Origin of the sequence: Christensenella hongkongensis (genome assembly GCF_000981035.1) — a bacterium.
Taxonomy (GTDB): Bacteria; Bacillota; Clostridia; order Christensenellales; family Christensenellaceae; genus Christensenella; species Christensenella hongkongensis.
The window spans coordinates 1-57,671 of sequence record NZ_LAYJ01000112.1 but is presented as its reverse complement, the minus strand read 5'-3'; the positions used below and the strand labels follow the sequence as shown (position 1 = coordinate 57,671).

General features: G+C 50.1%; 54 protein-coding genes, 2 tRNA genes and 1 pseudogene (1 of these 57 running past the window's edge). 15 read left to right on the top strand and 42 right to left on the bottom strand.

Annotated features, from left to right (window positions below):
- The 6 genes and pseudogenes from CHK_RS10355 to CHK_RS10325 form a co-directional block, all read right to left on the bottom strand.
- Positions 1-435, bottom strand: partial view of an FAD-dependent oxidoreductase gene (locus CHK_RS10355; protein ID WP_046443981.1) — the beginning only. It extends 1,005 nt beyond the left edge of the window; 435 of the gene's 1,440 nt are visible here — the first part of the coding sequence; it begins with the start codon at positions 433-435; the stop codon falls past the left edge of the window.
- 33 nt (positions 436-468) lie between these two features.
- Positions 469-1,908: an FAD-dependent oxidoreductase gene (locus CHK_RS10350; RefSeq protein WP_046443980.1), complete on the bottom strand. Its 1,440-nt coding sequence runs from the start codon at positions 1,906-1,908 to the stop codon at positions 469-471.
- 160 nt (positions 1,909-2,068) lie between these two features.
- Positions 2,069-3,691 (bottom strand): annotated as a pseudogene (gene dhaK, locus CHK_RS17180) (dihydroxyacetone kinase subunit DhaK).
- Positions 3,679-4,773: a glycerol dehydrogenase gene (locus CHK_RS10335; protein WP_046443977.1), complete on the bottom strand. Its 1,095-nt coding sequence runs from the start codon at positions 4,771-4,773 to the stop codon at positions 3,679-3,681. The pseudogene dhaK and the gene CHK_RS10335 overlap by 13 nt, the downstream one beginning before the upstream one ends.
- Before the next feature lie 324 nt (positions 4,774-5,097).
- On the bottom strand, positions 5,098-6,120 hold the full coding sequence (locus CHK_RS10330; protein ID WP_046443976.1) for a PocR ligand-binding domain-containing protein: 1,023 nt from the start codon (positions 6,118-6,120) through the stop codon (positions 5,098-5,100).
- 663 nt (positions 6,121-6,783) lie between these two features.
- A tRNA-Arg gene (locus tag CHK_RS10325) sits at positions 6,784-6,860 on the bottom strand.
- Between the two features lie 231 nt (positions 6,861-7,091).
- On the opposite strand from CHK_RS10325, the gene CHK_RS10320 reads away from it, so the two are divergent.
- Entirely contained in the window at positions 7,092-7,571 is a 480-nt protein-coding gene (locus CHK_RS10320; protein WP_046444286.1) for a phosphatase PAP2 family protein, read from the top strand.
- Between the two features lie 197 nt (positions 7,572-7,768).
- A complete protein-coding gene (locus CHK_RS10315) occupies positions 7,769-8,161 on the top strand; it encodes a Fur family transcriptional regulator (protein WP_046443975.1) in 393 nt (130 codons plus the stop codon).
- 138 nt (positions 8,162-8,299) lie between these two features.
- Here the strand turns inward: CHK_RS10315 and srtB (CHK_RS10310) are convergent, their stop codons facing one another.
- The 7 genes from srtB (CHK_RS10310) to CHK_RS10280 all read right to left on the bottom strand — a co-directional run bounded on the left by srtB (CHK_RS10310) (position 8,300) and on the right by CHK_RS10280 (position 15,847).
- Complete coding sequence (gene srtB / locus CHK_RS10310) at positions 8,300-9,097, bottom strand: class B sortase (RefSeq protein ID WP_052740520.1); 798 nt, start codon at positions 9,095-9,097, stop codon at positions 8,300-8,302.
- 36 nt (positions 9,098-9,133) lie between these two features.
- On the bottom strand, positions 9,134-9,910 hold the full coding sequence (locus CHK_RS10305; protein WP_046443974.1) for a hypothetical protein: 777 nt from the start codon (positions 9,908-9,910) through the stop codon (positions 9,134-9,136).
- 12 nt (positions 9,911-9,922) lie between these two features.
- Positions 9,923-11,182, bottom strand: a complete 1,260-nt coding sequence (locus CHK_RS10300; RefSeq protein WP_046443973.1) for a diaminopimelate decarboxylase — start codon at positions 11,180-11,182, stop codon at positions 9,923-9,925.
- Positions 11,183-11,215: 33 nt separating this feature from the next.
- A complete protein-coding gene (locus CHK_RS10295) occupies positions 11,216-11,989 on the bottom strand; it encodes a metallophosphoesterase (protein ID WP_052740519.1) in 774 nt (257 codons plus the stop codon).
- A 120-nt stretch (positions 11,990-12,109) separates the two neighbouring features.
- Positions 12,110-13,288 carry a hypothetical protein gene (locus CHK_RS10290; RefSeq protein WP_046443972.1) on the bottom strand — a complete coding sequence of 393 codons (1,179 nt, stop codon included), beginning with the start codon at positions 13,286-13,288 and terminating at the stop codon, positions 12,110-12,112.
- Between the two features lie 25 nt (positions 13,289-13,313).
- The gene (locus CHK_RS10285; protein ID WP_046443971.1) at positions 13,314-14,114 is read right to left on the bottom strand and encodes a dihydropteroate synthase; all 801 of its coding nucleotides are present in this window, start codon (positions 14,112-14,114) and stop codon (positions 13,314-13,316) included.
- Positions 14,111-15,847 (bottom strand): bifunctional homocysteine S-methyltransferase/methylenetetrahydrofolate reductase, encoded by a 1,737-nt coding sequence (locus CHK_RS10280; RefSeq protein ID WP_046444283.1) that lies wholly within the window; start codon positions 15,845-15,847, stop codon positions 14,111-14,113. Before CHK_RS10280 ends, CHK_RS10285 begins: the two co-directional genes overlap by 4 nt.
- Positions 15,848-16,049: 202 nt before the next feature.
- Here CHK_RS10280 and CHK_RS10275 point away from each other — a divergent pair, with 202 nt between their 5' ends.
- From CHK_RS10275 to CHK_RS10250, 7 genes are all read left to right on the top strand, one after another.
- Positions 16,050-17,951, top strand: a complete 1,902-nt coding sequence (locus CHK_RS10275) for a fructose-bisphosphatase class III (protein ID WP_046443970.1) — start codon at positions 16,050-16,052, stop codon at positions 17,949-17,951.
- 79 nt (positions 17,952-18,030) lie between these two features.
- The gene (locus CHK_RS10270) at positions 18,031-18,822 is read left to right on the top strand and encodes a YdcF family protein (RefSeq protein ID WP_052740518.1); all 792 of its coding nucleotides are present in this window, start codon (positions 18,031-18,033) and stop codon (positions 18,820-18,822) included.
- A 237-nt stretch (positions 18,823-19,059) separates the two neighbouring features.
- Positions 19,060-19,341, top strand: a complete 282-nt coding sequence (locus tag CHK_RS10265) for a FeoA family protein (protein ID WP_330379245.1) — start codon at positions 19,060-19,062, stop codon at positions 19,339-19,341.
- Positions 19,338-21,332: a ferrous iron transport protein B gene (gene feoB, locus CHK_RS10260; RefSeq protein ID WP_046443969.1), complete on the top strand. Its 1,995-nt coding sequence runs from the start codon at positions 19,338-19,340 to the stop codon at positions 21,330-21,332. The genes CHK_RS10265 and feoB overlap by 4 nt, the downstream gene beginning before the upstream one ends.
- A gap of 25 nt (positions 21,333-21,357) precedes the next feature.
- Positions 21,358-21,522, top strand: coding sequence for a FeoB-associated Cys-rich membrane protein (locus CHK_RS16135; protein ID WP_082103508.1), 165 nt, complete (start codon positions 21,358-21,360; stop codon positions 21,520-21,522).
- A 23-nt stretch (positions 21,523-21,545) separates the two neighbouring features.
- Positions 21,546-22,466 carry a DUF5996 family protein gene (locus CHK_RS10255; protein ID WP_046443968.1) on the top strand — a complete coding sequence of 307 codons (921 nt, stop codon included), beginning with the start codon at positions 21,546-21,548 and terminating at the stop codon, positions 22,464-22,466.
- An 18-nt stretch (positions 22,467-22,484) separates the two neighbouring features.
- Complete coding sequence (locus CHK_RS10250) at positions 22,485-23,225, top strand: alpha/beta fold hydrolase (protein WP_046443967.1); 741 nt, start codon at positions 22,485-22,487, stop codon at positions 23,223-23,225.
- Between the two features lie 105 nt (positions 23,226-23,330).
- On the opposite strand, the gene CHK_RS10245 is transcribed toward CHK_RS10250, so the two are convergent.
- From CHK_RS10245 to CHK_RS16130, 3 genes are all read right to left on the bottom strand, one after another.
- Complete coding sequence (locus CHK_RS10245) at positions 23,331-24,419, bottom strand: hypothetical protein (protein ID WP_046443966.1); 1,089 nt, start codon at positions 24,417-24,419, stop codon at positions 23,331-23,333.
- Positions 24,420-24,423: 4 nt separating this feature from the next.
- Complete coding sequence (yhdJ, locus tag CHK_RS10240; RefSeq protein ID WP_046443965.1) at positions 24,424-25,329, bottom strand: adenine-specific DNA-methyltransferase; 906 nt, start codon at positions 25,327-25,329, stop codon at positions 24,424-24,426.
- Positions 25,330-25,456: 127 nt separating this feature from the next.
- On the bottom strand, positions 25,457-25,840 hold the full coding sequence (locus CHK_RS16130; RefSeq protein WP_082103507.1) for a helix-turn-helix domain-containing protein: 384 nt from the start codon (positions 25,838-25,840) through the stop codon (positions 25,457-25,459).
- 277 nt (positions 25,841-26,117) lie between these two features.
- On the opposite strand from CHK_RS16130, the gene CHK_RS10235 reads away from it, so the two are divergent.
- Positions 26,118-27,101, top strand: coding sequence for a hypothetical protein (locus tag CHK_RS10235; protein ID WP_046443964.1), 984 nt, complete (start codon positions 26,118-26,120; stop codon positions 27,099-27,101).
- A gap of 100 nt (positions 27,102-27,201) precedes the next feature.
- Here the strand turns inward: CHK_RS10235 and leuD are convergent, their stop codons facing one another.
- The 8 genes from leuD to ilvB all read right to left on the bottom strand — a co-directional run bounded on the left by leuD (position 27,202) and on the right by ilvB (position 37,663).
- Entirely contained in the window at positions 27,202-27,693 is a 492-nt protein-coding gene (gene leuD, locus CHK_RS10230; RefSeq protein ID WP_046443963.1) for a 3-isopropylmalate dehydratase small subunit, read from the bottom strand.
- Positions 27,694-27,711: 18 nt separating this feature from the next.
- On the bottom strand, positions 27,712-28,968 hold the full coding sequence (leuC, locus tag CHK_RS10225) for a 3-isopropylmalate dehydratase large subunit (RefSeq protein ID WP_046443962.1): 1,257 nt from the start codon (positions 28,966-28,968) through the stop codon (positions 27,712-27,714).
- Between the two features lie 114 nt (positions 28,969-29,082).
- Positions 29,083-30,657, bottom strand: coding sequence for a citramalate synthase (gene cimA, locus CHK_RS10220; protein WP_046443961.1), 1,575 nt, complete (start codon positions 30,655-30,657; stop codon positions 29,083-29,085).
- A 269-nt stretch (positions 30,658-30,926) separates the two neighbouring features.
- On the bottom strand, positions 30,927-32,459 hold the full coding sequence (locus CHK_RS10210; protein WP_268872434.1) for a 2-isopropylmalate synthase: 1,533 nt from the start codon (positions 32,457-32,459) through the stop codon (positions 30,927-30,929).
- Positions 32,460-32,614: 155 nt separating this feature from the next.
- Positions 32,615-34,264, bottom strand: a complete 1,650-nt coding sequence (gene ilvD / locus CHK_RS10205; protein ID WP_046443958.1) for a dihydroxy-acid dehydratase — start codon at positions 34,262-34,264, stop codon at positions 32,615-32,617.
- Positions 34,265-34,377: 113 nt separating this feature from the next.
- A complete protein-coding gene (ilvC, locus tag CHK_RS10200; protein ID WP_046444280.1) occupies positions 34,378-35,367 on the bottom strand; it encodes a ketol-acid reductoisomerase in 990 nt (329 codons plus the stop codon).
- A 62-nt stretch (positions 35,368-35,429) separates the two neighbouring features.
- Positions 35,430-35,930: an acetolactate synthase small subunit gene (gene ilvN, locus CHK_RS10195; protein WP_046444279.1), complete on the bottom strand. Its 501-nt coding sequence runs from the start codon at positions 35,928-35,930 to the stop codon at positions 35,430-35,432.
- Positions 35,931-35,998: 68 nt separating this feature from the next.
- Positions 35,999-37,663: a biosynthetic-type acetolactate synthase large subunit gene (ilvB, locus tag CHK_RS10190; RefSeq protein WP_046443957.1), complete on the bottom strand. Its 1,665-nt coding sequence runs from the start codon at positions 37,661-37,663 to the stop codon at positions 35,999-36,001.
- Positions 37,664-38,091: 428 nt separating this feature from the next.
- Between ilvB and CHK_RS10185 the strand changes: the two genes are divergently transcribed.
- Positions 38,092-38,168, top strand: a tRNA-Arg gene (locus CHK_RS10185).
- A gap of 327 nt (positions 38,169-38,495) precedes the next feature.
- Here CHK_RS10185 and CHK_RS15790 read toward each other — a convergent pair.
- Positions 38,496-38,825, bottom strand: coding sequence for a peptide-methionine (R)-S-oxide reductase (locus CHK_RS15790; RefSeq protein WP_160295635.1), 330 nt, complete (start codon positions 38,823-38,825; stop codon positions 38,496-38,498).
- 82 nt (positions 38,826-38,907) lie between these two features.
- On the opposite strand from CHK_RS15790, the gene CHK_RS10175 reads away from it, so the two are divergent.
- From CHK_RS10175 to CHK_RS10160, 4 genes are all read left to right on the top strand, one after another.
- Positions 38,908-39,312: a YbaN family protein gene (locus CHK_RS10175; protein ID WP_046443956.1), complete on the top strand. Its 405-nt coding sequence runs from the start codon at positions 38,908-38,910 to the stop codon at positions 39,310-39,312.
- The gene (locus CHK_RS10170; RefSeq protein ID WP_046443955.1) at positions 39,312-39,965 is read left to right on the top strand and encodes a hypothetical protein; all 654 of its coding nucleotides are present in this window, start codon (positions 39,312-39,314) and stop codon (positions 39,963-39,965) included. Before CHK_RS10175 ends, CHK_RS10170 begins: the two co-directional genes overlap by 1 nt.
- A 147-nt stretch (positions 39,966-40,112) precedes the next feature.
- Complete coding sequence (locus tag CHK_RS10165; protein ID WP_046443954.1) at positions 40,113-41,633, top strand: catalase; 1,521 nt, start codon at positions 40,113-40,115, stop codon at positions 41,631-41,633.
- A 127-nt stretch (positions 41,634-41,760) separates the two neighbouring features.
- The gene (locus tag CHK_RS10160) at positions 41,761-42,153 is read left to right on the top strand and encodes a Fur family transcriptional regulator (RefSeq protein WP_046443953.1); all 393 of its coding nucleotides are present in this window, start codon (positions 41,761-41,763) and stop codon (positions 42,151-42,153) included.
- Between the two features lie 98 nt (positions 42,154-42,251).
- Here CHK_RS10160 and CHK_RS10155 read toward each other — a convergent pair whose 3' ends face one another.
- From CHK_RS10155 to CHK_RS10070, 17 genes are all read right to left on the bottom strand, one after another.
- Complete coding sequence (locus CHK_RS10155; RefSeq protein WP_046443952.1) at positions 42,252-42,746, bottom strand: hypothetical protein; 495 nt, start codon at positions 42,744-42,746, stop codon at positions 42,252-42,254.
- Positions 42,747-42,751: 5 nt separating this feature from the next.
- Entirely contained in the window at positions 42,752-43,231 is a 480-nt protein-coding gene (locus CHK_RS15785; RefSeq protein ID WP_052740516.1) for an RrF2 family transcriptional regulator, read from the bottom strand.
- Between the two features lie 233 nt (positions 43,232-43,464).
- Complete coding sequence (locus CHK_RS10145; RefSeq protein ID WP_052740515.1) at positions 43,465-43,866, bottom strand: DUF4190 domain-containing protein; 402 nt, start codon at positions 43,864-43,866, stop codon at positions 43,465-43,467.
- 55 nt (positions 43,867-43,921) lie between these two features.
- A complete protein-coding gene (locus CHK_RS10140; RefSeq protein ID WP_160295633.1) occupies positions 43,922-45,109 on the bottom strand; it encodes a hypothetical protein in 1,188 nt (395 codons plus the stop codon).
- Positions 45,110-45,127: 18 nt separating this feature from the next.
- On the bottom strand, positions 45,128-47,512 hold the full coding sequence (locus CHK_RS10135; RefSeq protein WP_052740514.1) for a transglutaminase domain-containing protein: 2,385 nt from the start codon (positions 47,510-47,512) through the stop codon (positions 45,128-45,130).
- Between the two features lie 200 nt (positions 47,513-47,712).
- Positions 47,713-48,354, bottom strand: a complete 642-nt coding sequence (locus CHK_RS10125) for a hypothetical protein (RefSeq protein WP_046443948.1) — start codon at positions 48,352-48,354, stop codon at positions 47,713-47,715.
- Positions 48,347-48,838, bottom strand: a complete 492-nt coding sequence (locus tag CHK_RS10120; protein ID WP_046443947.1) for an RNA polymerase sigma factor — start codon at positions 48,836-48,838, stop codon at positions 48,347-48,349. Before CHK_RS10120 ends, CHK_RS10125 begins: the two co-directional genes overlap by 8 nt.
- Positions 48,839-49,016: 178 nt before the next feature.
- Positions 49,017-49,385, bottom strand: a complete 369-nt coding sequence (locus tag CHK_RS10115; RefSeq protein WP_131924639.1) for a lipocalin family protein — start codon at positions 49,383-49,385, stop codon at positions 49,017-49,019.
- A 77-nt stretch (positions 49,386-49,462) separates the two neighbouring features.
- The gene (locus CHK_RS10110; protein WP_046443945.1) at positions 49,463-49,900 is read right to left on the bottom strand and encodes a hypothetical protein; all 438 of its coding nucleotides are present in this window, start codon (positions 49,898-49,900) and stop codon (positions 49,463-49,465) included.
- Positions 49,901-49,924: 24 nt separating this feature from the next.
- Positions 49,925-50,392, bottom strand: coding sequence for a cell division protein SepF (locus tag CHK_RS10105; protein ID WP_052740513.1), 468 nt, complete (start codon positions 50,390-50,392; stop codon positions 49,925-49,927).
- A gap of 47 nt (positions 50,393-50,439) precedes the next feature.
- On the bottom strand, positions 50,440-51,678 hold the full coding sequence (locus CHK_RS15780; protein ID WP_052740512.1) for an NlpC/P60 family protein: 1,239 nt from the start codon (positions 51,676-51,678) through the stop codon (positions 50,440-50,442).
- Between the two features lie 70 nt (positions 51,679-51,748).
- Positions 51,749-52,759 carry an LCP family protein gene (locus tag CHK_RS10095; RefSeq protein WP_046443944.1) on the bottom strand — a complete coding sequence of 337 codons (1,011 nt, stop codon included), beginning with the start codon at positions 52,757-52,759 and terminating at the stop codon, positions 51,749-51,751.
- A 156-nt stretch (positions 52,760-52,915) separates the two neighbouring features.
- Positions 52,916-53,440 carry a hypothetical protein gene (locus tag CHK_RS10090; protein WP_046443943.1) on the bottom strand — a complete coding sequence of 175 codons (525 nt, stop codon included), beginning with the start codon at positions 53,438-53,440 and terminating at the stop codon, positions 52,916-52,918.
- Positions 53,441-53,551: 111 nt separating this feature from the next.
- Positions 53,552-54,409, bottom strand: a complete 858-nt coding sequence (srtB, locus tag CHK_RS10085) for a class B sortase (RefSeq protein WP_052740511.1) — start codon at positions 54,407-54,409, stop codon at positions 53,552-53,554.
- Positions 54,410-54,456: 47 nt separating this feature from the next.
- Entirely contained in the window at positions 54,457-54,912 is a 456-nt protein-coding gene (locus CHK_RS10080) for a DUF4870 domain-containing protein (protein ID WP_046443942.1), read from the bottom strand.
- A gap of 95 nt (positions 54,913-55,007) precedes the next feature.
- Positions 55,008-55,787, bottom strand: coding sequence for a class B sortase (gene srtB, locus CHK_RS10075; RefSeq protein WP_052740510.1), 780 nt, complete (start codon positions 55,785-55,787; stop codon positions 55,008-55,010).
- On the bottom strand, positions 55,784-57,671 hold a 1,888-nt coding region (locus CHK_RS10070; RefSeq protein WP_046443941.1), incomplete at its 5' end, for a bacterial Ig-like domain-containing protein. The genes CHK_RS10070 and srtB (CHK_RS10075), both read right to left, overlap by 4 nt.

Here is a 57,671-nt window from a genome sequence, read left to right as displayed (position 1 = left end):
TAAGGAATTTCCTTCCGCGATCCCCTTTGTGGCGCTCGCGTGGTAAACGAGCGTTACGCCCGCTTCCTCCATCATTTCCTCGAGCATTAGTTTGTAATACTCCTCGTCGAAATAAATACAGCCCGTTCCAACGCTCCAGTTGTCGCGCAGGCATCCCACGCTTGAATTGAACGTCGCTTTATTTTGTTTCAGGCGGTCTATGATTTCCTGCACAATCCCGCCCTGGATGCGGTCGTCCACAAACGTATAATTATCGTTGTGTGTCAGCGTCTGGTTCCCGCCCAGGCATCCATACTTTTCTACCAAAACCGTTTTTGCCCCATTCCTGGCAGATGCCAGCGCAGCGCCGATTCCCGCCGGGCCGCCGCCGATCACAACTACATCGGTATCATATAAAACCGGTACTTCCCTGGAAGCTTCAAACACAGTTTTCATATCCTTACTCCTTTCATCACCGAAACAAATCCGTTACATCCCAAATCCGTTGCCCCATTCGCGCTCTCTTCTGGCGTATTCGTCGATTACGGAAGCGGGCAGGTCTTTGTTTGTCGTCACAAGCCCCTGGCTGTTTAGCTCCTTCTGCAATTCTTTTACATTAAGCTCGCTTGGCATAATGCCTTGTTTTGCAGACATTGCAGCCGCAGTGCCCGCGGCCTGGCCCGTACATACGCTGGGCGTGCAATACCGCAGCGCAGCCCAGGTAATGAGGTCCATAGAGCTTGCGCCGCCCGCTGCCATCAGGTTTCCAAAATCCTTGGAAACAAGGCTGCGGTATGGAATATCATATGGAGTCACATCAAATTTGAAGTGATGCCCTCCATCCGGGAAGAACGGATCCGGCGGCATATTGCAGCACGTGATCGCATCCTCAAAGGTCGTCCCTCCGCGCATATCATCCTCTGTAATCGTGTACTTTCCGACGATCCTGTGCCCGTCCCTGTGTAAAAGCTTTGCCGCAGTCTGCTCGATGGTCGCGTTTTCAAAACCCGGAACATGCTTTTTGAGTAAATTCAGGATGGAAAACGCCTGTTTCCTGATATCCACTGTCGCAAGCGATATTTGCTCCGCCTCCCACGGATGATTGCCCTTGGCAATCGGATATCCGGGGCTTAGCATCCATACCCTGCCGTCCTCATATTCCTGGAAGATACAGCTGTCGCGGAACGAATACAGCTCGCCATCTTTTTTCGCCTGCGTGAAAAGCTTCCTGCCCTTCACCCAGTCATCCCATTCCTCCGGGTTTTCTTCCGCAAATTTCCTGAATCTCATATAGTCTACCCCGCGGATAAAATATCCATAGCCGAATGCCATGTGCATTCCTTTATAGGGGCCGTATTTATTATCCTTATAGCCTTCTTCTCCGGTAACCGACGCGCCCGCCTTCCATGCAAGGTCTGCAATGCCCGTGCAATCGATCACCGTTTTGGCAAGGATTGCATGCCGCCCCTGCCAGCTTTCTATGACAACGCCTTTTATTTCATCCCCTTCATGGATGGCTTCCACCGCAAACGCGTGATACAACAGCTGCACCCCCGCTTCACCCATCATTTTTTCCAGCATCATCTTGTAATACTCCGGATCAAAATAAAAGCAGCCTTCATCCGCGCTCCAATGCGCCTTGTGCGATCCGACACTCGATTTGTATACCGCGCCGCCCGCATGCAGCTTGTCGATAATCTCCTGTATCAACCCGCCCTGAATCCTGTCGTCAATAAATGTAAACGAATCGTTGAATGTGAGCGTCTGGCATCCGCCAAGGCAGCCAAAACGTTCAATCAGTACCGTTTTTGCGCCGGTCCGTCCTGCGCCAAGCGCCGCGCCAATACCCGCAGCCCCGCCGCCGATGACGACGACGTCAGTCTCGCATAAGACCGGTATTTCCCTGCTTGCTTCCGTGATTGTTTTCATTTTTTCAATTCCTTTCCCGCATCATTTTCAGAACCATTTTCCGCAGAATGTGTAGCAAGAAGAATACTGTAGTTGTAAGCGAACCTTTTTTGCTACAATTTTGCGTTTTCCAGTTATGCAATAGTATGATTGTGCTTAGATATGATTGGTGGGAATCGCTTTATGCAAAGCTCTTAAAAATTACGCTGATCGCCACCGCTCCCGCGTCCGGGTAATTGATGCTGCGTTCCCCAAGATAGGAGGCGCGCCCTTTGTTTGCTGTAATTTTTTTGGTATTTTCTGCGCCCTGCTCCGCGCTTTGCGCTGCGTCGGCAACCGCCTCGCGGAACGGTTTGCCTTCCCGAAGGGAGGTTTCCATCGTCTCCTGCGCGGGAATCAGCGCGTCAAGCAGCGTTTTATCTCCAAGCTTTGCGCCGCCGCGTTTCCGAATCCCTTCGATCGCCGCATGGAGCATCAGCGGCACATCCGTTTCGCGGATTGTTTCTTTCCCTTTCACGCTCAACGCCGCCGCACGAAATGCAGATCCCCAGATTGGCCCCGACGCACCGCCGCAGTATTCGGTTATAATCATCGCGCAGCCCTTTACAAACCGGCTGACGTCCCCTGTTTCAATCTCATCGAGCTGCTTTTTCACTTCCTTAAAACCCTTGGAAAGCGACATCCCAAAATCCCCGTCTCCCGCAGCCGAATCCAGCTCGCAAAAATAAACCTCGTTTTTGATTACAATATCGCATAGCTTTGCGATCACATTTTTTACATCCATAACAGTAATGTTCATGTTGCATTCCACCCCTTACAATTTCAAGGCCAATGTGTTTGCCGGGCTGTCCAGCAGTTTCTTCAATTCATCGTCCAGCTTGAGCAGCGACGCCGACGCGCCCGCCATATCCAGCGACGTCATATAATTTCCAACAAACGTTTCGTGGACTGTGATTCCCCTGCTTTCAAGCTCTTTATAAATATCCTTGTTCAGAATATACAGCTCCATCAGCGGCGTTCCTCCAAGCCCGTTTATAAGCAGCGCGCATTCGTCTGCGCTTTTCAGCGCCAGCTCGCTTACCAGCATATCGCACATCCGTTTGGCTGTTTTAGCCGATGGTTCCGCAGCGCAGCGCTCAATGCCCGGCTCGCCGTGTATCCCCACGCCGAACTCCATTTCCCCGTCTTCGATTGCAAAAGTTGGCGTTCCTTTTGCAGGAACCGTACAGGAGCTGAGCGCGAAACCAATCGTCTTAACGTTCGCGATCGTTTTTTCTGCGATGCGCTTTACTTCATCCAGTTTTTTTCCTGCCTCTGCCGCCGCCCCTGCAATCTTGTGGACAAATATTGTTCCCGCAACGCCACGTCTGCCAATGGTATAAAGACTGTCCTGCACAGCAATGTCGTCGTTTACGTAAACACATTGCACATCGATTCCGTCCTCGCTTGCCATTTCAGCGGCAGCGTCAAAATTCATGCAATCGCCTGAATAATTTTTGATGATGAGCAGCGTTCCCGCATCGCTTTCCGTTTCCAGAATCGCATTGTAAACCTGTATGGTAGACGGTGAAGCGAATACGTCTCCGCACACCGCCGCAGAAAGCATGCCCTCCCCTACAAATCCGGCATGTGCGGGCTCATGCCCGCTTCCCCCGCCGGAGATCAGGCATACCTTGTTTTTGTCCAGCTTCTTTCTTTTCACAATCCGGTATCTTTCGTTCAGTTCAAGGTCCGCATCCGCAAGGATGATGCCTTCACACATTTCATCCACAACGGATACGACCTCGTTCATTATTTTTTNCATTTCCAGGTCCTCCCAATCACATCCGCCGCCCGGATTGCCGCAGCGACGTCACCGGGGCATACTTTAAAAGGCATATTATCCATCGTCTCTAGCTCAGAGCAGGAATGCTCCGCCACCCTCATAAGGCGCTCATCCGTGAGTTCTTCCACACCGAGATCTGCCAGGCATACCGGCAGCGAAAGCGATCTGCAAAAATCAAGCACCTCCACCAGCGTCTCTTCATCCGCATTTTCCAAAACAAGCTGTACCAGCGTGCCGAACGCCACCTTTTCCCCATGGTAATAATGATGTGTTTCCTCGAGGACCGTCAGCCCGTCGTGAATCGCGTGGGCCGCAGCAAGGCCGCTGCTTTCAAATCCAAGCCCGCTTAAAAGGATATTTGTTTCAATGATATTCTCAAGCGCCGTCGTCACCACATTTGCGTCGCTTGCCGCCTTTGCCTTATGCGCATCTTCAAGCAGCGTCGCATAGCACGTTTCCGCAATCGCAGCCGCTGCTTTGGTGCTGTGGCCGCCCGACATATTCGGCTTATTTGCCTTGATACATGCGCGTGCTTCAAATACCGTCGCCAGCGCGTCGCCCATTCCTGAAATCAGGAATCTGGTAGGCGCCTTTGCCACAATCCCGGAATCCACCAACACAAGATCAGGATTTTTTGGCAGGTGCATATAGCGGTCAAATTCGCCCTCATCGGTATAAATAATTGCAAGCGCGCTGGTTGGAGCGTCTGTAGAAGCGATCGTAGGTACGATGATCACCGGCTTTTTGGTCAGCGTTGCCGTTGCTTTTGCCGTATCGAGCGCTTTCCCGCCCCCAAGACCGATCACAACATCCGCCCCGTTTTCTTCCACGATTTCCACAACCCTGCCAATCTCCCTGTCGCAGGATTCCCCGCCAAACGCGGCATGCACATAATCGGTATTTGCAAGGCCTTCGTCCAATATATCCTTTACCCTCGCATAATCGTCAGAATGCGCGACTAAAACCGCTTTTTTTCCAAATCCGGCTATATACTCCCCCAATTTTTTCAATTCTCCTTCCCCTAACACAAACCTGGATGGGGAAATAAAGCTTCTTGCCATAATCTGTCACTCCTTTTATTCATTATTTTATTCATGATTTCTATCACAATTTTATACAAGGTTACACAAATATCACGGACATAAGACAATCTCTGGAATTTTTACCTGGTTTATTATCTATTTGGATATCGTTCTTTTTGATCCAGCCAGCCGCCTCATTGAAGATTGCGGCTTAGGCTTATAGGTTTGTTTGTTGGTGTATTGTCATTATAATCCGCACATTCGCAAAAGGCATTATACGCAAATGACCTCATTTTGTATTTCCTGACCGTAAAATTTTGACTTTTCTTCCGGTTACCGTAGTTTTTTGACCGTACTATCTTGTCATTTCATGTATTTGCGAAAAATAGCAGGGGTTACGCCTTCGTGTTTTTTAAAAATCTTGATAAAGTATCCGGAATCGCTGAACCCAAGGTCATTTGAAATATCCGTTACGGACAGATCCGTATTCTCAAGCAATTCCTTTGCAACCGTCATTTTGAAATCCGCAACATAGTCTGAGAATGTCTTTCCCATTTCCTTTTTAAAGAGACGGCTTAAATAGCTTGGACTGGTGTGCGACAGCTGCGCCATTTGTGCAAGCATAATATTTTCATGTTTGTTATTGTGGATATATTCAACCACAGGTCTTAAAATCTGATGCCGGGGAGTCCCCTCCGTTCTCTTCTCAGATGTTTTAAGCTGCTTTGTCATAATGGCTTTTGACACCTGTTCTTTGATATCCATCATGGTGTTGAGTGAATCGTCTGTAAAATCTCCCGGTGCGCCTTCCTTTGCAAGTATTTTTTCGTAGGTTTCGCTCATCATATTTTTGCTGATCGCTTCCCCTACAATATAATTGCATAAGTGGAAGAGCATACCGATGATCGCGCTGATGCGCCTTACAGGGAGTCTTGGAATCTCGCCGTACTTTTCACGCAAATTTCCGTCCTGGTCAATAAAGCTGTTTTCGTATGTCGACATCAATATCTTTTCCAGGCTAATCGACGCGTCCGTCTCGTCTGCCATTACCTGCCCCGCCATTACGGCGCCGATATATTTTTCGTCCACAACAATCGGAATCGCCGTGTCCAGAATATCGCAGTGGCAAAGGTACATAAACGGTTTGTTGAGCCGTGCGGCTTCGATGCCGCCGCGCGAATCGCATTTCTGGCAATATTTTGCCGTGTCCGGGTTTTTCCTTACAATCGCGCAAAAATCCGTGCACCCGCTGTGTCTTGTCACGGGAACGCCTTTGTAGTCCACGATCAAAATTGCCATCCCCGTTACCAAAGCCAGCTCATCCTGGATTTTTTGCCATTGCTCCAGGTCGAGTATACTTCGTATATTCAATAATTTACTGTTCACTCATTTTTACCTCCAAACGTTTTGCACAACAAAACAACCCGTGATGCGCTGCCTGTATTTGCCCGGAAAGAACATATGAAAGCAAAATATTGTTTGAAGACTGATTGGGATGATTCGGGTAGACCGGTACTGATAGAAGATCAATTTTATGTGCTTTTGTTCATTATAAACTATGCACAATTTTATGTGCTCGTATAGAAATGACAAAAAAAAGTAGTTCTAAATCGTATTTTCATGTCTTTTTTCGGAATGACAGTAATTTTTTTACCGTTTATCAATATAAAATGATGCAACACAAAACCAAACAACCACCCCATTACAAATGGGCAAAATTGCTTTTCACCGGAAATTATTTTATTGCACTTTTATAAAATTACAAAAATGAAGTGCCGACGCTCCCCGCATACCGCGCAACGCATCAGCACTTTTCATTATACGCTTTCAATTTGCATTATCCAATTAGAAATTTAACGAATTTTCCGGTATTTGTTTGGTTGTCAATGATAAAAAAAATCCGAGCCCTGTCAAAGGATTCGGATTTCAGGCAATCCTGTGATGCCGATCGCCCTTCGCGTTCCGCTCGTGCTTGCATGAACCCCCGGGGTTCGAATCCCAGACATAATAAAAAGCCATTCCACGCATTTCATGCGTAAAATGACTTTTTGGTGTGCCAGAAGGGATTCGAACCCCCGACCTTTTGATTCGTAGTCAAACACTCTATCCAGCTGAGCTACTGGCACATTCTTAGATTTTTGAAGCCCTATTATTGTATAATAAAGCCGTATAAAAGTCAATGACTGCGCATAAAATTCTTTCCTTGTCTTCATAATTTGTTTAGAAAAAGTTTCGTGCATTTCTCTTTTAGATACGCTATAATGACAAAATATTACAACAAAAGGTCGTGACCTATGCTCTTTACATTGGATTTGCAGATGCTTTTTGGTACGGCTGCAGGATTATCCTGCGGTTTTTTGAACAGTTTACTTCCCGCCTTTACGCTTACCGACAGCAAAGGCCTTATCTGGCTGCTTTGCGGTTTTGTTCTCCTGCTTGATAAGCGTACCCGCCGTTATGGATGGATGCTTCTTTTTTCAGTTGCACTCGCCTATATCATTGGCGATCAGGTCATTAAGGATCTGGTCGCCCGTCCGCGCCCCTTTGCAGAATTCGGCGTGTCAAATCTCCTCATTCCCACTCCCGATGGATATTCCTTTCCCTCCGGTCACGCATCCTCTTCCTTTGCGGCACTCACCGTTATCTACGCAACCAATAAAAAAATGCGCATACCGGCTGCGGTTTACGCGCTTTTAATCGCTTTTTCACGCGTATACCTTTTTGTCCACTTTCCTTCGGACGTACTCGCCGGAGCTATTTTGGGAACGCTTTGCGCGTATCTCATAATGATGGTTTTCAACCGTTTCCAAATACCGCGCCCGCTTTACGAATCGTAACCGCATAAAAAATCGGCACGGCCTCATAATCGGTATCATTTCTTCTTTTCATTGCCGCCGCTCTGCGCCTGTAATATCAACGCCCGTGTTTTTCTGTGGTTTATTAATCTTTTTTAAAAAAAGTGGTTGACTTTTTTGTGCAACGTATTATAATAATAATCAAGAATGATAATCATTCTTAGTTAGGTGCTTAAACGATGATATATTCGAAACAAAGGGAATTGATTTTAAAGACAGTTTTGGAAAACAGGATTCATCCAACAGCTGACCGTGTCTTTTCTCTTTTGAAGCCGGAGCATCCCGGGCTGAGTCTGGCAACCGTGTACCGCAACCTCAATCAGCTTGCGCAAAACGGATTGCTGCTGAAGATTCCCGTTCCGGGTGGAGCGGACCATTTCGACGGCACGCTCGAAGAGCACTATCACATGATCTGTGAGAAATGCGGTGAAATGGTAGATATTCCTTTCGAATATGTTCCGGAGTTTGACAAACAGGTGGAAGAAAGCAGCGGATGCCGGATTCGCTCCCATACGATTGTTTTTTATGGCCTGTGTCCCAAATGCGTTTCCACAGCGCAGGCGTCTTCTTGAGTGTCCTGTGTGGTTAAAACCAACATATTTCTTCACGAAAACAAGCGTTTCTGCAATGATTGGGGGTCAGGAACGCTTGTTTTTATGGCGCAAAAAATCCCTTCGTAAAAACGAAGGGATTTATTTTCCGCTACTTTTTTATTTTTGCAGCACTGCCTGCACCACGTACCGGTCGGTATCCTGGCCTTTCACACAGGTGGAAAGCGTAATGATACGATCCTGCGGCGAAAGCTCTATGTCTGTTTCCACACCGGAACGTTCCTTCATCTTTTCGAGGTAAGACGCATAATCGTCCTCACTTGCAAACCCAATGGTATAGGTTTCATCCACCTCGTTTACCACATAGGCTGAAAAAATTCTGTACTTCGAAACCGCTCCATCCGGCAGGTACAAATAGATGATGTCATTTTCCCTGAAAAACGCCTCATCCTGATACTTATGCAGGTCTGCAAACATAGCGCCGCTGTTCATGCGGTGCCCGTAAATAATGGTATTCTGGTCTGAAAAATCAGGACTGTTCTGCTCGTCCAGAAAAATCGCGCCTGCGCGGTCCGATTCCTTATTCGCATTGTGCGAAATATAATAATCGTTATCCTCTCCAATGACCAGCGGATAATCGATGCGTGTGTTCGGCATATAAATCCAGCCGATGATATCTTCATTGACCGCCCTGAGCGCGTCAAAATCAATCGTCCTGTCAAGCGGGTCCCCGGGCGCGTCCTGCTGCGCGTCGGCAGAAGGCATGGCAATTTCCTTCAGGCCATGATACGCCTGGTCTGTCGCAAACCAATCGCTGCCAATGCCAATGATATTTACAAGCGAAAATACAAGAACAGCAGCCGCAATAACAATCACAACCCATGCAAGCCTGCCCTTTTTCTTTCCGCTTCCTTCTTTTTTATATTCCTCCGGCGCACCGCCGAGTTTTTTGCTCATTCAGGTTCCTTTCGCTCACAAACCAATCCATATATATTATAAACCGGAATGCACCGATACAAACGCATCCGGGCTTGGCGTGAACTGCGTTGAACTATCGTATGAGAGCCCTATCTCGTAGGTGTCGTCCCCCAGCAAATGCAGGTACACATAAACCGCGCTGTTTCCCGGGCGGCTCCATGCGTAATAAAATTCCGCGACCTCGTTTTCATTTACCGCATCCGTAATTTCTTCTTCGTCAAACTCGCCCATCACAACAAAGTTGTCGCCCACGCCCAGCGGGTTAATCAGCCATGAGTGGATCGTCACCTTGCCATATCTTTCTCTTGCAAGCGTGTAAAGATAATCGTACTCTTTCACAATTTGCTGTGCATTGACCGTTTTACGGCTGCCTGTATACCAATAGTCGATGTAATTGTTTTTGCCGTTCAGGTTAAAGCCAAGCTCCACATTGCTGTCTTTACCCATAAACGGCGTACTTTTTACATATCTGCCCGTATCTTCCCGATAGGTGTACAAGCCGTTTTGTTCGATGTCTGCAAGCGTAGGGACATTATTTCCCGCAAGGAGCCCTTCCGGATCCGCAAGCTGGGCAAATTCTTCCTCAAGCGGCGACGTTTCGTCCTCCGCCTCGATTTGCGGTTCAGGCTGCGATGGGAGCGCAGGCAGGCTGCCATGCTGCGGCAACCGCCCATCGGTTCCAGCCTCTTGCAATCTCTCCCGCGCGAGTTGTGCAATATCCCGCGCAAGGCCGCACGAACAACACATTACAAGCATTGCGGCTATTAAGATGGTTGCAATCAGCTTTTTCATATCTGCCGTCCTCTATTTATCAAACAGGTTCATAAAGTCAAACGTCGCAAAGTAATCTTCCGGGGTTTCTGCACGGCGGATGAGCTGTGTGCTGCCGTCCTCTTTTAAAAGAACCTCCGCGCTGCGCAGCTTTCCGTTGTAATTGTACCCCATCGAAAATCCATGCGCCCCCGTATCGTGGATCACCAGCAAATCCCCCATATCGATTTTCGGCAGCATCCTGTCGATCGCAAACTTATCGTTGTTTTCGCACAGCCCGCCCGTCACATCGTACTTATGGTCTGCGGGCGCGTCTTCCTTGCCCATGACTGTGATATGGTGGTAAGAACCATACATCGCCGGACGCATCAGGTTCGCCGCGCACGCATCTACGCCAATATATTCCTTGTACGTATGCTTTTCGTGCATTGCCCGCGTCACAAGGCAGCCGTACGGCCCGAGCATAAAACGTCCCAGCTCTGTGAAAATCGCGACGCCGCCCATACCCGCCGGCACAAGCACTTCGTGAAAAGCCTTTTCCACCCCCGCGCCAATGCGCAGGATGTCCGGCAGCTCGCCGCCCGGCTCGTATGGAATCCCCACGCCGCCCGACAGGTTGATAAACCTGATATCCGCGCCTGTTTCATCCCGCAGACGCACCGCAACTTCAAATAATATCCTGGCGAGAGCCGGATAATATTCTTCAGTCTGCGTGTTGCTTGCAAGAAATGCGTGGATTCCAAAATATTTTGCGCCAAGCGTTTGCAGCTTGAGGTAAGCCTCGCGCATTTGCTCATAGGTCATCCCATATTTGGCTTCGCCCGGGTTATCCATAATGCTGGTCGATATCTGGAAAGTTCCGCCCGGATTATACCTGCAGCAAATCGTCTCCGGAATCCCCGCGACCTTCTCCAAAAAATCCACGTGCGTCAGGTCGTCGAGGTTAATGATCGATCCAAGCTGCTTTGCCAGCTTAAAATCCTCAGCCGGCGTGTCGTTTGACGAAAACATGATCTCATGGCCTTTAAAACCGCACGCATCCGAAAGCATCAGCTCCGTATAGGAAGAGCAGTCCACCCCGCAGCCTTCCTCCCGCAGTATTTTCATAATCACTGGATTGGGCGTCGCCTTCACGGCAAAATATTCCTTAAAGCCCTTGTTCCACGAGAATGCCTGGTTCATACGCCGGGCGTTTTCACGGATTCCCCTTTCGTCATAGAGGTGGAAGGGCGTAGGATATTTCCGCGCGATCTCCTCGAGTTGTTCCTTCGTTACGAACGGTTTCTTTTCCATGTCGTGTTCCCCTTTTGCAAAATTTTAAAACTTTTATACCTGCTCCTTCGGATCCGGCTCGATATATACCGCAACCAGCTCCGGCGGATTATTGATTCGTATTTTGGGATAGCCGCTCGAGCCAAGCCCGCGGCTGATAATCATCGTGGTCGCCCCGTCCGTAAACTCGCCTTCCACATATTTGGGCATAAACCCCTGTCCGCTCATGGCAAACGCCCCGATCTTCGGGAACCTGATCTGCCCTGCGTGCGTATGCCCGGAAAGCACAAGGTCAATGTTTTTGTGCAGGTACAGCGGATAATATTCCGGCCTGTGCGCCAGGAAAATATTGAACCCCTGCTCCCGCCGCGTAAAAACATCCACAGATTTCAGCACGTCCACATTGTCAAATGTGATATCGTCCATTCCGGAGAGGTTCACCTCGCTCCTGCCCACCTCGACAGTCCTGATATCCCCGCTGCGCAGCACTGTGATGCCCTGGTCTTCCATAATATCTTCAACCCTGCCGTCAAAGTTGCGTTCGTGATTCCCCGTTACAAAGTACGCGGGCGCAATTCCTGCCACCTCCCGCGCAAACTGCCTCGTATACTGCGCGTCAATCTCCTTCTGGTGCCCGTGGGCAACCATATCGCCCGTGATTGCAATGATATCCGGCATGAGTCCTGAAACCTTGTCAAACAGCTGTCCGTTTTTTTCCCCGAACTCCTTTTCGTGCAGGTCTGAAAGGTGTGCTACCACAACCCCGCTTTTTACTTTATCGCTCAAAATCCCATAGGATGTGATTTGTACCGTATTATTATTGAACATTATTTTTTTGTTACCCTCATTTTATACTTCATATAGACTTTTATTATAGTATAAAAAGGCCGCGGGTTCAATCGTGTAAAGGCTTTGCGGCGATGAATATTTTGTAAAGTTTTTGCTCTTTCACCACAGGAAAGTAGATTCCCGGAACCAGAGGAACAGGCATCCAAATTCCAACAGTACCGAAATGGCCACGATGGGGACTGTAATCCATTTTTTGTTCCATGATGCAATAAGGTCGGTAAAGCCCAGCATAAAGACAACATTTCCCACCAAATACCGTGGGATAGACTGTAAGCGAACCGAAACAGGGATCAGCAGCAGAGCAAACGCCATTGCCGCCTCCGCAAACCGTTTTTTCCACAGAAGGTAACTGCTGAGGATCAGTCCCCAAACAGCACACGCCGCAAAAAAGGCCTGCCGTCCTTCCCCGGATGTAAATCCGCTTATGATCGTAGCGAACGGATTGCCAATCCCGCCGCCCCATGCCGCCTGCGCGTGAATAAATGCGAGCGGATCGCCCGTACGCGTCCACAAAAAGCTCATAAAAATTACAAGCCCCATGACCGTAAAAACAGCCCCGAGCAATAATCTCCAGTCTGTAAACGCAAACCTGAAAAAACCTGCTATACTCTTTTTCCCATGTAACTTACAGTAATCCGCAATCACCTGAACCAGAAGGCCAAGCAGCAGCACGATTCCCGTGTTCCTTGTAAGCGTCAGGAAAAAGCCAAATACGCCCATCAGCAGGTAATTTCGTTGATACAGGAAATACAGGGAGCCGGTGAACAGCAGAAGGTAGAGCGATTCCGTATAATAACTCGCAAAATAAAACGAATAGCATCCCATAGACAGCAGCACACATGCCACGATTGCCTGTCCTGCTTTGCCGCCGCGCGTTTCGAGCACATATTTAAAAATCAAAAACAACGCTGCAGCCTGGAAAATGATATTCAATATAAAGCCAAGCAGCCAGATATCAGCCCCCGTTACAGCGTGTGCTCCGCGCACGATAACACTGAATAAGGGGAAAAAAGCCCAGTTCACCAGCCCGCCGGAATAATCGGCCCCATAAGTATAGCCCCCTGCTGTAATTCCGCGGTACCACTGGGCATCCCAAATGTTGAGCGCAGGCAAAAAACCGCGCACATCCCCCGTTTGCGCTGCGTATCCCTGATAAAAAACATAAATGATGAGCCTTGAGACAAGTACAAGAACAAACGAAAAAAGGCAAATATTCAAATTCGAATACTTGCTCTTTTCAAACAAATCCGCGCCCCGGTACCGTTTCCCAAGCTTCATACATACCCCTTGCCACAAATCGCGTTTATTCCTGCTCCTCCAGCTCCCGGTAAGACTGCAGGTAATCCATACAATATTCGTCCCTGCCCCAAAGCATCTCCGTTGCCTTCAGGTGCATTTTCATATTCGGATTCGTGATATCCATAATCGCCGCGTCAAGGCCCTGCGACATCCCGCACGCCAGAAACGCGCTGTTGATTATGCCGCGCTTTGGCAGCCCAAATGAAATATTGGATAACCCTGCCAAAAGATGTACGTCCGGAAATTCCCTGTGAAGCGTGCCTGTAGCCTCGAGCGCCTCTTTTGGAGAGTCCCACCCTGTCGCTGCGGCTTCTACAACGATATCCACGTAGATATCCCCGTCCGAAACACCGTTTTCCCTCAGGATTTTGATCAGCCTCCCGGCGTTTTCCACCCTGCGCTCCGCCGTCTTGGGAATCCCATCCCCGTCAAGCGGCATCGCAACGATTCCAGTTTTATATGTTTGGATGAGCGGAAGCACGCCTGCAAGGCGGTCCTCCTCGAGCGTTACGGAATTGATAATCGCATCCTTCAGTTCCACCTGTCCAAATAAAAACGCAAGCGCATCCGGATTTGTGGAATCCGCCATAATCCCGCATTCCGGCGCCGCCGCGAGCGCAAGCTCCACAACCCATTTTAACATCTCCGGTTCATCATCGCACATTCCGGTGTTGATATCGAGGTACTGTGCTCCAGCCCTTGCCTGCCGCGCGGCAAGCCCTGTGACAAACGCTTCGTCTTTTTTCTGAAATCCTTCCAGCGTGGAAGGGATCGAGCTGTTCAGTTTTTCTCCAATAACAATCATTTCCTTAACTCCTTTATGATTTCGCACACGATGTCTGCCCGTTTGAGCGGCGTAATCAAATAATATCCATCCGCAACGCCACACACAAGCTTCGCCGCGTCAAGCGCGGTTTGCACCGCAAGCCCTGCAGCCTGTTCCCTGTCCGCGTCGCGAAACCGTTCGCACACGCTTTGCGGGATTTCAATCCCCGCAAGCTCGTTGTTGATAAAACACGCGTTGCGGTAGCTCACAACGGGCATAATGCCCGCCCAGATATCCACTGAGAGTTCTCTTTTCGCGCGCGCAAGATTATCCGCGGCCCGCTGGTCGTACACCGGCTGCGTCAGCAAACAGGTCATCCCTGCTTTCTCCTTTTTCTTTGCCTTGGCAAGCTCCGCGTCAAAATTCTGCGCGTTTACATTGAGCGCCCCCATAATGGTAAAAGGCTTGTCCGCAAATACAGTCTGGTTCAAATCCCTGATAAAATCCGCATATAAAACAGAATTGAACTGGAATACGCTTTTGATTTCGTCCCTGCGGTTACTGGGAATGGGATCGCCCGTCACCACAAGCAGGTTCCTGACCTTCTGCATGGATAACCCCAGCAAAAGCGCCTTGGAAGCATTGAGGTTCCTGTCGCGGCACGTAAGATGCGGAAGCGCTTCGATACCATACTGCATTTTCAGCATCGCCGCAAGCATGCTGCTGTCCGCGCGCGCACGGCCAATGGGGCAATCCGCAATCGTGATATAATCCGCACCCGCGGCATGGAGGTCCTTCGCCGCCTGCACAAAAAAGGAATGATCGGCGTCAAGTGGAGAATCGAGCTCTACTGCGATTGGTTTTTGCGTATAGCTCTTCCTTTCCGCATGAACGGTTTCCCCCTTTTTCTTCGGCTTATATGGATACGCTTGCCCTTCCATGCTTTTAAGCGCCTGCTTTACCGCGCGGATATGCTCGGGCGTGGTGCCGCAGCAGCCGCCGAGAATCTGCACGCCCTCCCGCCTGATCTTTTTCAGTTGCTCGGCAAAATAATCCGGCGTGCTTTTGAATACCGTGCGCCCGCCAACCACAGTCGGATATCCTGCGTTTGGCATGATCGAAATCGTCTTTCCGTAAAAATCCGTACTGCGCACTACGTTTACCATATGCAGGGGGCCGCATATACAGTTAAAGCCGTATGCGTCGATCTCCCCCACTTCATGCAAATCGTCGATGATCCCCTGTGCGGAAACACCCGACTGCGTATATAAATCCGGGGCAACCGAACACTCTGTAATCACATAAGAATCCGGAGCCACACTTTTTACATACCTTGCCGCGTCTGCCAGAACCGGCGCCTGGTCGAAGGTCTCGAACAAAAAACATTTGACGCCGTTCTCCACAAAACGGTCTATGATCGCGCGGCGTTCGCTGTCGCACCGCTGCTGGTCTGCATGCAGGATAGGCCCCATGCTTGCAAAAATATGCGTATGCGGCCCCGCGGCTTTCTTTGCACAGTCGCAGCCCGCGTCAATCACTTGCAGTACTGTTTCCATATCCGCAGCCATAGAAAAAGTATTAGCCGCAAACGTATTGGTTTTGATCGCATCTGCGCCTGCGTCCACATACTCTCTGTGCGCGTCGATCACGCGCTGCGGATTTTTGATATTTTCAAGCTCGCAGCGCGCTACGCTGCCTTCGTATTTTGCCGCAAGATAGGTTCCCATCGCCCCGTCAAACAGCAAAATGCCGGATTTTCCAAATAAGTTCATCCTTCCTCCCATATCGCTGAAAATCTGTTTCCTACACATTATATCATAGAAAATTTCCCCAATCACAGAAAATCCATTCCTATTTTTCATAAAATGCGTTAAAATATGAGATGTGCGAACATTGCAAGTGTTTATTTCATTATGAATATCACATCGTCACATCCGCTGGCGCGACATCATTTTTTTCGAAAGGTTTTTGAAAATGTCTGAAACAAATACGAAGTATCTGGAACTATTGTCGCTGAAATACCCAACCGTCCAGGAGGCGTGTACGGAAATCATCAACCTGCAGGCCATCCTGAACCTTCCAAAGGGAACGGAGCATTTTGTAAGCGACATCCACGGCGAGGCCGACGCGTTTTGCCACATCCTCAACAACGCCTCCGGCGTGATTCGCGAAAAGGTTGACATGCTTTTTGAAAAAACGCTTTCCTCAAAGGAACGCACCGAGCTGTGCACGCTGATTTATTACCCCGAGCGCAAGCTGGAAAATATCAAAAAGAACGCCGACGACCTTGCGGAATGGTACCGCATCACGCTATACCGGATGATCGATATCTGCAGGCTGTGCGCCTCCAAATATACCCGTTCCAAGGTGCGTAAGGCGCTTCCAAAGGATTTTGAATATATCATCGACGAGCTGCTCCACACCAGCCACGGCGATAAAGACAAGCAGGGCTATTACGAACACATCATTTCAACCATTATTGAAATCGGCAGGTCAGACGCGTTTATCACCGCGCTTGCCGGAGTGATCAAGCGGTTGGTTGTAGACCGGCTGCACGTAGTCGGCGACGTATTCGACCGCGGGCCGCATGCAGATGTAATCCTCGATAAGCTTATGGCCCACCACGCTGTCGATATCCAGTGGGGAAACCACGACATTTTGTGGATGGGCGCTGCCGCGGGAAGCGCGGCGTGCATTGCGTGTGTGCTCAACATCAGCACAAAATATTCCAACATCGATTTTGTGGAAACCGCCTACGGCATCAACCTGAGGCCGCTCGCGCTGTTCGCTCAGGAAACCTACACCGACGATACCGACCTTCTGGACCATATGCACAAGGCAATCGCCATCATCCAGTTCAAGCTGGAAGGCCAAACCATTATGAGGCATCCGGAATACGACATGGACGACCGCCTGATCCTCGACAAAATCGATTTTGACAAAATGACCGTTCTCATCGACGGTAAAACCTACGGGCTGAACGACCACGACTTCCCCACGATCGATCCCAAGCATCCCTATAACCTGACGCAGGAAGAGGCCGAGGTGGTTTCACAGCTTATCTATTCCTTTATGCAAAGCGAAAAGCTGCAACGCCATGTCAAATTCCTCTTTTCGCAGGGCAGCATTTACCTCACCTTCAACGGCAATCTTTTATTCCACGGCTGTATCCCCATGACAAAGGAAGGGGAATTTTACCCCTTCGACTTTGGCGGCGTGTGCCGCAAGGGCAAAGAACTGATGGATTATGCCGACGCGCTCGCGCGGCAGGGGTATTACGCCAAGGAAGGAACGCAGGCAAGGCAAACCGGGCGCGACTTTCTCTGGTACCTGTGGTGCGGCAAACGCTCGCCCCTCTTTGGGCGCAGCAAAATCGCCACCTTTGAGCGTATGTTTATCGACGATAAGGATTCGTGGACAGAGGTAAAGGATCCCTACTACCACTGGGTAGAGCAGCAGGATACCTGCGAAAAAATATTGCATGAATTTGAACTCGACGGAAAATATTCCCATATCGTAAACGGGCATGTACCCGTGCGCTCCAAGGATGGCGAGCTTCCGGTGCGCGGGGGCGGCAAGCTCATCGTGATCGACGGCGGCTTCTGCCGGGCATACCATAAGCAGACGGGCATCGCGGGCTATACCATGTTTTATAATTCCTATGGCATACGCCTTGTGTCCCACGAGCCGTTCCCCGGCCTTTCGGATGCGGTTTTGAACAACAAGGACATCCTTTCCACCTACGTTGTGTTCGATACCGCGCAGGAGCGCATCACCGTGGGAGAGACGGACGTCGGACGCGCGCTGCAAAACGATATCGACGACCTCACCGCGCTGCTGGACGCTTACCGCGACGGTACGGTGAAAGAAAAATGAAGGATTCCTTAACTTAGGCCGTATTCGGTTGACATCAGCGCCCCGTCCCTGTATCATAACAAAAAAACAAGGCGGGCTTATGAAAAACAAAAAAGCATTAAAAATATTACGCGTCATATTATTTGCCCTCGGGCTGTTATTTGTGGTTTATTCAGGTATACTGCTCAGCATGAACAACTTTAATCTGGGCAACGTGCTGCCCGGGCTTCTTGGAATCCCGCTGCTGCTTTATGGAATTTTTGCGCCGCACCTCAACAAATGGTTTTCCCACGGCCCTGGCAGGGTGGTCAAGTGGATTTTTATCATCGGCTATCTTTTCCTGATCTGTGTTTTTACAGTATTTGGTATACGGATGGGTGTCGCCGCAAATACCGTTCCGCCGGAAAATGCGGACGCTGTTATCGTGCTTGGCGCGGCGCTCAAAGGCACGCAGCCGTCAGATACGCTCGCGCGCAGGCTGGATACGGCAATCGGCTACGCGCAGCAAAACCCGGGCAGCGTGATTGTGGTAAGCGGCGGCCAGGGCCCGCAGGAGGATATCCCGGAGGCCCACGCAATGCGCGATTACCTCATAAGCCACGGAATCGGCGAAAACCGCATCCTCGTGGAAGACCAGTCGCGCAGCACGCACCAGAACTTTGTCAATTCCAAAAAGATACTCGACGAACGTTTTGGCGAAGGCAGCTATACCACCGTATTCGTAACCAACGATTACCACATACTGCGCGGGCTGATCAACGCGCAGGCCGCGGGCATGACGGACGTGCACGGCCTCGCCTACCGCTCGCTGATCTACACCGCGCCACCCTCTTATATGCGCGAATCGCTTGCGCTGCTTGCAACCTACGCGTTCGGCGCGGATGTAACATAATACGAATCCTGCAAAAGCGGACGGAATCCCGTCCGCTTTTTGTTTGGCAGTTGTCCGGCAATGCTGTTGCCATAGCATGACAGCCCTGCAACCTCCTTTCAGGTTTTATCCATATTCCCCCGCCCCGCAGCGCCCGCCGTTCCTTTTGGGAAATACATTTCCTTTGATTGACAACCGGTATCTTTTCTATTACCATTAGTGTAGGTTAATAGCGGGAAAAAGCGGAGGTCGCGTCCTGTGGTTAGCCTTGGCTATGTGCCAACAAGGGAGTGTCAGGATCACGATATGCACACATTGAATCAATTAAAGCCCGGGGAATCGGGCATTATCAAAAACGTAGGGGGCTTTGGCGCGCTTCGCCGCAGGCTTCTTGAAATGGGGCTCACCCCCGGCACGCGCATCATGGTACAGAAGATGGCGCCGTCCGGGGATCCAATCGAAATCCATATCCGCGGTTACCAGCTCACGCTGCGTCGGGACGACGCCCGGCAAATCGAGCTTATGGAGGAAGGCGCATGAATACATTGATTGCGCTTGCCGGTAACCAGAACTGTGGAAAAACCACCCTGTTTAACCAACTGACCGGATCAAACCAGCACGTGGGGAACTTCCCCGGCGTAACCGTAGAGCATAAGGAAGGCCGGATCAAAGGCGAAAAGGACATGTCCGTCGTCGATCTTCCGGGTATTTATTCCCTTTCACCCTACACGCCGGAGGAAATCGTCTCACGTGATTTTATCATACGTCAAAATCCGGATGCGATTTTAAATATCGTAGACGCGACAAACCTGCAGCGTAATTTATACCTTACCCTGCAGCTGATCGAGCTGAATAAGCCAATGGTCATCGCGCTTAATATGATGGACGAGGTGCGTGCAAACGGCATCACAATCGATATCAAAAAACTGAGCGAAGACATAGGCGTTCCCGTGGTACCGATTTCGGCAGCCAAAAACCAGGGCGTGGAAGAACTCGTGGAGGAGCTAAAGCGCGTCATCAAAAACCGCGAGCTTCCAAAGCGCACCGATTTCTGCGGCGGCGAAGTCCATAAGGCCCTGCACGCCGCGCGCCACCTGATCGAAGACCATGCGGCTGCCGCGGGCTATCCGTCGCGTTTTGCCGCGTCCAAGCTCATCGAGGGCGACGAACCCTTAGAGCAGGCGCTGGAGCTGGACGAATCCGATAAAGACATTTTGCAGCATATCATAGACCAGATGGAGGAGGGCGTTGGCACAGACCGCGAAGCTGCCCTCGTGGATATGCGCTACAAATACATTGAGCAGCTGTACGACGAATGCGTTTCCCAAAAAAGCAGCACGCGCGAAATGCAGCGTTCCGTCAAAATCGATAAGGTGCTTACGCATAAAATATGGGCGATACCCATCTTCATCGGCATTATGGCGCTCATTTTTTACCTGACCTTTGATTCCATCGGCGGGCTTTTAAGCGGCCTCATGGAGGACGGCATCGCAGCGGTCACAGACCTTGCCGACGCGGGGCTTACCGCCGCAAACGTCTCCCCGTGGATGCACTCCTTTATCATTGACGGCGTGTTTACAGGCGTTGGCAGCGTGCTGTCCTTCCTGCCCGTCATTGTAATCCTCTTCTTTTTCCTGTCCATATTGGAAGACTCCGGCTATATGGCGCGCGTCGCGTTTGTCATGGATAGCTCCCTGCGTAAAATCGGCCTTTCAGGCCGCTCCTTCGTGCCGATGCTGATTGGCTTTGGCTGCAGCGTACCGGCAATTATGTCTGCGCGCACCCTTGCAAGCGACAGGGACAGGAAGCTTACGATTCTCATTACGCCGTTTATGTCGTGCGGGGCAAAGGTGCCGATTTACGCGCTGTTTACCGCCGCGTTTTTTGTAAAAAACCAGGCCCTTGTAATGACCTCCCTTTATGTGCTGGGCATTATTGTGGCAATCGTCACCGGCCTGATTCTCAAAAAGACGATTTTCAAAGGCAATCCCGTGCCGTTTGTGCTCGAGCTGCCCGCCTACCGCCTGCCCTCGCCAAAGAGCGTGCTGCTGCACATGTGGGATAAGGCAAAAGACTTTCTGGTACGCGCGTTCACCATCATTTTCATCGCGAGCATCATCATCTGGTTCCTGCAGTCCTTTGACTTCCAGTTCAATTTCGTAACCGATAATTCCACCAGCATCCTCGCGGGCATCGGCAAGGCCGTCGCGCCCATATTCGCGCCCCTTGGCTTTGGCAACTGGCAGTCCGCCACAGCGCTCATTACCGGTTTATCCGCCAAGGAAACGGTTATAAGTACATTGTCGGTACTTACCGGCGGCGAACAAATGCTGACCTCGCTTTTCACGCCGCTCTCGGCTTATGCGTTCCTGTCCTTCGTACTGCTGTATATGCCGTGCGTTGCGGCTCTTGCGACCACAAAGCGCGAGCTTGGCGGAAAGAATGCGGCCCTTACCATGCTCTATCAAACGTGCGTTGCCTGGGTGATCGCGTTCCTTATTTTCCAGGTCGGTTCGCTGTTTCTCGGTTAAGTCCCTTCACCGGAGGCTTACAATTATGGTTGAGATTATTTTGGCGGTCGTCATCGTTGCCGCTGTCGCGGCGGCAGTCACCTATATCGTCAAAAAAAAGAAAAAGGGCGAGTGCGTCGGATGCAGCGAGTGTAACCGCGCAGCCGGATGCAGCGGTTGCCCCCACAATAAAACCAGGTCTCCGAAATAATAACTTTTGGAGGTTTCTTTTTTATGGTACAAACTTTAAATTATGACAAATGGGCCGATACGGCGTATACGCTGCACATGCTCGCGCAAATGATGGGCAAGGTAAAGCTTGTGCGGATGCCCGCGCAGCCGGAATGGGGCCACGTAGTGCTCGATTTCACGGCGCAGGGGCTAACCACAGGGCTGATTCCCAATGGAGAGCGCAGCTTTACGATTTCGCTTAACCTTGACACCTCCACCGTTTTCACACAGACGGTTTCCGGCGATACGGCTGGTTTTTCGCTCCGCAACAATACGTCGGTCAGCGAGTATTACAACGATTTCAAAAAGATGCTCGGCATCCTCGTGTGCGATACGGTGATCAACGAAGTCCCGCAGGAAATGAGCACCAAAACCCCATTTTACGACGATACGGATAAGCGCAACTACGACGCGTGCGCGGCAAAGGACTTTTTCAGCATGTACGTATACGCGCGCAACCGCCTGCTTGAATTTGTCTCGCCCTTCCGTGGCAAAAAGGTGATTCCTTCGTTTTTCTGGGGAACCTTTGACGTGTCCGCCATCCTGTTTTCCGGCAAGCCCAGCCCATTTTCCGGCGGCGGTGTGATCGAGCAAAACGGATTTGACGAGCAGTTTATGGAATTTGGCTTCTGGGCGGGCGACGAAACCCTCCCCGCGCCCTCGTTTTTCATCATGCCCTACCCGTTCATCAAGGACGATCTTGGGCAGGAAAGGCTGAAGCCGGATAAGGCAATATGGAGCACCCAGAAAATGGAATACTTCCTGACGCTGGACGACGCGCTTTCCACTCCCGATCCGGATCAGGCAATCAGGGATTTCTTCCAGAACGCGTTTGACGTGGTCACAAAGCACGAGCAGTGGGATTGTATCGATTGGTTCACAAAACCCCTCTTAATCCCTGAATACAGGCACAACGTAAAATAAGCAATCAAGGTTAGCCGTATGAGAAAACAAAGAATCCTGAAAATCGTCATACTTGTGGTTGTGGCCGCACTCCTGTGCGCGGTTTTCATTTACCTCAGCACAGGCAATTACGGGGCCTCCGGCGCTGCGAAAGACGCTCTGACGTCCGGCGGCGGCGTGACGGTGACGCAGACAGATCAAACCATTGCATTGATTCCTGATCAAAATGAGGGCAATAACGCTTTGATATTCTATCCCGGCGGCAAAGTGGACGCAGAGGCTTACGCCCTGCTCGCCCGCGACATCGCCGCACAGGGCGTTTCCTGCTTTATCGTGAAAATGCCTTTCGACCTTGCGGTTTTTGGCAGCGGCAGCGCAAAAGGCGTGATCGACCAGAACCCCGGAATTGAAAACTGGTATATCGGCGGGCACTCGCTCGGCGGGGTTATGGCTGCAAATTACGCCGCAAAAGACGGGCGGATCAAGGGAATCGTGTTTTTGGCCTCCTATCCAAATTCCGACCTCTCCGCAAGCGGATTGAAGGCAATCAGCCTCACCGCCTCAGAAGACCAGGTGCTGAATTGGGATAAATACAACGAAGCGCTCGTGAATTTCCCCGCAGATACGCTCTACCAGGAAATCGACGGCGGCAACCATTCCGGCTTTGGCAGCTACGGTCACCAGAACGGAGACGGCGAAGCGCTCATTTCAAACAAAGTGCAGCAGCAAATAGCCGCTGATGCAATCGTGGATTGGATCGCGGCGCAAAGCAATGCTTGATAAAAAATAAAAGCGCGGGTTCCGCGCTTTTTTAGTTTAAATAATTACCTGCAACCTGGTTTGCCGGCACGTTTATGCCTGGAGAAATGTTATAGATGAGGGAAATCATTCCTCAAATGGCAAATTCAATTCCAAATGATAGTACAAATTAATATCACGGATCAAATCATCAACGGATTCTGGCGATAGTTCCTCCAGCCATTCCTTTAGTTCATTTATCGTGATTATTTCTTCGATTGCTTTTTGATATCGTTCTTTAATAACCCGCATTCCGCCTGAACGTTGTTCGATATATTCCTCTAATTCTTTTTCAATTTGTTCCTTGGAATTAATAGTTTTAATAACAAAAGTGATCGGAAAATGCAGTACCTTATCAATATCCAGTAAATATTTATCGTAATTATTGACTTCCGTAACCTGGAAAAATCTGCCCAATGGCCTTAATACAAAATCTATACCACCATCATTCGCATTTGTGCGCCCGGTTTTATACAAGGCTAAATACTCTTCTTCTAACTCGTCTACGGTATAACCAATGTAAATTTTAATTTTGCTGTAATGGTTTTTCAAGATTGAATATGATATGATTTCAAATATCCTCGCCTCTGCTTTTTCATCTAGTAAATCACAAAGCTTGGCTTTTTTTGTCGCGCAGGAATCTGTCTTAATCAGCTCGTCGAGGTCTCCTAATAGTTTGTTGTCCTTTAACTGGAGCAAATTAATGTATTCTTCAATGATTTTAATTGCGCATTTTGATAGATCGACGCCGTCTGCATATAAATAATCGATATGTATCTCATATTTTCCGGAATTATTAATAATCAAATCATTTGCATGTTTCGAAACAATTTTACTCTTAAACTCACCGTTAACCCGTGAATTGAGCGCGTGATTTTGAAGTTTATTGCCACCATATAAGCTTCGATAGAATGCGAATAATTTTGTATACTCGTATCCTTCAAAATCCCTGTATTCCTCAGGTTTGTTATAATAATCTTTTTGGTAAAAATGTAAGATGGCATAAATCGCATAAATGTTGCCTAAACTTCTTCTGGATTTACTATTCCCATAAATAGCGCCTGTTTTTAAATCAATATACCTTAAAAGCGGGCTGCTATCAAATAAGGCATCAATATCGATCTCCGGCTGGTCTATGAATTCCTCCTGCAAGATCGCTTTTACAAATTCTTTCATTTGTTTACTCCTCATACAACAAATTATTTTCAATGACGTTTGCATGGTCAAGTTTTGACTTGTTTTTCGTTTTGCGTGATTTATCTTTTTTCAACAGTTCGCCATGATACTCAAGTGTTACTCCAGCGCGCCTTAGTCCAATTTTGTAATAATCGATGTTGTTATCAATTCCAATCGAATAACGTCCCAATCTTCTTGCGACTGCCGACGTGGTAAAAGATCCGCTGAACGGATCCAATATAATATCACCTTCTTTACTGGAAGTCGTAATGATTCTTTCCAGTAACTTTTCCGGCTTTTGAGTAGGATGGTTTTCGTACTCCTCCATCCTGAATCTAACCCTGTTAAACTCCCATACATTCCCCGGAATCTTTTTTGTACCATAAGGCTGCGGAGGCGTTTTTCTGTAATCGATTAGCTTTCTTTGGGCGCCCGTCTTCGTTTCTACAGCAATATCTTCATAATTAAAAACATACTGTGAACTTGAATTATGTGTGATCATCAAAATAGGCTCATATAGTGATCCAAAGCGCTTTTTTGATTGCACGCCGGATGAATCATAAGTCCAGATAATTCTGTTTATCACATAATATTTTTCATCGACATACCTGTCTAATATAGGCATATATTGTGTTGACGACATAAAATACATCGTGCCATTTGGTTTCAGGATACGCATGCACTCATCGATCCATAATTTACACCATTCAAAATACGCGCTTATGTCATTCCATTTGTCATTGGAAATACCAAAATCCTTCCCAATCCCGTATGGCGGATCGGCGAAAATTAAGTGAACGCTGTCGGATTCTATTTTTCTTAAAACATCGATACAATCTCCATGAATCACGCATGAAAATTCGTCCTCCAACAGCTCAATATCCTCTCTGTTGGTAAATACATTCTCCATCTGTAACACCTCAATTAAATAATAACATATCTATATGCCATTTCAAAGTCAGGAAAACAAAGGATTACCGCCTGTGTCCTGGCCGGCAAAGCAGTCAGCATTTAAAAAAGCGCGGGTTCCGCGCTTTTTACTTTTTATCACGATACATTTCAAATGCTTTAAGCAAGGTGCTAAGAGTACTCTTATCTAACGTTCGAACAAGATCATAAAGCCTAAGTAAATCTTCATTGCTCATTTTCTCGCCCAATAAATTTGATATTCTATCGAGTGGTTCATTTACAGGACGATCAATATTGAAAAATTCTGATAATGTCAATCCATAATATTTGCAGATCGTATTTATGCTACTAACCGTCGGCATTTTTTGTTGGCGCAACAAATTAGACAAATACGATGTTTGATGTCCCATCAATTCGCTTAATGTTCTCAAGCTTTTATTGCTATCTGTCTTCAACAATTCCTTGATTCTATTTAAGACAAATTTTTTCAGACGTTGCTCTGCATCACTCATAATAAATATAGTATAGATTTACATTAAATATAATTGTCATCTTTAGATTGCATTATTGACATCTTTAAAGTACAATAATATCAACCCACAACCGCGCGCGCTTCGGTGCAGGCTGTCTATCCAAAACCCCAACATCATCCAGTCTACACCCTTCCGCGCCGCCCGTGGGTTAAATTACCGGGAAAGCAACAAATTTTAATGCGCATTTGTTGCAATACCGGCACAAATTGCAGGAGCGGGCGCCCTGTCCCCGCGCTGCCAAAAAGGAGTGCCTGTTATGGAACAGATGGAAGAGGGCGGCTGTATCTTTTACGACAACCGCAAAAAACGCAATCTGGCTGCCGACCATAAATTGTGCGACGCGCTCCGTTTGCAGGTTGCATATTTATTCAGGCGCCACCATGTGATCGATTTTTTGGTGCTGGACAGCTCGGACTCCGATATTGTTTTCAGCAGCATCGTGGACGAATACAGGAAAAGCATACGCCGCAGCACAAAAATATCCTGCACCATATATTTCAAGAACTTTTGCGGAAATCTGCACAATTACCATACCAATTTCAACTGCATGGCCCGCTACGACGATATTTTGAAAGCGGTGGATTGCGTCGTCCGGCAATCCACCCGCCTATTGCTGCTGGACGACGGCACCCTGCAAAAGCCTTATATTTACGAGCTTGCAGACAGCATGAAAATACCCATCTATATTGTCGATCCCACCCGCCAGACCTTCCGGGTAAAGCATCAGGCAGGTTACAGCGATTCTTTGAAGCAGGCGTTTCTCAACGTGCGGGCGTTACGCGCCATCGTCCCCCACAACCTCAAAAAGCGTCTTGCCGCTTTGAAAGGCGGCCTTACGGGAGTCAACGACCAAATACACCATTGGGAAATGGTGGAAATCCTGCAAGGGCGCGAGCCGGGCAGGGGCGTTTTATTTAAACGGCTTTTCCAGGCGACGGCGGTGAAGCTGAAACAGGAAATACGCGTTGTCAGCGCTCTTCTGGAATATGGGGACAAGCGCCTGAACGCGCTGTATTGGAAGGCGAAGGAAGCGGATGAGGAAGCGCGCGAAATCTTTTATGTAGAAAGCTCGGAGGTGTTTACATACCCTTATTATGGCAACCCCGGGCTTTCCCCCGAAACAACCGGCATCATATTGGAAGCAGACAAAACCGTGCTCCGTTTCCGCAAAGCCTTCAACAAAAAGTCCGCCGCGCGGGGCGGCTTTACCATCAAAGGAACGCTTTTTATCATCCGCTGACAACGCCCATACGCAAAAAAGGATATTGCATATGCAATATCCTTTTTCTTTTCATACAGTTCTGCACATCGTCCATGCCTTGCGTGGCTTTGGACGGTTCTTACAGCTTGTCCTGCTTCACCGCCTCTATCAGCCCGCCCGATGAAATGATATCCTGGATAAACTCCGGGAACGGCTGCGCCTGATAGCTTTTTCCGCTCGTCAGGTCGTGGATTGCTCCGGTGGAAAAATCAACCTCCACCTCGTCGCCGTTTTTGATCTCGTCCGCAGCCTGCTCGCATTCCAAAATCGGCAGCCCGATATTGATGGAGTTGCGGTAGAAGATGCGCGCAAAGCTCTTCGCGATCACGCAGCTGATGCCCGCTTCCTTGATCGCAATCGGCGCGTGCTCGCGCGAGGAGCCGCAGCCAAAATTCTTTTCGCCGACCATAATGTCGCCCTGCTTCACCTTCTTGATAAATTCTGTATCGATATCCTCCATGCAGTGGGAGGCAAGCTCCTTCGGATCGGAGGTGTTGAGGTAGCGTGCGGGTATGATTACGTCCGTATCGATATTATCCCCATATTTAAAAACTGTGCCTTTTGCTTTCATACTATCAAACTCCCTTTCTCAGATATCCGTTGGCGAAGCAATCCTGCCCGCAATCGCGCTTGCCGCGGCGACCTCCGGGCTAGCAAGGTATACTTCCGATTTCACATGCCCCATTCTTCCCACAAAATTCCTGTTTGTGGTCGCAACCGCACGCTCGCCCTCAGCGAGGATGCCGCAGTGCCCTCCCAGGCACGGCCCGCAGGTAGGCGTGGAAACCGCGCATCCCGCCTCTACAAATATCTTCAGCAGGCCCTCTTCCATTGCCTGCAAATAAATCTTCTGGGTTGCCGGGAAGATAATCGTGCGTACGTTCTTTGCTACCTTCCTTCCAACCATGATTTCCGCGGCGGCGCGCAGGTCGCTGATCCTGCCGTTTGTGCACGAGCCAATCACAACCTGGTCGATTTTAATGTCGCCCACCTCGTCGATTGTCTTTGTGTTTTCCGGCAGGTGCGGGAACGAAACCGTGGATTTGATTTGCGACAAATCCAAGTCGATCACGCGGGCATAATCCGCGTCCGCGTCCGGCGTATAAACCTTGAACTCCCTGTCGGAATGCTCCCTGATGTATTCGATGGTCTGGTCGTCCACCTCAAAAATACCGTTTTTGCCGCCCGCCTCTATCGCCATGTTCGCAATGCACAGGCGGTCGTCCATCGTGAGGGAGGCAAGCCCTTCTCCGCCAAATTCCATGGACTGGTAAAGCGCCCCGTCCACGCCGATCATGCCAATGATATGCAAAATCACGTCCTTGCCGCTGACATATTTTTTCAGCTCGCCACGGAGGTTAAAGCGGATTGTCGGCGGAACCTTCAGCCACACCTTGCCCGTTGCCATTGCAGCCGCCATATCTGTAGAGCCAACCCCCGTGGAAAACGCGCCCAGCGCGCCGTAGGTGCAGGTGTGCGAGTCCGCGCCGATCACTGCGTCGCCCGCCACCACAAGGCCCTTTTCCGGCAATAGCGCGTGCTCGATGCCCATTTCCCCAACGTCGAAGAAATTGACGATGCCGTGCCTGCCTGCAAATTCACGTACCAGCTTGCACTGCTCGGCAGCCTTAATGTCCTTGTTTGGCGTAAAGTGATCCATAACGAGCGCGATCTTGTTTTTATCAAACACTTCCTTGCCCGTCTTATTAAATTCACGAATGGCGACGGGGGCTGTGATGTCGTTCCCAAGAACCATGTCCAGGTTCACGGAAATGAGCTGCCCCGTGGTGGTGCTGGGAAGGCCCGCGTGAGCCGCCAGTATTTTTTGCGTCATTGTCATGCCCATAAATTTTATACTCTCCTTTATTCTTGTATCATACAGCGATATCACTCCAGGCAGGTTATGCAAAACCTGCGATAAATTGCCGTAACCATTATACCATAACAGCCTAAGCCTGTTTTATACCTTGTCAAGCGTCAGCTTGTACTCGATCGAATCGGTGAGTGCAAGGAAACTCGCCTCGATGATATCGGTGGAAACGCCCACCGTATTCCATGTGTGCTTCCCGTCCGTGGATTCGATCAAAACGCGCACCTTTGCCGCCGTCGTCGCCGAGCTTTCCAGCACGCGCACCTTGTAGTCCGCAAGGCGCATGTCCTCGAGCGACGGATAGAAACCCTTAAGCGCATTTCTCAGCGCAAGGTCAAGCGCATGCACCGGGCCGTCGCCCTCCGCGCCTGTAATGCGGGATTCCTCTCCCACCTTTACCTTAATGATCGCCGAGGACGGATACTCCTGGTTGGTAAGCGGCTGCTCGCCGATAATCTTGAAGTATTCCAGTGCAAAATACTGCTTGTATTTTCCAAGCAGCCTTCTGATCACAAGCTCAAAGCTCTGCTCCGCCGCCTCAAACTGGTATCCCTCAAATTCAAGCTGTTTCAGCCTGTCCACAAGCTCGCCCACCACAGGGTCTTTGACCGTAACGGCAGGATCCACACGCTGTATCTTTTTGATCAGCGTCGCCTTGCCGGAAACCTCGCTCATCAGGAACCTGCGGTTATTGCCTACCTTTTGCGGATCCACGTGCTCAAAGCTCTCGCGAATCTTTTTCACGCCGTCAATGTGCATTCCGCCCTTGTGCGCGAATGCGCTCGAGCCCACATAGGGGCTGGAGGAAGGCAGCCAGATGTTTGATATATCTGCAATCCTGCGCGCCGTTTCCGTCAGGTTTTTGAGGTTCTCTTCTCCAAGAACCTCATATCCCCGTTTCAATTCCAGATTGGGAATAACCGTGGAAAGGTTGGCGTTTCCGCAGCGCTCGCCAAAGCCGATAAACGTGCCCTGCACCTGCCGCGCGCCCGCCTCTACTGCAAACATGGTCTGCGCTACCGCCATGCCCGTATCGTTGTGGCAATGGATGCCAACCTGCACGCCCGGAAATTCACAAACGGCTTTTTGCGTCACGTCCCCAATATCCGTGGGAAACGTCCCGCCGTTCGTATCGCACAGGCAAAGCACGTCCGCGCCGCCGCGCACTGCCGCGGCAAGCGCGAGGAACGCGTATTCGGGGTTTGCCTTAAACCCGTCAAAAAAGTGCTCCGCGTCAAATACCACGTATTTGTCGTGCCGCTTCATATATGCAACCGTGCTCTCGATCATGGAAAGATTCTCTTCCAAAGTGGTGTTAATCACCTTTTCCACGTGGAGATCCCAGCACTTCCCAAAAATGGAAACCGCGGGGGTATCCGCTTCCAGAAGGCTTTTGACGTTGGAATCCTCCTCCGGTAAAATGTTCTTGCGGCGGGTGCTCCCAAACGCGCAAAGCTGTGCGTGCTGCTGCTTTTCCCCTTTGAGCCTGCGGAAAAATTCCAGATCTTTGGGGTTGGAGGCGGGGTTCCCCGCCTCGATGTAGTCGATTCCCAGCCCGTCGAGCGCGCGGACAATATTCAGCTTGTCCTCCACCGAGAAGGCGATGCCTTCCCCCTGCATCCCGTCGCGCAGTGTAGAGTCGAACGTATATACTTTCTTGCTCATTCAAATACTCCTTTTTTAAACGCGGCAGGCACGTACAGGTATGTGATATCGTTCGCGACGCACTTGCAATCAGCACTTGCCGGCGGACACACGGGATGCCGCAATGAGGAGCCGTATCGCGTTGAATTACAGTTGCTCCAACAGGTGGATGCAGAGCGCCGTACATCGTTTCTCTTTCCTGAGTTGTACGGCGCGTCTCCAAAGAGCGGCATCTTGTGCGTCCGCCTTTGCGTCCGCGAATAATATTACGTGCACCATCGTGCGTGTGTTTACGCGCCTAACAGCTTGTTGATCGCGTTGACATATGCCAGCATGGAAGCTTCGATAATGTCCGTCGAGAGGCCGCGGCCCGTAACCGTCCTTCCCTCAGACGAAACCTTGACCACTACCTCGCCCAGCGCGTCCTCGCCGTGGGACACCGCGTTAATCTTGTAGTTATTGAGCTGCAGGGGCATCTTTACGATGTTCTCTATCGCCTGGTATGCCGCGTCGATCGGCCCGTCGCCCAGCGCTACCTGTTCCTGCTCCGCGCCGCTCATGTCCTCCAGTGTGATGTTTGCAGTTGCCTGTATCGTGTTTCCGCTGTTCACAACAAACTGTTTCAGGCGGAAGTGCTCCACAACCTTTGCGGCCTTCTGCGCGACCAAAGCTTCCACGTCGTATTCCGTGACCTCTTTTTTCTTGTCGCACAAATCCTTGAATTCTACGAACGCCGCGTCCAGCTCTTCCTTGCTGAGGTTATAGCCCAGCTCTTTCAGGAAGTCGTCAAACGCATGCCTTCCAGAATGCTTGCCCAGCACCATTTTGTTTGTAGTGAGTCCAACCGATTCCGGCGTCATGATTTCGTATGTCTCGCGTTTTGCCAGTACGCCGTGCTGGTGGATGCCGCTTTCGTGCGCGAACGCGTTCGCCCCTACGATTGCCTTGTTCGGCGGGATCGATACGCCGATAATCTTGGACAACAGGCGCGAAGAGCGGTAAATCTGCCTGGTGTTGATGTTCGTGTCCGCGTCGAACAAATTCCTGCGGGTGTGCAGCGCCATTACGATCTCTTCCAGCGATGCGTTGCCCGCCCGCTCTCCAATTCCGTTGATCGTGCATTCCACCTGCGTAGCGCCCGCGCCAACGGAGGCTACGGAGTTTGCGACGCCCATTCCCAGGTCGTCGTGGCAGTGCACGGAAATATCGATGTCGTCAATGCCCTCCACGTTCTTTTTCAGGTAGGCAATCAGGTCGTACATCTCCTGCGGCAATGCGTAACCCACCGTGTCCGGGATGTTGACCGTCGTTGCACCTGCTTCAATCGCAGTCCGCACGGCGCGCGCCAGGAATTCCTTGTCGCTCCTCGAAGCGTCCTCCGCCGAAAATTCAATGTCAGACACAAGCTTTTTCGCATAGGATACCGATTCCCTGATATGCGTCAGTACCTGCTCCTCAGTCATTTTCAGTTTATATTCCATATGCAGCGGGGAGGTCGCCAAAAAGATGTGTATCCTTGGCGAAACCGCGCTTTTGAGCGCCTCATAGGATGCGTCGATGTCCTTTTGCACTGCGCGGGATAAAGAAGCGATCGTGCTGTTCTTGATCGTTTTTGCGACTGTCTCCACGCTTTTAAAGTCTCCCGGCGAGGAAACCGCAAAGCCCGCTTCAATCACGTCTACCTTCAGCAGCTCCAGCTGCCTTGCAATCTCGATCTTTTCCGACAGGTTCATGCTGCATCCCGGAGATTGCTCCCCGTCGCGCAGTGTGGTATCAAATATTTTAATGGTTTTCATAATCATATACTCCTTTTTAACTTGCAATTTCTATTTTACAGCCTATGCTTGCTTGTTCGCTTAGCGTGCATAGAGCGGATGCAATTCAAGGCAAACCGAGCGACCGAGGCAGGCGTATTATAACATACGCCGACGATGGAAGCCGAAGGTTTAACGCAGAAGTGCGCCGCGCTATGTGCGCGCTACTTAAGCACCGCGCCGGTGTCTGCGCCCTGTACCATCCTTGCGTACCTCGCGAGCCAGCCGTGCGATACCTTCGCCGGCATGAGCCGCGAGCCCGTAAGTCGTTTTGCAAGTTCATCTGAATCCACCTTCAGATTAATTGAGTATGCGTTAATATCGATTTCTATAATATCGCCCTCCTGCACATAAGCAATGAGTCCGCCTGCGGCGGCCTCCGGGGAAACATGGCCGATTGCCGCGCCGCGCGACGCTCCGGAAAACCTTCCGTCCGTAATCAGCGCAACCTCCTTATCCAGCCCCATTCCTGCCAGGTTAGAGGTGGGGGCCAGCATTTCCCGCATTCCCGGGCCGCCCTTTGGCCCTTCGTAACGGATCACCACCACATCGCCTTTTTTGATCGTTCCCGCAAGGATCGCTTCGTTCGCTTCTTCCTCACTGTCAAACACGCGCGCCCTGCATGTGCTTTTCATCATTTCAGGCGCAACCGCCGCGCGCTTTACCACGCAGCCCCTGGGCGCCAGGTTTCCATACAGGATCGCAATGCCGCCGGTTTTAGAGTACGGATTATCTACAGGGCGGATTACATCTCCTGTGCGCCTTGCGTTTTTGATGCGTCCCATAGTAGTCCCGTCCACTGTTTGGGTATCCAGTATGAGGCCCTTTTTATGGATTTCCGCCATCACCGCAGGTATCCCGCCGCATTCGTTGAGCTCTTCGATATAGTGGTGCCCCGCCGGCGCCAGATGGCAGATGTTCGGCGTTTTTTCACTGATTTCGTTTACCTCGTGCAAATCGATTTCAATGCCGCACTCGTGTGCGATTGCCGGCAGGTGCAGCATACTGTTCGTGCTGCAACCAAGCGCCATATCCACTGTAATCGCATTATGGAACGCGTCCTTTGTCATGATGTCCCTGGGTTTTACGTCCTGCTCCACCAGCTTCATCACCTGCATCCCCGCATGCTTTGCAAGCACCGTGCGCGCAGACATCACCGCCGGTATTGTTCCATTGCCCGGCAACGCCATTCCCAAAACCTCGCACAGGCAGTTCATGGAGTTTGCCGTATACATCCCCGAGCAGCTGCCACAGCTTGGGCAGGCCTTCTGCTCGAACGCCTCCAGTTCCTCATCGCTGAGGGTGCCGTTTGCGTTCGCGCCCACCGCCTCAAACATACTCGACAGGCTCGTTTTCTGTTCCCGGAACCTTCCCGCCAGCATCGGCCCGCCCGAGCAAACGATTGCCGGAACGTTAACCCGTGCTGCTGCCATCAGCATACCCGGAACGATCTTATCACAGTTGGGCACCAGCACCGCTCCGTCAAACGCATGGGCAATGAGCAGCGTTTCCACACTGTCCGCTATAAGCTCGCGCGACGGCAGGGAATAGTGCATCCCCATGTGGTTCATGGCAATCCCGTCGCACACGCCGATTGCGGGCACCTGGATGGGCGTTCCTCCCGCCATGCGGATGCCGTCAGCCGCGGCGCGCGCCACCGTATCAAGGTGCAAATGGCCCGGAATCACCTCGCTCTGCGCGTTCACGACCGCGATAATCGGCCGTTCCAGTTCTTCCTTTGTGAGGCCCAGCGCATACAGCAGGGAGCGGTGCGGCGCACGCTGTGCGCCTGTTTTAATGTTGTCACTGTTCATATTGTTCTCCATCGTTCATAAGCTTTTGCCCGGGGATAAGCCCGTTGCGGTTCGCCTTGCCCGGCACCCCCGCAATTTCCGGCTTATCGCCCGGCCGAAATCACACGGTTTCCTTATTTCTTGTTGTGCCAGCTCATTTTTCCCCGCAGCTCCTCGCCCGTCTTCTCGAGCTGGGATTCCTTGCCGATGTTGCGCATCGCGATAAAGTGCGGGCGCTTTACCTGGTTTTCAAGCATCCAGTCGCGTGCGAACGTTCCGTCCTGGATTTCCGAAAGTACCTTTTTCATTTCTTTGCGCGTATCCTCAGTAATAATCCGCTTGCCCGTCACATAATCGCCGTATTCCGCCGTATCAGAGATCGAGTAACGCATTCTGGAAAGCCCGCCCTCAAAAATCAGGTCTACGATCAGCTTCATTTCGTGGCAGCATTCAAAGTATGCCATTTCCGGCGCGTAGCCCGCCGCTACAAGCGTGTCGAAGCCCGCTTTAATCAGCTCAGATACGCCGCCGCACAATACGGCCTGCTCGCCGAAGAGGTCTGTCTCCGTTTCTTCGCGGAAGGTTGTTTCAAAAATACCCGCACGGCCTCCGCCGATGCCGCTCGCATAGGCAAGCGCGAGGTCTTTCGCCTTACCCGTCGCATCCTGGTGGATCGCAATCAGACAGGGCACGCCCTTGCCTTCAAGGAACTGGCTTCTTACCGTGTGGCCGGGCCCTTTTGGAGCAACCATCCAAACGTCAACATCCTTTGGCGGAACGATCTGTCCAAAGTGGATGTTAAATCCATGTGCAAATACGAGGGATTTCCCTTCTGTCATATAGGGAGCGATTCCTTCGTAGATTTTTCCCTGCTTTTCATCCGGCACGAGGATCATAACGATATCCGCAGCCTTCGCGGCGTCCTCCGCTGTCATTACCCTGAGGCCGGCTTCCTCTGCGGATTTCCACGAACGGCTTCCTTCATACAGCCCGACGACAACGTCCACGCCGCTCTCCTTCAAATTCTGCGCATGCGCGTGTCCCTGGCTGCCATAGCCGATAATCGCAACGGTTTTACCCTTGAGGAGTGAAAGGTTACAGTCCCTGTCGTAGTACATTTTCATTTCCATTTGTTTTGCCTCCAAAATTATTATTTAGAATATATTCTGATATCAAAAGCGATATCTTAGTTGTCCTCATGCAGCGAGCAGGTTCCGCGCTGCAGCGCCGTTATTCCCGTACGCGACATTTCTATAATCCCATATTCGTCGAGCAGCTTCAGCAGCGCTTCGTTTTTTTCCGGCGTTCCGGAAAGCTCGATGATCATAGAGTCGATACAGATATCAACGATCTTCGTGCGGAAAATATCGCACAGCTCTATAATGCTGGCCCTCTTTTCCGCGCTCGAATTTACTTTTACGAGCACAAGCTCTTTATAAACCGAGTTTTTGGAACGCAGGCCTGCGATCTTTACAACGTCGATCAGCTTTGCAAGCTGCTTTTTGATCTGTTCAAGCTCCGCTTCGTCCCCTACAAGCTCTATCGTAATGCGCGACACCTTTGGATCGTGCGTCTCGCCGACGGAAAGGGAACGTATGTTGTATCCCCTGCGTGAAAACAGGCCCGTTACCTTGGAAAGTACGCCCGATGTATTTTTGACCAGTACGGACAGCACATATCTTCTAATCATAAATCATTCTCCTTCGCGGTTTGCTTCTCTACATTATTATATAGCCAACCTCTGCCCCGACTCAATTATTTTTCCAGATCCAGGATAATATTATCGAGTGGTTGTCCTCCCGGAACCATTGGCAGTACATTTTCATCCTCATGGATGTCACATTTCACGATCACCGGCCCTTTGTGCGCAAAAGCCTTTTTAAACGCGCCTTTCAGGTCCTTTTCGTCCGAAATATCCACGCCGTACGCGCCAAACGCTTCAGCCAGCTTCACATAATCCGTAGGATTGTTGAGCGTCGTCTGCGAATAACGCTTGTCAAAGAACAGCTTCTGCCACTGGCGAACCATCCCCAGCACATTATTATTGAGTATCAGTATCATGATCGGCAGCTGATGCTTCACGGCAGTCACAATTTCCTGCAAATTCATATGGAAGCTTCCATCTCCCGCAATGTTTACCACCTGCTTGCCTGTGCCAACCGCAGCGCCCATCGCCGCTCCCATGCCAAAGCCCATCGTGCCGAGTCCGCCGGATGTAATCAACTGGCGCGGATGCTCTATCTTCAGAAACTGTGCAGACCACATCTGGTGCTGCCCCACCTCGGTCGTAAACACCGTATCCTCCGGCGCGGCCTCCTGCATTGCCTGTATGATCTTTTTGGGAAACCTCGCGTTCCTTGTGGCCCTGTCCAGCGGATAGCTCCGTTTCCAGTGCCTCACCTGCTCCATCCAGGTGCCGTCCGTTTTCTGCTCGAGCTGCGGCAGTAAAGCATCCAGCACATCCTTTGCGTTTCCCGTCACCTCATAATCGGCAGAGATATTTTTGTTGATTTCCGCTGGATCCACGTCAATGTGCAGCACCTTTGCCTGCGTCGCAAATTTTGTCCTGTCCGACGTTACGCGCTCTGAGAACCGCGCGCCGATCGCAATCAGCAAATCACAATTCGAAACGCACATCGCGGAGGTTTTCGTACCGTGCATTCCCACCATTCCGGTATACTTCATATCGCTTGCGGGAAAAGCGCCCATGCCCATCAGCGTCATCGTAACCGGTGCGTTCAATTTTTCCGCCAGCTCTTTAACCTCTTGTTCCGCCTCCGCCGCAATCACGCCACCTCCAACAAAGATAAAAGGCTTTTTGCTTTCATTGATCGCTTCGGCAGCGGCCTTGATGTCATCCTCGCTGAACGCATTTTTATGCTCGATCGCCTTGGGCTTTTCCGGCGTGTATTCGCCCTCGCCAACCGTTACGTCTTTTGTAACATCCACCAGCACCGGGCCCGGCCTGCCGCTTTGCGCGATATAGAAGGCTTCGCGGATCGCAGGAGCCAGATCTTCGATCTCTTTTACGATCACATTGTGCTTGGTAATCGGGATCGTAACGCCTGTAATATCGATTTCCTGAAAACTGTCTTTCCCGAGATTTTTCTTCTCCACATTTCCAGTGATCGCCACCATGGGTACGGAATCCATATATGCCGTCGCGATTCCCGTTACCAGGTTCGTCGCGCCGGGGCCGCTTGTCGCAAATACAACGCCCGGTTTTCCTGTCGCCCGCGCGTAGCCGTCGGCGGCATGCGCCGCGTGCTGCTCGTGGCAGGTCAGGATATGGTTGATTTCAGGATAGTCATACAAGGCGTTATAGAGCGCGATGACCGTGCCGCCCGGGAATCCGAACACGGTATCTACATTTTGCTCCTTCAAACACTCCATGATGATTTGTGCGCCTGTTAATTTCACTGTACTTTCCCTCCAAATTCTTCTTTCGCATTTCCAACAAAAAAGGCCTGCGCTTATTTGCGCAGGCCTTTGAATTATCTCTTAATTCCTCAGTCCTTACTCATGCCGCCTTGGCACAACCGCAATAAGCCTTATTCGCCTCGCTAATAATGACGACGCTAATAAGGTTAATAAGGACAAGGATGAAATTGTAAGAAACTTGCTGATTCATTTTCTTACTTCCTTTTCATTTCTGGTACTTATGATAATGCTATTCTTATTCTATGTCAACATTTTTTTCGAAATTCAAACAAAATAATTGCAAAATGTGTGGCTTTATATTAGAATAATCTTTGTAACTTGTTTACAGGCGTTCTTGTCCCATGGCAGCTTACAGCCGCTTTTCCCAAGTTATGCAGGGCGGGGGAAAACTGAATCAGTATTTTAATGCACCTGTAGCTCAGCAGGATAGAGCGTTCGCCTCCTAAGCGAAAGGCCCCGCGTTCGAATCGCGGCAGGTGCGCCATTACCGCAGATTTTGAGGATCTGCGGTACTTTTTTTATTTCTTTTTTCATCCAATATTCGTTTGCATAATAGATGAATATCTATTATTTAAATTTGATGCAAAGAGAATTAGCTTACCCTGTAAGGGTTCGCATAGCGGCATAAATTCTCTACACCCTTTCTGTTCCATCCCTTCACAGGGAATGACGGCTGTTGCTGTTGATGCAATACCGCAGACTGCATTTATCCTCAGGGCCATCCTCTAAACATGTCCAAGGTGCGAATCGCCTACACAGCTCCCGACCTGAATCCTGCTCATACCCATGCTGTTATCCTCATTCTCAACAATCATACGTCAGGATCAATTGGCCCGGTAAAGCTGGGCCAGTCACAGCCGTAGGCATATTCGTCCATCAAAGAATACAGCGGCGCGCCGGTCACGATGTCCACATAAAGGCCCACCCTGTGGTTGTCAAAATACTCTCCTGAGAATGCCGTCTCCGTTGCCGCTTTGTGCGTGACATTACATTGCTCCGGCATCGGCATTTTCTTTATCTCTTCATCCGACGGCTTTGTATATTTGGATGCGTCCACTTTTATCCTGTTGAATTGATAGTTTATTGCCATCTGGATAAGTATCCGTCCGGCACGGCTCATCGTTTCAAATAAAACTCCCAAAACATTAAAAAGATGTTTGGCGTACCTGCAACGGGTGTATATCTTTCAATAATAAGACTCAATACTGATAAGGGGTATATCAATGACGGTCAAAACGATTGTAGTTACTATAGCTGGGTTTATCCTATTGGCGTTAGGCGCAGTTGGCGTCGCTTTGCCCATATTGCCAACCACGCCATTTGTAATCGCGGCGGCAGGCTGCTTTACCTATATCCCTGCAATGCGGGCCCGCATTATGAAAATTCCGTTTTTTAAAGAGTATATTGAAAATTACAGTAAAAGGAAAGGACTTACCGCCAAAACGGTTGCCGGCAGCCTTGCTTTTTTGTGGGCAATGTTGATTATTTCCGGGATTATGATGAAGAAGGAATGGCTATTGCTGGTATTGATTACAGTCGGCGCGGCAGTAACCGTCCATATTCTGTGGATGGCAAAACCCAGCGGGAAGTGCCGGATTTCAAGGTCTGGTAAATCGGAGGAAGCATAATGGATAAAAAGCGTATCTTTGGATTTGTTGAAGCGGTTTTTGACATTTTATACCTTGGCGTTGTATTTATACTTGGATTGTACCTCCTTCTGAACGCCCATCAACCCTTGCAGGTTCTCTGCGGCGTCACGGCCCTTGTCCTTGTGGGGGGAGACTCGTTTCATCTGGTTCCGCGTATTTTGTCCATTGTCCAAAACAACAGGAAACGCTATCAAGGCGCGCTGGGGCGCGGAAAGTGCATTACATCGGTTACAATGACAGTTTTTTATGTCCTGCTGTGGCATATCGGCCTCCTGTTGTTTTTGCCGGGGGGAGCCGGTGTATGGACCATCATCATTTATGTCCTCGCTGCGCTGCGTATCGGCCTGTGCGCTCTTCCCCAAAACAGGTGGCTGGATGAGAATCCTCCTGTCAAATGGGGAATCTACCGTAATATTCCTTTTCTGGCCATGGGAATTATGGTCATTGTGTTATATGCCGTTTATGGGGCCGGCATTTTTGCAGTGAAATGGATGTGGCTTGCCGTCGCTCTCAGCTTTGCTTTCTATCTTCCGGTTGTAGCCGGCGCAAACAGGTACCCTAAGCTTGGGATGCTGATGCTGCCCAAAAGCTGTGCATATGTCTGGATTGTCGCAATGTTTTTGGCGCTATGAAACATTCTGCCCGATAAAGACGGCAATAAGCTGGCTAAAAGGGTAATTTAAACTGTTGTATCAGGGGAGGCAAAAGCCAATTCCCTTTTGCAAAATATATGGTGGGATTGACCTGAATCAATTCGACTCTGAAAAGGAGAAAAAGATATGAGTGAACAGGACAAAAGGAAACTGACAAATGAAGTAGGCGCCCCGGTACCGGACAATGAAAATTCCATTACCGCCGGCGCGCGCGGACCGGTGATGATGCAGGACGTATGGCTGATGGAAAAGATGGCGCACTTTAACCGCGAAGTGATCCCGGAGCGGCGCATGCACGCAAAAGGCTGGGGCGCGCACGGCAAATTCACCGTTACGCATGACATATCCAAATATACAAAAGCAAAGGTGCTTCAGCCCGGCGCAGAGACGGACGTTTTTATCCGTTTTTCAACGGTTGCCGGGGAACGCGGGGCGGCAGACTGCGAACGCGATATCCGCGGCGTTGCAACCAAGTTCTACACGGAGGAGGGGAACTGGGATTTGGTGGGAAACAACACGCCTACCTTCTTTATCCGGGACGTGCATAATTTTTCCGACCTCAACCGTGCGGTAAAGCGCGATCCAAGGACAGGTAGGCGCAGTCCGCAGAACAACTGGGATTTCTGGACGCTTCTGCCAGAATGCTTCCACCAGGTCACCGTTGTGATGAGCGACCGGGGAATTCCGGCTTCGTTCCGGAATATGCACTTCTTTGGCGAGCATACGTTCAGCCTTTATAACGATAAAAACGAACGGGTATGGTGTAAATTCCATTTCAGGACACAGCAGGGGATTAAAAACCTGTCCAATGAAGAAGCCGCGAAAATCAACGGCATGGACCGCGAGCACCATGGCATGGACCTGTTTAACGCGATTGAAAACGGCGACTATCCAAAATGGACGATGTACGTGCAGATCATGACAGAGGAACAGGCGAAAAACCATTACGAAAATCCGTTTGATATTACAAAAATCTGGCGGCATAAGGAATATCCGCTGATCGAGGTTGGCGAACTCGAGCTGAACCGCAATCCGGAAAACTATTTTGCGGAAGTGGAGCAGGCAGCGTTTGCGCCGGCCCATGTTGTTCCGGGCATCGGCTTCTCTCCCGATAAATTCTTGCAGGGACGCCTTTTTGCTTACGGCGATGCGCAGCGTTACCGCCTGGGCGTTAACCACAACCTGATTCCGGTAAACCGGGCAAAGGTAGAAGTAAACGAATACCATCGTGACGGCGCAATGCGCGTAGACGGAAATTACGGCGCAGCGCCCGCATATACGCCAAACAGCGCTGGCTACTGGACGGCACAGCCCGAGGTTGCGGAGCCGCCGCTCGATATCGATGGAGCAATGTGGCGTTATGATCCCAAGGACGATCCAACGGATGACTGTTTCCGTGCGGGCGGCGACCTGTGGCGTGTAATGACCGAGGATAAAAAGCAACTGCTGATTGACAATACCGCTGCCGATATCGCGCCTGTTACAGAAAATATAAAATACCGCCATGCGGTTCATTGTTATCTCGCCGACGAAGAGTACGGCAGAAGAATAACGGCTGCAATGGGGCTTGATTTTGGCAAGGTGCAGGAGCTGTCAAAGCTTGATAATAACGGTCTTATCAAGGCAACGCTTCCGGTTCAGGCGTGAAAAAATTACAGCATGGCGGCGAATCGCGGCGCGCATTGCGCGCATGAAGATGCTTGCCGGACAATCCAGACCGGCCCGCGGAGGCAAGAGCGTGCTTCCGCGGGGATAACAGCAGGAGTGATAAACTATGAAGCAGTTGCGGAATTCCCGCCAGCGGCAGATGATACTGCAGGCCGTCCGAAATCGCGGCGACCACCCCAGCGCAGACCAGATTTATATCGATACGCGTATGATGGATGACAAAATCAGCCGGGGAACCGTATACCGTAACCTGAATCTTTTGGCCGAGAGCGGTGAAATCAGGCGCGTTGAGGCTCCTGACATGGACCGCTTTGACCGCAGGAGGGAGCGCCATTACCACCTGATGTGTATCGGCTGCGGAAAAATGACGGATCTTTCCCTGCCCTATCAGGAGCAATGGGATGAGGACGTGTCTACAGATACGGGATACATCATCGACTCACATCGCACCATGTTTGAAGGTCTTTGCCCGGAATGCGCGGGCCAGGAAAAAGGTTAGGGGCCCGGCACGTTGTGCCATGCCTCTTCAACAAAAAACACCTCTTCTATGAATAATTCACAGGAGGGGTGTTTTTTACATCATTTTAACTTTTCCCATTAATCCAAAATAACCCCAATCAAACTCCCCCATACGATAATCCAGATAAAAATCAAAATCCAATAACCGGCTGCAACGTTTTCCAGATACATATAAATTCCAAGCGGTATTGAAAACAGAAGCGCAATGACGCTTCCCCTCGCAGCCCTGCGCACCTTCCATTTACAGCCTGAAACCAACAGGCCCGAAAAAAACCACACTGCGATAACCGCAATATAAACCGCCGGACGTATCTCCGGCACAAGCATCAGAAGAAGCATATCCAGCAGGATGCCGCTCAACAGGCCCCAAACTATGCCCGCGGCTGCCTTATGTGTGTGCTTTACCTGTTTTTTTTCCTGCGGCTGCTTTGACTTATTTACAGGCGGTGCGGGAGTGCTGTATTGTGCACGGTATGGCGCGGCTCCGGACCTTACGGTATATTGCCGGTTCCTTTGTTGCGGCTGTTGCCTTGCCGCCGCAGCGCCGGGCCCGTTACGATATCCTTTTCCCATTCATTTTACCTTACCTGTAATTCCTGTTTACGGCCTGTATTCGCGCCGCATAAATCTGCAACCGTCAGCTTTTTGAGGTCGTTGATCACATTTTGTTCCATTTTTTCAAGGGCTGTATAAATCCTGCAATTTTCAGCGCATGTATACGGGCATTCCAACTGGGTTCTTTGTGCTCTTTCGCCATAACGGCAGGTGAAAATTTCTATCTTTCCTTCCACCGATTCCACCACGTCATATACCGTGATATCCTCCGCGTCTTTGTATAAAGAATATCCTCCAAGCGAACCCTGGATGGAATAGACAATTTTTGCATCTTTCAGGTCCCTGAGGATTTTCATCATGTATATCTGCGAAATCTTAAGGTTGTCAGCAAGCTCCGACGTTGTTATTTTCAGGTGGTTGCCTTCCCTGATTTGTCCATTTTTCTTTTCGCTCATATAAATCAGTATTCTAAGCGCATAATCTGTTTTCAGTTGAAACCGCATCTGTTTCCCTCCCTTTTTGCGTCCCTGATATTCCTCAATGAATAATATCCAACTTATAGAGTATTTTAACTTTAAGAGGGAGCCTTGTGTTATTTACATCGTGAATAACGCTTTTTTTACGTGAACAACACTTTTCAGGGATACGGGAATCGCGGCGTATTCCCCCGGAAGAGCCGCCGTTTATTTACGCACAAAAAAAGCATATCTTTCGATATGCTTTTCCCGTTTGCCGATCAATAAGCCAGATATCTGAATGCCGTTGCCATGATCACTGCCGACAAAATCCACATGATGACAGCTATCACAACCGCAATGATCCCGCATATGAATCCCGCGGTTGCAATACCCTTCTCACCTTCGGGCAAATTCTTTTTCGCCATATTGCCCATTGTCATCCCAAGGATACCGAGTATAATACCCACGATCGGAACCAAAAAGCCCATAACAACGCCGATGATACCGCATACAAGCGCACCGGTGGCTTTCCCCTTTGCGCCGTTATCCGCTATGGGAGCGGGCGCGTATGCCATCTGCGGCGGCGCCTGCTGTCCGGCAGGCTGTTGTTTTGGCGCGCCACAGCAGGGGCACTTCTCCATGTTTTCGTCATATACCTGATTACAATTTCCACAAATCATTTTTTCTCTCCTTTTATCTTTGTTATTTCCAAAATCACCTCAGTACGGCTGCCTATCAAACCGTCGCGCCGGGAGTCCACGATCCCGTTGTAAGCACATGCTCTGCAAACGCCGTGAACGGTTCCGTCACGTTTTCCGTACCGCCGGAATACGTTGTGATGACCGCATACTGCGTATCGCTCAGGTTTACGGCATATGCAATCATAACCATACCGTCCTCCTCCTGCTGCGCCATCAGGGTTTTACCCAACGGTTTATCCATCAAAGCGTAGCTGAAGCCGTCTTCATCGCTTTGCTCGCACTCCTGCACCAGCGCTTCAAAGGAATCGTAGCCATAGCCGTAATCATCAATTATGATCATGGCAAAAATGTCGGCGCTTCCGTAAACGCTCTGGGCGTAACTGTACATACCGTCGCCCAGGTCTTCCCAGCCCGCAGGCAGTTCAAACGAAATCATCTCATCCGGCTCTGCGGGAATCTGCTTCGCAGGCTCAGGCGTATTTGCCGCTGGCGTTTTCTTTCCTGCCGCATTCTTTTCTATATTGAGGTCTACGCCGTAAAACTGCTCGAGCTCGGATACCATTGTTTCATACCGCCCCTCGAGCTGCCCATAATCTACGCCGATTGTCGCAAGGGTTGTCAGGTCTTCCGTATGAAGCAGCACTGCTGCGACGTCATACCGCACATACTCGTCGTCGTAATTCAGCATGGTCATGGTTACTGTCGCGCTTGCCCTGTCCTCCGTTTCGGTAACATCGGATATTTTCACATCGCGGTAACGCTTACTTGCGTATTCCCTCATATATTCCTGCTCAAGCAAATATTCAAGGTTATCCCCCATCGAGAAGTCGCTTCGATTGCGCAGGTCATAGTCGTCCAGTATCCGTGCACGTACCTCGATACCCATCCGCGAGCCCGTTACATCGTCGCGGCTGTACGAACCTTCATAGCCGTCCGTCTGGATCGGCAGGTATGCCACCAGCCTTTTATATTCCATCTGCTTTGTGAGTTCGTTGTATTTGGTGCGCGTCAGCAAAAGCTCCGGGTACAGGTATTCAAAATCGCCCATATCCCATTCGTCCGCTTCTCCGAATACCGGTTTCTGCCGCTCGTATTCGTCTTCCACCGGCATGATTGTCCTGTCCCTGCCGCTCCAAAACACAGGGCTGCACCCGGCCGCCGAAACCACCAGCGCCGCCACGCATACGATCAAAACAATCCGTTTATAAAATTTATTCATCATCTCATTCCTTTTCTTTTTTTAAGCCGCCAGGGTAATTACCCCCATCCAGTAAAAGCCGTTCATTTCGTCAATGCCTGCAATCTCCATAACGTTCTGCGCCAGCTTCTGGAACTGCGCGTCGTCCAGATCGTAATCCGTCCGCATCATCGCCTGTCCGTCGGCCATCAATGCTTCCGCAAGCTCCTGCACGATCTGGTCCATGTCAAAATATTTTCCTGCCAGCCTGTAGTATTCTTCGTCTGTCGAGGATGCCGCATAATTCTGGATATTCTTATCCATCACAAACCGCGTGTCCTCTGTGAGCACCTTATCCGACGCGTAATCCGGCAGGTTGAGGATCGCATTGAACAAAAGCTCGTTATCATTGTTTGTTACGTCTATAATCTGCCACTCCCCGCCGATATTTACTTTATTCCACGCGTGGGAAAGCGATCCTTCCAGATATCCTGTCACCACGATGCTGTTAAGCCCCGCTTCGTCTGCCAGCAGCTTGAACGCCCCCGCATAGCTTGCACATACGCCAAGCTTGTTTACAAGCACACCGTAGGGCGTGAAGGAATCGTTAAACTCCGGATCCGTTTTTACATAATCGTACTTCTCTGCATTCTCCAGCGCAGCCATATCATATTCGGCAGTATCGCAAAGATAATTGTTGATCGCAATCTCTTTTTCCGCATCCGTCATACCGTCGGTGATGATTTCGTCAATCACCCTGGTAACTTCCTGCGAAATTTCCTGCTGTTTCTGCGTCCTTTGCTGTGCTTCATCCTGATAAACCACCAGCATAGCCGTTCCGTCGTTTGAAATGAAAGCGTCCTCCACGCCAAGGATCATCGGATTCTGGTACAGGGCTTCCATCCATGCGTCGATCAGGTAATCCTCATCGCTGCTCTCCTTGAAGGCCGAAAGATCGATCACTTCAACGCCCGCCAGCATATTATATGCAAGGTATTCGCTGAGAGCGCTGTTTGCCGTTACCGCAAGCCCCGTCTCCGCCACCGGCTCGTCCTGCGGTGCGCCCGCGTCCTCCGCGTTCTTTTTAACCGTTACATCCACAGAGCCTGTTTTGTTCCTCAGTCCGTCCTGACGGTCTTTCAGCGCCTGCAGGTCCACCTGCAGCGTCGCCGGATCGTAGCTTTCTATTTTCATGACTCCTGTAAAAGGCGTTCCTTCGATCCTGTACGGAATTTTTACAAGGTTGACCTCCTTAAGCTGCAGGTCTGACATATCTTCATTTTCATACTCTCCCCAGGTTTCGGTCTCCTCCTGCGCCTGGTCAAAATCATAATCGATAATGCGCTGGGACGTTACGCCGTTGCACATGACGATCCACCGGTGGGACGGTGCAGCCATGATGCTGTCCGCGTAGTTTGAGAAATCATCGTCGCCTTTGTGAATTGCCGCCATATAAGGAAGCTGCGCTGCAATCTGCGCCTGGTCATAGAAGTTGCTCACCATGGAGGTGCCGTCAGCCGCTACTGCGATCACACCGTATTGCACGTCGTAAAGGGCCTCTTTTTGAACGGGAATATCCGCCTGCGTATAACCCTTTTCCGTATAATATTCTGTCATTGCCTCGTCCAGCCAGTCGTCTTCAGATACCGCATATGCCCTGAAGTCCTCGTTGATGAGGATATTGTCCGTCGTCTCGGCCTGCCAGCCGGGTTCCGCCGTCTCCGCAACCACAACCATGTTTCCGACATATCCGCTTTGCGCGTCGTAATCCGCCTTGACCACATAGTACTTTTCCGCGCCTGCCACCGCATTCCACTGGAACGCCGCGCGCCCGTCCTCAGTCTGGACAAATTTGACCTCCGGCGCCCCCGCAAGCTCGCCTTCCACCGTAACCACCGTCACAAGCGGTTTTTCAAGCTTCTCCCCCGTTCCGAGGTCCACGTACTGCGCCAGATACATTTTGCCAAGGTTTCCCCAGTCCTTTTGTTCTCCTTTGTCAAATAAATGATACTCCGCTGCCCCCGCATCCGGGAGGCCGACTGTGGAAATTCCGAGCACCGGGCTTTTGGGCGGGGTAATCTCGATTTTCCCCGTTGCCTTATCCCAGTTGAAATGCGTTCCGATCCGCTGTGTGAGCTCCGCATCCTGGTAAACGCCGACAATTTCCGTGTAGTTTTCCATACCGAGCGCTTCCGGATCAAATGAAATTTGAATCTCGAGGGAATCGCCCCTTCCGATTCCATTGATTGCGTCCGTATAGTCCCGGTCCAGATCATCCGCGTATTTTTCCTGCACCTGAGCCGCTAAATCAAGCTGTGATACCACGCCTTCGCCCGGCGTTTCCTGCGCTGCCGAATCTTCCTGCGCCGGAGCGCCCGCACATCCCGCAAAAAGCATACAGGCGGAAAGCGCTGCCGCCGTTATCGTTGTTGCCAATCGTTTCTTCATCAAACCAGTTCTCCTTTTCCTGTGTTTCTGTATTCAATACGTACCAGAAACACAAAAGGTTGCACACGGCAAAAATTATTTTTTGATAACGTCGTTCGTTTGTCAGCACCGCCTTTGTGCACGCAGTAAGCGGCTTTGAATGCAATATGCTGATGCAGCGCGAAAGAAAGCGGTACAGTACAAGCATACTTCAAACGGCATCACATGTTTTTTACGAATGAGGTAAACTGCCCTTTATTAAGATCGCCTGAAGCGATCAGGTAGCCTGTCCCATCCTTGTCATAGCAGGCGTATTTCATACCGCTCTGGTCTTCGCTGAAATATACTTGCATATCTGCAATCTTGCTTGCTTTTCCCTTTTGGTACCGCTCTGTCCTGATGTCCCCGCACTCAATCGTTACTTCAAAAGCTTCGCCTTGCCCGTTTTCATACCTGCATACTGCCTTTGCCGATTCCGCTTCCATATTTTTGTTATATGATGCGGTAATTTCCGCTCCGGATAAGGTAAGCCCATCCGCGTGCGCAGCCGTAAGGTCAATGCCGGAATACAAAGCAAAATCCTCCTGCGTCCATGTCCTGCGCAGGACATTGGCGGGCCCAAGCTGCAGCATGCTTTGCTCTGACGCCGCTTCCGGCTGTATTTCGTACCAGGAAACGCCCTGTGTCTGGAGCATGGAAACGCACAGTACAAGGGCAACCGCCGCACAGGCGACCAACGTGAGCGGCTTCCAGCCCACTTGTTTCTTTTTCTGCTCTTTTTCCCTTACCTGCTCCAGCACTTTATTCACAAGCTCTGCCGGCGCATGCTGTTCCGACACCTTGCGCTTATATTCCTCAAACATCGATAACCTCTTCCCCTAAAGCCGTTTTAAGCATTGTTCTTCCCCTGGAAAGTAATGACTTTACAGTATTCTCACGCGTTTTGAGTACAACGCTGATTTGCCTGATCGCCATATCTTCAAAATAAAAAAGATGGATTACATTCCTGTACTTTTCCGGCAGCTTCAGAACCGCGTCGTAGACCTCGCCGCGCTCCTCGCAAGGCTCCTGCGCGGGATCTCCCGCAGCCTCGAGGGGCGCAGTCCGTTTTCGCCATGCGCTCCGAAACCGGGTTTTGCAGCAGTTGATCGTCACACGGATCAGCCACGCCTTGATGTGTTCCTCGTTTTGCAGCTTATGCAGGTTTTCCACCAGCCGCAGAAAAACATCCTGGAATACATCCTCCGCTTCCTGCTTGTTTTTCATGTTCACTAACGCGATGCGGTATACCATGTCTGCATATTTACAGACATACTGCTCCGCGCTATTGCTTTGATCCGTCCTCATTCAGCCACCTTTACAAACAATACTCTCCAACCGGCCCAAAAGTTGCATCCCTTTCGCTTTTCGTTTATGCCGGGTTGCGGGCGCTTCGTCTCCCCGCCCGCATTTTTCCCAATCATGCAAGAGCAGTATATAACAAAGCGGCAGTCATATCAACCGCCGCACTGTTTTTCCTATGCAGCTATTTTTTAAAGTTGACTTTTGTCCCGTCCATCTCGACGCTCAATATTCCGTCTTTCAGGTCAAAGCTTTCCGCTTCCCCGTCGATCGTAATGTTGACCTTATCGCCCGATACGGTATAGGTGCCTTCAAACTCTCCCTGCGATGCGAAATATACCTTTGCTTTTCCGCCATCCTGCAGATCGATATAATAGGTGGTTACTTCTTCTGCCCCCAACGCGCTGATCTGGTCGTCAGCAATCTTCGTGCCGCCGACCTCAAGGGAATCAAACGCATATTTCCCAACCTCGGCTCCCGCGCCCGGGGCAGAGCAGGCCGCCAGCGAGCCGACCATAACAAGCGCACAGATGCCCAGCATTACTCTTTTCATTCAACTTTTCATTTCAGTCTCCTCTTCATTTCCATTTCTATATTTTATCAATCAAATCAGATTGCCTGATACCCTGCTCACGAAGGTGTTACCGTCCCCTGCGTGACCGTATAGGTGATGACCGTGTCGCCGCCGTCCACAAAATAGAAATCGATCAGCATCACCTTTCCTTCTTCCCCTACCTGTTTGCCAATCTGGTAGGATTGTCCTGTCCCATCATTGGAGGCATCTTTTGTAACCAGAAAACCGTCTTCGTTCACCAGCTTGGAAATATATTCGTTCACGTCGCCGATCGCGACTCCGCCTCCGCCGTAGGTAATCTCAACCTTGGAGCCGTCCGTTCCCGTTGATTTAGAGCTTCCCGTAATGTTTCGTTCCCCTACTACCGAGTATAGAGTCTGAACTTTTTCGTTCCCGACCTCTACCGTTTCCGCTGTTTTTGATACGCATCCCACTGCCACCAGGGCAAATGCGATTACCAAAGCAAACACTGCGATCCATTTTTTGTTTCTCATTCTTGTTTCCTCTCTATCTGTTCATTATTTATATTGTATATCATTGAAATAAGCCGCGTATTCTTCTTCCTGTCCCAACCCGTTTGTTTCCAGCTCTACATTATCCGGGACCGCCATAAAAATATTCCGCGATATCTTGACGATGTGGCCGCGCAACGAATAAGTCGCGCCGCTGATAAAGTCCACAATCCGTTGCGCATTTTCTTTATCCATCCCGTCAAGGTCGATCACAAGCTGTTCACGATGTTCAAGATGCGTCACAATATCCCTGGCCTGTTCAAATCCTTCCGGCTTATATATCATGACTCTTGTTTCATAATCATACATCCTGATCACCTTGCCCTTATTCTTATTTTTTGCTTCCCCGCGGCGTTTTCTTTCGCGTTCGGGCTTCTGGCTATATTCCTGCTCGCCATAAAAGCCTTCCTGTTCGTCTACTGCTACTTCCTCAACGCCAATCGCCGCCAGCAGCCTGTTGCCAAACTTTCCCATTTTCCTCCGCCTTTCTGTTTTTCTATTGTAACCCTTATTCCAACGGTTTAATCGACAGACCACCCGTTGCGTATCGCATCGTTATAAGCCTGCTCGTCCGTCAGGTACATTGGCATTCCATCCGGCAGCGCCGTTGTTTCAGCCGCCCTTTCGCTGGCCTCCTGCCCCAATTCCCGGCCGGCAATATAATTCATGCGCCTTACATAGCGAAATCCGGAATTTTCTACTTTGCTGACAATGACACTGTTCTTTGAGGAAGAGCAGTGCGCTACCAACATATTGCCGTCTTCATCCGTTCCGACAATAATCCCAATGTGGTTGATTCCCACATCCTGCGGATTCTTATAAAACAAGACGTCGCCCGGCTGCGCTTCTTCCCACGTTATTTCAGAAGAATGCTCCCATTGCCCGGAAGTGCCATAACCGAACCTGTTTACAAATCCGCTCTTATCTATCGCCTGCGCCGGTTCCTGCTGCATCAGCATGCTTTCTTCCGCGTTCAGGAAGCACCACAGCACATAGCCGCTGCAGTCAAGGCCGTATTCGCGCGTGGTTCCTGTCTGCGAGCTTCCCGCGCTTCCGACGATCGCTTCATTTCCCCAGCGGATATCCCATCCGCTCTCCGTGCTCTTTCCGCCCCAGAAGTATTTCACATTTCCAACCAGCGAATATGCTTTCAGCACAACCTCCCTGCGGTACGGATCAAGCCCCTCCGGCAGGGTTTTTTCTATTTCAGCCAGTTGTTCGTCGCTCAGCAAAAGCGTTTCATTGCTTCCCTTCGCAGCGACGTCCCCCAGGAAAACAGCCGGGGACGAGTAAACCGGCGTTTGATTTTCACCTTTATCCGCAGGTTCCAGCGCTTTGGTTTCTTCTTCCTGTCTGCCCTGTACCTCAGCCTCTTTTTCCGGTTCCTGTGGCATGGGCGCCTGCTCCTGCGTTGCCTCCGGCTCCGGCGTTACCTCCGGCAGCGTTGCTTCCGGCTCCGTAGAAGGCTGCACAGTCGGCTCTGTAGAAGGCTCCGGCGTTGGTTCCGGCCGGGGCTGCCCGCTTGGCTGCGCAGGTTCCTTTGTCGGCGCCTGCGTCGGTGTTTCCTCCGGTTGCTTATCCGTTTCCTCCGGCTTCGGGCTTTCCACCGGTTCCGAAACAGTTTGCGTTTCATCGCTTTGTACGTCCGGCAGCTCCTGCGCAAAAACTGAAACAGCCATGGCTATCGTTAAAATAACCACAACGCTTACAGAGATGATCTGAATTATTATCCTTTTATTCTTTCCAAAAAAATTCATCATTCCAGTTCGTTCCTTTCTCATTTATAATGGCAATACCACAGCCTGTATTTTATTTGCTTTATTTACGCCTTCATGCCGGTACAAAATAGATTTCCTGTACCAGCCGTTTCAATTCCTTTGGATCGGGCCGGAATCCTTCTTCTTCCGCCCCGCCTGCAATCGTCTCGATGTCCGTAACTTCTATTCCCGCCTTCAGCAGCGTATTCGCCACATAAAGGCACTCCCTGTCTGTCATATCCATACTGGTATGGTTTCGTACCCCTTTAAGCAGTTCCGGCAGATATCCGGGCTCTTCTTTTATTTTTTCTTTCACGGCCTTTGCATATGCGCTGATAAACTGGATCTGGCGCGGGATGCGCTTTGCGTCTTCCCCACTCATTCCGGGCAGCTGCCTTGCGCGTACGTATAGCTCCGCTTTTTCGCCGTCGAGCGTATAAATCGCGCCTTTTGTCATTTCAGCATCAACTGCCGTAAAATCTTCCAGCAATTCCACTTCTACGCCTCCAACCGCTTCTGTAAGGACGCTGATTCCGTCGATATCGATTGAAAGGTAACCGTGTATTGGCACTCCATACAACAGGTTCCCAACCGCAGCCTCCATCAGTTGCCCGCTCATCAGCCTCCCGTCTCCAAACGAATGAGCCGTACAAATTGGAGATACCCCAACCCTGGAAAACGCGCCATTCCTGTCAAAACGCATAATTTCTGTAAGCGTATCGCGCGGGATATTGACAATCCTCACACCGCCCGTCTTCGTATTGATTGCCGCAACGAAAACCGCATCCGCCTGATAGCCGTTTTCGACAATATAGTTGATATCCCTTTGCTGCGTTTTATCAATACCCATTAAAAGCACGTTTACAATGTCTTCGTTATATTTATATGTTACACCGTCCCTGGAGAAAGAAAGCTCTTCCTCCTCCCGCAGCCGGTAGGGATTTTCATTCTTAAACATATACCTGTTATAACCTGTGTAATGATGCAGCACGCACAACGCGGTCAAAACCACGGCGCCGATTACCGCTCCTGTTATAATCAGGTTCCGTTTCCACTTTTTCTTTGCGCCTGTTCTTTCCTTCATATTTCCTTACGGGGGTTTTCGCGGCCCCTTGCAGCGATTTCATTGAATGCAGGTTATGCAAAACTTACGACAAACCGCTATAAAGGAAGCCGCGCTCCCACATTGTTTTTTCTTAACCTGGTGTGAGGTTGGCAATTAAACCCAATCTATCAGCGGTTATCTTTCTTCCCCGCCTGTCTTTGGCGATTTTGCGGATGTGTTTGTCGTCGTGGCCGCAGTTGCCGCCTTGTCGGAAGTCGCCTTTACCACAAAATAGGAATAAGCTCCAGGCGTCGGTACGGTAAATACAAAACCGCCGTCCTCAGCCGTCGCTTCAACAGCAATGATGTTTCCATCCATGTCCATACACAAAACCGTTACCTTATCGCCTGCAGATACGCTTGCATCTTCGACGTAAAGAATCGTGTTTCCTGCATAGTAATCCCCTGCGTCATTGAGGAAGACCACCGTTCCGATTTCCTCCAGTGTTGCGCCGGGATAATGATTTGCAGCATACTCATTGAGCAGCGCATTATCTTCATCAGTGTTTGGCCCATAGTAGCCGGTATATCCATCCGGCACTGTAGACGGATCGTATTTGATCCATCCGTCTGCCGGGCTGCCTTCCGCAGCCATTGCTACGCTGGCAAAGGACAGGCACATTACCACTGCCAATACCATACATATTACTTTTTTCTTCATTTTAAGTTCCTTTCAGTTGGTTTATATCAATCCCCTGTGCCGGTCCCCTTATTCCGCCGCCAACCTCTTTTAAGCGGTTTTATCAGGCACATGCCCAATGGTATTTGATTATCAGCCTTGTGATATCGTTTGTTCCACCTGTCCTTTTTGCAGGACTCCCTGCACGACATAGCGCTTTTCATCTTCTCCCTGCACACATGTGGAAAGCGTCAATATTTTATCGCCCTGGCCGATCTGCATATCGCGGATATTTGCGCTTATGTCCTTGTTTGCTGTAATTTCACCAACATATTTTTCAAATACTTCCTGATCGGAATAATCTTTTTCATACAGGATACTGTCGTCATTCGTTTCATACGCGGCAAATATTTTGTACACCATCATACCGTCCGGCATATATACCCTGATCTCGTCGTGTTCTTCAAAAAACGTCTCGTCTTCGAAATCATGCAGCGACGCAAACATCGTTTTATCCTTCATGTTGTGGCCGTATGCAACGGTCACCGGATCCATAAAGTTTGTGCCGTTTGCCATATCGATATAAACCGAGCCGTGCTTGCTTTCGTTCCCTTCAAAGTCAATGTCAAGATAATAAAAGTTGTCGTCCGCTTTATAGACGACAGGATAATCCACTGCCGTTCCCGGCACGCTCAGCCACGCCACGAAATCTTCGTTTGTTTCCGCAAGCCCTTCAAAATCAATGTCCTCCCTGTCGCTTATCTGTTTGAAAGTCGAAAGAACCGCTTTTTTTTCAGGCGGCGGTTCAGGCGTCTCCGATTGCTCGGCAGTTGCCATTGGCCGGGCCGCTACGGGTTCTTCCTTCTGCCAAAAATTCGAAAAAGCAAACGCACAGCCAACCACTATGGCAACAACTGCAATCACCGCCAGGATAATCCACTTGTTCCTTTTTTTGCTCTGCTGAGGGCCGCCTTGTCCGCGCTCGTCTTTTTCCTCTTTGATTTCCCGCATATCCTTCTCCAAACCGTTATGCAAACTGCCTCATGCTCTTGTTTTCATTATTTTCCTAATTTCGCCGCAAGCTTTTCGCCCAGACCGCCGATCAGCGGAATTGTATAGTCTTCATACTGGTAAGCCTTTACCGCGCCAAAAACTGCCGCCAATGTAAGCAAAATTCCAATAATACCGCTGATTACGCTGACTGCCATCGCGCCTCCGGCAGCCCCAAACAAACCAAACGGGTTCGAATAAAGGGAAAATACGATTGCCGCGCTGATAATATCAAAAATAATGTGTATGATAGCGACTACAATATACAGCGCCATTGCCTGCGCCGCATGACGTTTTACAAATACGCTGTCCTTTTCGATTACGAGTATTACCACCAGCGGAAAAACCCATGCCGCATAATACAGGTATGGAATCCACCCCAATATGATTGTGATGACGTATACCAGCATTGCAAACACGTTGGCGTCCATCCCTGTTGAAGATTTGTGGCTTTCTGTTTTCATGTTTTGTCCTCTTTTCATTTTTTATTTATCTCATCTTTTGCAGGATGATTGATCGTTGCGTGCATTGCCTTACCGCTAACTTAATTATGCTATTCTCATACCGGTACGAGCTTTCCAACCACCGCGTATCTTGCGTCGCCATAATCATAGGTGCAGGTAACCATCGTGACCAGCCTGTCCTGCCCGCTCACGACCACATCGGAATGGAACGTGGATTTTCCCTTGGCTTCATTTACAAAAGCAAGCAGCCGCTCTTCGTCTGAATAATTAAAATCCAGATCGCCGTGCGCTCCATCCACCACATATCCCGCCACAAGGTCGATTCTGTAATTGGCGTTTTGGGTGTAAAGCTCAAGCGTCCTGTGTTCATCATAATAAGACTGCTTTTTATAGCCTTCCAAGCTTGCAAACATCTTCCCGCTTTTCATATGGTGCCCATAAAGCACCGAATTCTGGTCAGAAAAATCATGGGCATTCCTGTAATCCAAAAAAATAGAGCCGACTCTGTTTTTGGTCCCGTCATACAGGTGAGTCAAATAAAAGCTGTTATCCGTCCCGTGCATCACAGGGTAATCGATAACCGTTCCTTCCGAGTGAATCCATGCGACAGCACCGCCTGTTATCTGCTGCAGCGTCTCAATATCCACATCAAGGCTTGTGCCGCCTGCGGTTTGTCCGCTGTTTCCCGTGTCTCCCTGCGGCGTCTTTGCGACTACAACCTGCTGCAGGGAGTCGTAAACACCGTCTCCCTGCGCATCTTCCCGCGTTTCGATATAGATATTGTAGCCTGCGTAGATCATCACCAGGATGCAGGCTACAATCCCTATCCATATAAAAACGCCTTTCTTAGATTTCTTTTTATACTTTTCCGTCATTTTTTACTTTGTTTCCCTGTTGTCTCCTTGTGCATCTCAACTGCCAGCACAATGCCCAGCACTTTTCCGAGCACCTTATTCCTGATTCTCCTGCCAAATTTTTCTCTTGTTCCAATCGCGCCCTCGCCGTTCCGGATCATTGTGTTTTCCTTTTTCATCAACTGGGCGAAAAGGATCACAGTCATTAGCGCCGCAATCGCCAGCAACACCATCATTGCAGGAGTTGTGTCTTCAACTCCTGTTTTGGGCATCGAATCATGCTCGCCGCCGTTACCTGTATTATCGTCATCCGTTACGCCCGCTACCGGCTCCACACCAGCAGAGGGTTCCGGCGAAACCGTCGGATCCGGATCTGGCGTTGGTGTCGGATCCGGAGTCGGCGTTGGCGTTACCGCATCTGCCAGTACGATGTCAAACGTATCTGTTTTCTGTACGCCATTCTCTTCATACGTTACAGTCACCGTCTTCGTTCCGGATGTGCTCATATCCGGCGCAGACAGTGCGTACTCATGATCACCGAGCACTCTATGCGCTCCGCCGTTGGTGTAGTGCGCCTTTACTTCGAGGCCTGTCGGATCAAACGTATCGCCCACCGTATATGCTGTCTTCACCGGTTGCTTTGTGATTTCAATCATATCCAGAACAGGTACGAGCGCATTCACTGTAATGTCAAACGTCGCTGTTTTCTCTACGCCGTCCTCTTCGTACGTCACGGTCACTGTCTTTGTTCCCGCCGTGCTCATATCGGGTGTAGAAAGCGTGTATTCACCACTCGTCAGCACCTTGTCTGCGCCGCCGTTCGTATAGTGTGCCGTTATTTCCAGTCCCGCAGCATCAAACGTATCGCCTACCGTGTACGTTGTTTTCGTCGGGTTCTCCGTCACTTCGATACTGTCAAGTACTGGTACAGGTGCGTTTACCGTAATATCGAATGTTGCTGTCTTCTCTACGCCGTCCTCCTCATAGGTTACGGTAATTGTTTTCGTTCCTGCGGTACTCATATCGGGCGTTGAAAGCGTATATTCCCCACTTGTCAGCACCTTATCCGCTCCACCATTCGTGTAGTGCGCCGTTACTTCCAATCCCGCAGCATCAAACGTGTCGCCCACCGTATAAGTTATTTTCGTCGGGTTCTCCGTCACCTCGATGCTGTCCAGAACCGGCGCAGGTGCGTTCACTGTGATGCTAAACGTCGCTGTCTTCTCTATGCCGCTTTCTTCGTACGTCACGGTCACTGTCTTCGTGCCGGAAGTGCTCATATCCGGCGTTGAAAGCGTATATTCCCCGCTCATCAGCACTTTATCCGCGCCGCCGTTCGTATAGTGTGCCGTTATTTCCAGTCCCGCAGCATCAAACGTGTCGCCTACCGTGTACGTCGTCTTCGTCGGCTGCTCTGTGACTTCGATACTGTCAAGTACTGGTACAGGTGCATTTACTGTGATATCAAACGTTACTGTCTTCTCTATACCGCTTTCTTCGTATGTTACAGTAATCGTCTTCGTGCCGGAAGTGCTCATATCGGGTGCAGACAGTGTATACTCTCCACTTGTCAACACCTTATCCGCGCCGCCATTGGTGTAGTGTGCCGTCACTTCCAGTCCCGCAGCATCAAAGGTATCGCCCACCGTATAGATCGTCTTTGTCGGCTGCTCTGTTACCTCAATGCTATCCAAAACAGGCGCAGGAGCGTTTACCGTAATATCGAATGTCGTTGTTTTCTCTATGCCGTCCTCTTCATACGTTACGGTAATCATTTTCGTTCCCGCCGCACTCATATCGGGTGTAGAAAGCGTGTATTCACCACTCGTCAGCACCTTGTCTGCGCCGCCGTTCGTATAGTGTGCCGTTATTTCCAGTCCCGCAGCATCAAACGTATCGCCTACC

Excerpts from the sequence above, each read along its gene's own strand:
- CHK_RS10350 (WP_046443980.1), bottom strand. The coding sequence starts at position 1,908 with ATGAAAACAATCACGGAAGCAAGCAGGGAAATACCGGTCTTATGCGAG.
- CHK_RS10315 (WP_046443975.1), top strand. The coding sequence starts at position 7,769 with ATGATATATTCGAAACAAAGGGAATTGATTTTAAAGACAGTTTTGGAA.
- srtB (WP_052740520.1), bottom strand. The coding sequence starts at position 9,097 with ATGAGCAAAAAACTCGGCGGTGCGCCGGAGGAATATAAAAAAGAAGGA.
- CHK_RS10305 (WP_046443974.1), bottom strand. The coding sequence starts at position 9,910 with ATGAAAAAGCTGATTGCAACCATCTTAATAGCCGCAATGCTTGTAATG.
- CHK_RS10300 (WP_046443973.1), bottom strand. The coding sequence starts at position 11,182 with ATGGAAAAGAAACCGTTCGTAACGAAGGAACAACTCGAGGAGATCGCG.
- CHK_RS10295 (WP_052740519.1), bottom strand. The coding sequence starts at position 11,989 with ATGTTCAATAATAATACGGTACAAATCACATCCTATGGGATTTTGAGC.
- CHK_RS10290 (WP_046443972.1), bottom strand. The coding sequence starts at position 13,288 with ATGAAGCTTGGGAAACGGTACCGGGGCGCGGATTTGTTTGAAAAGAGC.
- CHK_RS10285 (WP_046443971.1), bottom strand. The coding sequence starts at position 14,114 with ATGATTGTTATTGGAGAAAAACTGAACAGCTCGATCCCTTCCACGCTG.
- CHK_RS10280 (WP_046444283.1), bottom strand. The coding sequence starts at position 15,847 with ATGAACTTATTTGGAAAATCCGGCATTTTGCTGTTTGACGGGGCGATG.
- CHK_RS10275 (WP_046443970.1), top strand. The coding sequence starts at position 16,050 with ATGTCTGAAACAAATACGAAGTATCTGGAACTATTGTCGCTGAAATAC.
- CHK_RS10270 (WP_052740518.1), top strand. The coding sequence starts at position 18,031 with ATGAAAAACAAAAAAGCATTAAAAATATTACGCGTCATATTATTTGCC.
- feoB (WP_046443969.1), top strand. The coding sequence starts at position 19,338 with ATGAATACATTGATTGCGCTTGCCGGTAACCAGAACTGTGGAAAAACC.
- CHK_RS16135 (WP_082103508.1), top strand. The coding sequence starts at position 21,358 with ATGGTTGAGATTATTTTGGCGGTCGTCATCGTTGCCGCTGTCGCGGCG.
- CHK_RS10255 (WP_046443968.1), top strand. The coding sequence starts at position 21,546 with ATGGTACAAACTTTAAATTATGACAAATGGGCCGATACGGCGTATACG.
- CHK_RS10250 (WP_046443967.1), top strand. The coding sequence starts at position 22,485 with ATGAGAAAACAAAGAATCCTGAAAATCGTCATACTTGTGGTTGTGGCC.
- CHK_RS10245 (WP_046443966.1), bottom strand. The coding sequence starts at position 24,419 with ATGAAAGAATTTGTAAAAGCGATCTTGCAGGAGGAATTCATAGACCAG.
- yhdJ (WP_046443965.1), bottom strand. The coding sequence starts at position 25,329 with ATGGAGAATGTATTTACCAACAGAGAGGATATTGAGCTGTTGGAGGAC.
- CHK_RS16130 (WP_082103507.1), bottom strand. The coding sequence starts at position 25,840 with ATGAGTGATGCAGAGCAACGTCTGAAAAAATTTGTCTTAAATAGAATC.
- CHK_RS10235 (WP_046443964.1), top strand. The coding sequence starts at position 26,118 with ATGGAACAGATGGAAGAGGGCGGCTGTATCTTTTACGACAACCGCAAA.
- leuD (WP_046443963.1), bottom strand. The coding sequence starts at position 27,693 with ATGAAAGCAAAAGGCACAGTTTTTAAATATGGGGATAATATCGATACG.
- leuC (WP_046443962.1), bottom strand. The coding sequence starts at position 28,968 with ATGGGCATGACAATGACGCAAAAAATACTGGCGGCTCACGCGGGCCTT.
- cimA (WP_046443961.1), bottom strand. The coding sequence starts at position 30,657 with ATGAGCAAGAAAGTATATACGTTCGACTCTACACTGCGCGACGGGATG.
- ilvD (WP_046443958.1), bottom strand. The coding sequence starts at position 34,264 with ATGAACAGTGACAACATTAAAACAGGCGCACAGCGTGCGCCGCACCGC.
- ilvC (WP_046444280.1), bottom strand. The coding sequence starts at position 35,367 with ATGAAAATGTACTACGACAGGGACTGTAACCTTTCACTCCTCAAGGGT.
- CHK_RS10175 (WP_046443956.1), top strand. The coding sequence starts at position 38,908 with ATGACGGTCAAAACGATTGTAGTTACTATAGCTGGGTTTATCCTATTG.
- CHK_RS10170 (WP_046443955.1), top strand. The coding sequence starts at position 39,312 with ATGGATAAAAAGCGTATCTTTGGATTTGTTGAAGCGGTTTTTGACATT.
- CHK_RS10165 (WP_046443954.1), top strand. The coding sequence starts at position 40,113 with ATGAGTGAACAGGACAAAAGGAAACTGACAAATGAAGTAGGCGCCCCG.
- CHK_RS10160 (WP_046443953.1), top strand. The coding sequence starts at position 41,761 with ATGAAGCAGTTGCGGAATTCCCGCCAGCGGCAGATGATACTGCAGGCC.
- CHK_RS10155 (WP_046443952.1), bottom strand. The coding sequence starts at position 42,746 with ATGGGAAAAGGATATCGTAACGGGCCCGGCGCTGCGGCGGCAAGGCAA.
- CHK_RS15785 (WP_052740516.1), bottom strand. The coding sequence starts at position 43,231 with ATGCGGTTTCAACTGAAAACAGATTATGCGCTTAGAATACTGATTTAT.
- CHK_RS10145 (WP_052740515.1), bottom strand. The coding sequence starts at position 43,866 with ATGATTTGTGGAAATTGTAATCAGGTATATGACGAAAACATGGAGAAG.
- CHK_RS10140 (WP_160295633.1), bottom strand. The coding sequence starts at position 45,109 with ATGATGAATAAATTTTATAAACGGATTGTTTTGATCGTATGCGTGGCG.
- CHK_RS10135 (WP_052740514.1), bottom strand. The coding sequence starts at position 47,512 with ATGAAGAAACGATTGGCAACAACGATAACGGCGGCAGCGCTTTCCGCC.
- CHK_RS10125 (WP_046443948.1), bottom strand. The coding sequence starts at position 48,354 with ATGTTTGAGGAATATAAGCGCAAGGTGTCGGAACAGCATGCGCCGGCA.
- CHK_RS10120 (WP_046443947.1), bottom strand. The coding sequence starts at position 48,838 with ATGAGGACGGATCAAAGCAATAGCGCGGAGCAGTATGTCTGTAAATAT.
- CHK_RS10115 (WP_131924639.1), bottom strand. The coding sequence starts at position 49,385 with ATGAAAAGAGTAATGCTGGGCATCTGTGCGCTTGTTATGGTCGGCTCG.
- CHK_RS10110 (WP_046443945.1), bottom strand. The coding sequence starts at position 49,900 with ATGAGAAACAAAAAATGGATCGCAGTGTTTGCTTTGGTAATCGCATTT.
- CHK_RS10105 (WP_052740513.1), bottom strand. The coding sequence starts at position 50,392 with ATGGGAAAGTTTGGCAACAGGCTGCTGGCGGCGATTGGCGTTGAGGAA.
- CHK_RS15780 (WP_052740512.1), bottom strand. The coding sequence starts at position 51,678 with ATGATGAATTTTTTTGGAAAGAATAAAAGGATAATAATTCAGATCATC.
- CHK_RS10095 (WP_046443944.1), bottom strand. The coding sequence starts at position 52,759 with ATGAAGGAAAGAACAGGCGCAAAGAAAAAGTGGAAACGGAACCTGATT.
- CHK_RS10090 (WP_046443943.1), bottom strand. The coding sequence starts at position 53,440 with ATGAAGAAAAAAGTAATATGTATGGTATTGGCAGTGGTAATGTGCCTG.
- srtB (WP_052740511.1), bottom strand. The coding sequence starts at position 54,409 with ATGCGGGAAATCAAAGAGGAAAAAGACGAGCGCGGACAAGGCGGCCCT.
- CHK_RS10080 (WP_046443942.1), bottom strand. The coding sequence starts at position 54,912 with ATGAAAACAGAAAGCCACAAATCTTCAACAGGGATGGACGCCAACGTG.
- srtB (WP_052740510.1), bottom strand. The coding sequence starts at position 55,787 with ATGACGGAAAAGTATAAAAAGAAATCTAAGAAAGGCGTTTTTATATGG.